The following is a 56,671-nucleotide window of genomic DNA, read 5'->3' on the forward strand; positions in this document are numbered from 1 at the left end:
CAAAACAATGGAACCGCATCATTACGGCCACGAAGCGAGAGGGCTTGCGGAGCTTGCCAAGTGGGACAAACGGGTGACGCTGCCGAAGGAATGGCTGCGCGCAGGAAATTTCGTCATCGAGCAGCATATGCGTGCACCGCTGCTCAGGAAAACGGGCAAGATTGCGGCCCTGCTGCTCGCCATCGACAAACAGTGCTCCGTATTGAGCTTTGCGGACTTTAACGCCGTGATTTTGGCGGACCATCACAGTCTGCCGGCTTATCTCATGCATGGCGAAGAGCTGGTCAAAAAGATGAAAGGCATTCGCGGTCAGAACGCGCCGGCGGGTCTGAAGGGGCCGGCCGTGGGAGACTGGATTTTTTCCCGTCAGGTGCAGGTCCTGCAGCAAATACTGCGAGGTTCTGCTTTGCCCGAAACAAGCAAAAAATAGAAGGATTTTGCTAAAGAGAAAGAAATCTTCCTGTTCAAGGCAGGAAGATTTCTTTTTTTCACGAATAAATCAAAATAGAACGTGAATTAAAATAGACAAATCAGGAAGGAGATATTTCAATTTCCTAAAACACGAGACAGGGGGAAGGTAATATGGCTATTATCGTGCCTTATAAATCCGTTAAACCGAAAATCCACGAAAGTGTTTTTCTGGCACCTACAGCGGTCGTAGCTGGCGATGTCACGATGGAGGAAGGCTGCAGTGTCTGGTTCGGTGCCACAGTTCGCGGTGATTTTCAGCCCGTCCATATTGGCAAAAATACCAACATCCAGGAAAATGCCGTCGTGCACGTCATGTACGAACATCCGACAGAGATCGGAGAGGGCGTCATCATCGGGCATAATGCCACTATTCACAGCAAGAAAATTGGCGACCATACGCTCATCGGCATGGGGTCCATTATTCTGGGCAACACGGAGATCGGTGAAAACGTGGTCATCGGTGCCGGCACCATCATTGAGCGCGACCGCAAGATTCCGCCGAATTCGCTCGTCTACGGACGTCCTGCACAGATTATCCGCGGTCTGCGCGATGACGAGATTGAAGCACTTAAAGAGTCAGCTTTGAGTTACCGCAGGGTGGCTCAGGAATATAAAGCAGAATTGTTGTAAGGGGATTTTAGAGAATGGAAAAATCAGCTATGGAAAGAACACTCGTATTAGTCAAACCAGATGCTTTTGCAAAACACCATGCCGGAGAAATCATCAAACGCTATGAGGACGAGGGCTTCCGCATTCTGGCGATGAAGCTCCTGAAGATGGACGAGCGCCTTGCCTCCATCCATTACGAAGAGCACATCGGCCGTCCGTACTATCCTGACCTCGTGGGCTTCATGACGTCCGGTCCGCTCATCGCCATGGTGCTCGAAGGCGAGAATGCCATCGCCCGCGTGCGCAAAATAAACGGCAAGACGAATCCGAAAGACGCAGAAGAAGGCACTATCCGCAAGCAGTTTGCCGCTTCCGGACGCCGCAATGCCGTCCATGCGTCGGACAGCCCGGAAAGCGCTGCCCGTGAGATTTCCATTTTCTTCAATCAGACGGAGATTTATGACGAGGAATATCATGTAGAAGGGGATGACTGATATGTCCATCACGACGAAAACCGGCGATCAAGGCGAGACGAGCCTTTTGACCGGTGAACGCGTCAAAAAGAGCGGCCTGCGCGTCGATACGTATGGCACGCTCGATGAGCTCGATTCCGTGCTCGGTTTAGCCCGTGCTTTTGCGGATAAAGAGGATGTAGCAGAGCGCATCCTGCAGCTGCAGAAGAAAATGCCGGTACTCATGGCAGATTTTGCCAGTGTGGGCCAAGAGCCGCGCATCACGCAGAACGATGTCCGGGAACTGGAAGGCTGGTGCGATGAAATCGAGGATGACCTGCCCGAGGAACATGCCTTCATCATCCCGGGAGAGTCTCAGAGCGGCGCGATGCTTGACCTTGCGCGCACGACGGCCCGCCGCGCAGAACGCTGTGCCTGGCGTCTCGCAGCCATGGAAAATGTGGCGGAGAGCGATATGATTTATCTCAACAGGCTGTCGGACTACTGTTATCTGCTCATGCGTCTCGAAGAGGATATCTACGAGGACGATTGAGCAGAAACAGCCAGTCGGTCTTGATATGAAAAGCTTCTGTTTTTGCTTTTTGCGGACAGAAGCTTTTTTTTATGCTACGGTTTTCATAGATTTCAGGCAATCTGGCAGGAAAATTCTGACTTTCCGCGAATATAGAACACATAAGTGAAAATAAGAAGTACTGGGAGGGATTGCGATGAAATCTTATAAAAGTTCGAACCTGCGCAATGTAGCGGTCATTGGCCACGGCAAGACGGGCAAGACGAGTCTCTTAGATGCCTGCCTTTTCGATGCAGGAGCGGTCAAACGCCTGGGCAGTGTCGAAGAACACACGAGCGTACTCGACTGCGAGCCCGAAGAAGAGAAGCGCGGCATGACCATCAATATGAAGCTGGCAGCCTGTGAATGGCGTGACTATAAGATCAATTTCATCGATACTCCGGGGTACCCGGATTTTGTCGGTGAAGTCAAGGGCGCGCTGACAGCGGCAGACAGTGCGTTGATTGTCATTTCGGCACCGTCGGGCATCGAGGTGGAAACGGAAAAAGCCTGGCGCTATGCCGAAGGAGCGGAGCTGCCGCGCGCATTCTTTATCAATAAGATGGACCGTGAGCACGCTGACTTCCATCAGGTTGTTGAGGAACTGCGCGTACGCTTTGGCGATGGCGTCGTGCCCGTGCAGCTGCCGGTTGGCGAGGAAGCTGCTTTTCAGGGCGTCGTCGACCTTTTGGCCCTGCATATGAAGATTGTCACGCATGATGAGGAAGATTTGGTTGCTGACATTCCGGAGTACATTCGGGGGGATGTGGAAGAAGCAAGGCAGAAACTCATCGAGTCCGTGGCAGAATTCAACAATGAACTGCTCGAAAAATACATCGAGGGCACGGAAATCACGGAAGTCGAGGTGGCAGCGGCCCTGATTGAAGGCATCCAGGCCGGCAAGATCTTCCCGGTATTCTGCGGTTCGGCCAAGCAGAATATCGGCGTCAAGAAACTCATGAACGGCATTGTCGAATACATGCCGACGCCGTATTTCCACGTGGCCATCGGCCTCGAGCCGGAAAGCGGCGACATCAAAGAGCGCCGTACAGAAGATGCATTCTCGGCACAGGTCTTCAAGACTGTTGTGGACCCGTTTGTCGGCCGACTGAGCTATCTGCGCATTTTCTCGGGCACGATGAAAGGCGATGCGACGTATCTGCATCCGAATAAAGACAATACGGAGCGCGTAGGTTCTCTCTTCTCCCTGCAGGGCAAGCGTCAGGAACATTTGCATGAAGCGGCAGCCGGCGATATCGTCGCGACGACGAAGCTGCAGTCCGTGAAGACGGGCGATACGCTCTGCGACAGCGCGGACCCGATTGTTTATGAAAATATCGAATATCCGGCACCGATGCTCGCGATGGCGGCTGCCGCGCATAAGAAGGGGGATGAGGACAAGGTCTTTGCCGCTCTCGCTAAGCAGCAGGATGAAGACCCCACCATCCTTGTTGAGAAGAATCCCGAGACACACGAGACCATCCTGCGCGGCATCGGCGAAGTCCATCTTGAAGTGCTCAGGGACAAGCTGCAGCGCAAATTCGGCGTAGAGCTGGAGCTTCATGAGCCGCGCGTGCCGTACCGCGAGACGATCCGGAAGAGCGTCAAGGTGCAGGGCAAGCATAAGAAACAGAGCGGCGGCCACGGCCAGTACGGCGATGTCTGGCTCGAAATCAGCCCGAAAGAAGCCGGCTCCGGCAACGAATTCACCGAGACGATTTTTGGCGGCAGTGTGCCGCGCCAGTACATTCCGGCCGTTGAGAAGGGCACGGCGGAAACGCTCGCGGGCGGCGTGCTCGCAGGCTATCCTGTCGTCGATGTCAAGGTCAATCTCTACGATGGTTCCTATCATACGGTCGATTCGTCGGAAGCCGCTTTCAAGACGGCCACGTCTCTGGCCATCCGCAAGGGCGTCATGGAGGCGAGCCCGATTCTTCTCGAGCCGATTGACGATATCCGCATCACGGCGCCGGAGTATTACATGGGCGATGTCGTCGGCAGGCTCAATTCGAAGCGCGCGCGCATCCTCGGCATCGAGGGCAAGGGCAAGGATATGAGTGAAATCCATGCGGAAGTCCCGGAATCCGAACTCTACCGTTTTGCGACGGAACTGCGTTCCCTGACGCAGGGCCGCGGCAGCTACACGCTGAGCTTTGCCCGTTATGAGCCGGTCCCCGAGCGCAATGCGGAGACCATCATTGCAGAGGCCAAAGCAAAATAAAATATAACAGCCGTTCAGGCAAATAAATAGAGCAGATAAGATTTTATCTTATCTGCTCTATTTATGATATATCAGCTTTGATATGATGCGCAAAATCAAAGGGCACGCTGAACCTTACCGGAACGCAGGCAGCGCGTGCAGACGTTGACACGTTTAACCTCGCCGTCAACAACAGCGCGGACACGCTGGATGTTCGGTTTCCAGGAACGTTTCGTCTTCAGGTGGGAGTGGCTGACGTTGTTGCCGGACAGCTCGCCTTTTGCACAAAACTCGCAAACATTTGCCATGTGTTACACCTCCTTAATCCTTAGGGACACAATGGCCCTAAACACAATATAAGTATTCTAGCACAAATCGGAGCGCCTTGCAAGTATTTTTGCTTGACAAGGTGCTCTGACTGTTCTTTATGGAAAAAGAATGGGATTTCGGCTTATTTTGCAGCCTGCTCGAGTTCATCGAGGCAGCGGCGGAATTTCTCGAACGTAATCTTGAAAGGCTCCGTGCTCGTCATGTCGACGCCGGCATGCTGCAGGAGCTTGATCGAGTAATCGCTGCCGCCGCTTGAGAGATAATTAAGGTAAGCCCTGCGCGCCGCCTCGCCCTGTGTGCGCAGGTTGTGGGAAAGCGTCATGGCTGCCGCGTAGCCCGTCGCATACTGGTAGACGTAGAACGGACGGTAGAAATGCGGAATGCGACTCCATTCCGCGGCAAGCTCTTCGTCGAGCACAACGTCTTCGCCGTAATAATCGCGGTTGAGCTTCATCCAGATGGCTTCGAGGCGGTCGGCCGTCAGGGCTTCGCCCTTTTCTGCAAGCGCGTGCGTTTCAACTTCGAATTCCGCGAAGAGCATCTGGCGGAAGACCGTCGTGCGGATCTGCTCAAGGTAGAGATTGAGGTAATAGAGGCGCTCCGTGCCTTTGACCTTTTTGAGCATGTACTCGAGCAGCAGGTTCTCGTTGGTCGTCGAAGCGACTTCGGCACAGAAAATTGTGTATTCGGAATTCGTGAATTCCTGCTTCTGGCTGCTGTACCAGCTGTGCATGGAATGGCCCATTTCATGCGCGAGGGTCGACAGGGATTCGTACGTGTCGTTCCAGCTCATGAGCACGAAAGGATGGACGCCGTAAACGCCCCACGAATAGGCACCGCCGCGCTTGCCTTTGTTTTCGCAGCGGTCGACCCAGCCGCTTTTAAGGCCTGCGAAAAGGTCATGCAAATACGTTTCGCCGAGAGGTGCCAAGGCTTCTTTGAGGATGGGCTGGGCTTTTTCATAAGGATAGGAGACAGAGGGCTTCTCGACAATCGGCACATAGAGGTCGTACATGTGGAGTTTGTCGAGCCCCAGCAGCCGCTTCTTGATGGCCATATAGCGGTGCAGCTCAGGCAGATAAGCACGCGTAGCCTGAATGGCGCTGTCATAAACGGAAACAGGGATGTTGTTGCCGTCAAGCGCCGCTTCGCGCATCGTCTTGTAATGGCGCATCGAGGCCGTGAACTGGCTGGCCTTCACAGATGAGCTGTAGAGTGAGGCAAAAGTATTGCGGAACGAACGGTAGGTCCGGAAGAGTTTTGTAAAGGCATCTTTGCGGACTTCCTGTTTTTCACTGCGCAGAAACTTCATATAGCGGCTCTCAGAAAATGTCGTGAGGCTGCCGTCTTCACCGAGCGTATCCGGAAATTTGAGGTCGGCATTGACCATGACCGTATACGTATTGCGCGCCGAACTTCGGAGCTCACCTGTGCTGGCGAGAAACGCTTCCTGCTCCGGTGTCAGAATATGGGCCTTAAGGCGCAGCAGTTCCTGCAGGTGGAAGCGGTACTTTTTGAGACCGGGCAGGGCATTTGGCATTTCTTGCAGCTTTTCTTCGGGCAGGGCGAGGAGTTCCGGCTCGATGAAGGAAGTCGCGGCACCGGCCTTGTCGAGAAGCGGCATGACGCTTGCCACAGCTGCCTGATAATCTTGATTGCCCGTGTCGGTATCGGACATCATGCGGGCCCAGGCAAAGACGGAAGAAAGGGCTATTTCCATCTCATCCTGCTTCGTCAGGCAGTCGAGCAGATTCTGCGGATCACTCAGTTTGCCGCGAAAATTTTCGATTTCTTTGAGCTTTGCAGGAATGGCATCGCGTGCAGCCTGCCAGTCTTCCTTTGTCTTATAGATATCTTCAAGATGCCAGCGCTTATCCGCTGGGATTTCCCCGCGTTTTGGCAGCGCGGCTTTTTTTATCGCAGTCGTCATGGGCATGACTTCCTTTCGTTTTTGTTTTTAGTTTTGTGTTCAGGCAGGTCCAAGCCTGACTGCTTTCTTCCTTATTATAACACAGGGCAGGGGGCAGCCCTATACTTCTTGCTTCTTTCCTGCTACAATGAAATATGTTTATGGATTGGCTTGGTGTCAAGGATAGAGGAAGGAATGGAACGTGCAGATGAAAAAAGAGAACGAGAGAATTTTATGGCTGGCGGTCAATGCAAAGTATATGCATACCTCACTGGCCGTGCGTTATCTGCGCGAATGCGTCAAGGGTTCAGAGATCATGGAGCTCACGATCAACCATCAGCTGCTTGACGCTCTTGGCGAGATTTATGAGCAAAAGCCGCGCGTGCTCGGCATTGCCTGTTATATCTGGAATATCGAGATGGTCAAAAAGCTTCTGCGGCTTCTGCCCAAAGCTCTGCCCGATACCATCATTATCTGCGGCGGGCCTGAGGTTTCGTATGGCACGGCTGAATTCATGAAATCCTTCCCTATGGTGGATTTTGTCATTCGCGGTGAGGGAGAAGAGGCGGTGCCGGCACTTATCGAGAGAATCCGTCAATTTCATTTTGCCAAGAACGCGATGAAAAAGCTTGCAGGGCTGGGCATCGTGCCGGGCGTTGCCATGCGGCGCGGCGATGGTACGATTGAGGAGAGCACGGATGTGACTGTGGCGGACTTCCAAAATCCTGCGGTTGTGCCGTTTGGCTACCGTGAAGAGGAGATGGAGGGGCTTAAGGAACGCATTCTCTATTATGAGACTTCGCGCGGCTGTCCGTTTTCCTGCGCTTATTGCCTTTCGTGCGCGACGGCGGGCGTGCGCTATCTGTCTCTTGCACGCGTGTTCCGTGAACTTGACTTTTTTGTGCGCCACAACGTGCGTCAGGTCAAGTTCGTCGACCGCACGTTCAATGCGAAAAAGTCACATTTTCTGCCCATCCTGCAGTATCTCGTAAAACTGCCGCAGTCGGTGCGCACGAATTTCCATTTTGAAGTCGCCATCGACTACCTCGATGAAGAGGTTCTCGAAACGCTAAAAAAACTGCCGCGCGGCCGCGTGCAGCTTGAAATCGGCATCCAGTCGACCAATCCCCAGACGCTGGCCGCCGTCTCGCGCGTCAATCACTGGGAGAAAATTGCCGGCCATATACGCCGCATCCTTTCCTTCCATAATATGCACCTGCATGTCGACCTGATTATCGGCCTGCCGGGTGAGGGCATGGCGTCGTTTGCGAAGTCCTTCAATGATGTCTACGCCCTGCATACCGATATGCTGCAGCTCGGTTTCCTCAAATTCCTCAAGGGGACTTCGATGATGCAGCTCGTAAAGCCGTATCAATATGAATATATGCCGATGGCACCGTATGAAGTCATGACCTCAGATGCCCTGACCTATGGCGAAATCCGCTGGTTCCACAGCTTTGAGGCTGTTTTTGAGTATTATTACAATGCCGGACGCTGCCGCCATACGGCTGACTTTTTGATTGCCGCAGAAGAAAACGGCAATGCCTTTGCCTTTTGGCAGCGTTTTACCAACTGGTGGGAATGCAAGGGATTCCACAGAATCGGCCATGCGACGAAAAATCTCTATGGCTATCTAAGGGAATTCTGTCGGGAAACATATGGCCTTCCGGAGAAGCTCCTTGACAATCTGCTGCGCTTCGATGCCCTGATGGCTGACGGCGGCCGCATTCGTCCGACATATCTGCACTGGGATATGGAAAAGCATCAGGACAGGACGGCACCATTCTGGCGCAGCGACAGGCCGCTTCGCTATATTCCCGATTTCGTCTTCCGCAATTGGCGCGATGTGCGCGGCAAATATCATATCGAGTTTTTTGCTTATGATGTCCGGCAGGCAGGGAAGGGGAAAATGGCAGAACGGGAGACCATCCTGCTGTTTGATTTTACCGGCTTTGCTGTGACATGTCAGGAAATCGTGTTATAATTTAGCCGAAGAGAATATAAATATAATAGAAGGGAACTATGCGTTATGAAATTAGCAGCAACTGATTTTGACGGGACATTCTGTCCCATTCATGAGCCTGTACCGCAGTCAAATATCGATGCCGTCAAAAAATGGCAGGCGGCAGGGAATAAATTCGGCATCTGCACGGGCCGCGGCCTGAGCCTCATTGACTTTGAGCTGCAGAAATATCCGGACCTGCAGCCTGATTATCTCGTCTGCAACAACGGTGCGGTCATCGTCGACAAAAAGAAGGAAATCCTGACGAGCCTGACTTTTCCGTGCGAGATGCTGCAGGGGCTTCTCGATATGCCGCTCATACATGAGACAAACAATCCCATGCGCATCCTGACGGAGACGGATATGTATCTTCTTGACATTCCAACTGCCATGGAATTTGGGCTGAACATCCCGATGGAAAAGGTGACTTTTGCCAAGGCGCGCGAGATGCCTAAAGTTGTGCAGGTCAGCATGCGCTGCGCGACGGTCGAAGAGGCACAGGAGACGACGGCGAAGGTGCGCGCAAAATATCCGGAAATCATCGGCAACATCAACCGCAACTACGTCGACCTGAACCTTAAAGAGGCCAACAAGCGTGACGGCTTGCGCCGTCTGCTCACTGTCACAAAATGGCAGCCGGAAGAAATTTTCTTCATTGGTGACGATCAGAACGATTTGCCCGCCGTTGAGTATTTCCATGGCTATACGGTCGAGACGGCTCAGCCATTCATGAAGGAAGCAGCCAAGGCCGTCTATCCGACTGTCGGGGACATGCTGCTCCGGAATATTTAAAAAGGCAATAAAAAAGACCGCCATGAAAGCGGTCTTTTTTATTGCCTTTATCGTATCCGGATGGATTACTTGTTGGCGTTGACGAGTTCCATAACGCCGGCAGCGCTGTTTGCGGAGCCGAGAACTTCTTTGATCTTGTGCTCAACGAGCTCTTTGATGTAAGCACGGCCATCAGCGCAGTACTGACGCGGGTCAAAGTGCTCCGGATGAGCGAAGAAGTGCTCACGGATACCAGCCGTCATAGCGAGACGCAGGTCGGAGTCGATGTTGATCTTGCAGACAGCGGATTTTGCAGCTTTGCGGAGCTGATCCTCAGGGATACCTACAGCATCAGCGAGCTTGCCGCCGTTTTCGTTGATGATCTTGACATACTTCGGAATAACGGAGGAAGCACCATGGAGAACAATCGGGAACTCCGGAATCTTCTTCTCGATTTCAGCGAGGATATCGAAACGCAGTTCAGGCGGCACGAGAACGCCGTCAGCGTTGCGCGTGCACTGTTCCGGTTTGAATTTGAATGCGCCATGGCTCGTGCCGATAGCGATTGCGAGGGAATCAACACCCGTCTCGCTGACGAATTCCTCAACCTCTTCCGGCTGCGTGTAAGCTGCTTCGTGAGCAGCGACTTTTACATCATCTTCGATGCCGGCGAGCTTACCGAGCTCAGCTTCGACAACGACGCCATGCTCATGAGCATAAGCAACGACTTCCTGCGTGCGTTTGATGTTCTCTTTGAACTCGTATTTCGAGCCATCGAACATAACGGACGTGAAGCCATCATCGATGCAGGCTTTGCAGGTCTCGAAATCCGGACCATGATCGAGGTGCAGAGCGATAGGAATATCGTTGACCTCAAGAGCTGCCTCGACGAGGTGACGGAGATACGGGCCCTTAGCGTACTTGCGTGCGCCGGCGGAAGCCTGCAGGATAACCGGGGAATTCAGCTCTGCAGCTGCTTCCGTGATACCCTGTACAATCTCCATGTTGTTGATGTTGAAAGCACCGATGGCGAAGCCGCCTTCATAAGCTTTCTTGAACATTTCTTTCGTTCCAACTAATGGCATTTTTCATTACCCCCTAATGAAATTATGTTCACTATACGAACTGATTTCATTATAACATAGAACACGCTTATGGTGTATAGTGGATTGTCAATTTTTATGAAAAACTCATCGTTTGCGAATAAATAATAAGAATTATCTTCACAAAAGCTGACAATCCGAGACAATTTGCTCCATATCGGACGGCAGCGGAACTTTGATGTTGATGTTTTGCCCGGTCATGGGATGCGTGAAGTAGAGACGGCAGGCGTGCAGGGCCTGCCTTTTTATCAGGCTGCAGTCTCCGCCGTAGAGGTCATCGCCTAAAAGAGGATGGCCGAGATGGGCGAGATGCACGCGAATCTGATGCGTGCGGCCCGTGTCCAAGACGAGGCGCAGCAGGGAAAAACGTCCGTTTGACCGCACGGTGCGGTAATGCGTACGGGCTTCCTGACCTTCCGGCGAAACTTTTCTGAGGATGATGCTCGGCAGCGCGCGTGCAATCGGCGCGTCGATGAGGCCGTCGGGCGGCGTGAGGTTTCCTTCTATAATAGCGAGATATTCGCGGTGAAAGAGTTTTCCCTCTCCGCGCCTTGGCGTCAGCTTATACTGTACCTGAGGAACTTTGGCGATGAGCACAAGGCCTGAGGTATCGCGGTCAAGCCGGTGCACAGGGTGATAGGCATGGTGCTCGCCGTGTGTTTCATACCAATATAAGATGGCGTTGCCCAGGGTGCCATGTGCTTCTTTGGTGGTCGGATGGACGAGCTGGCCAGCCGGCTTGTTGACAATCATGAGGTATTCATCTTCGTAGCGGATGTCGAGGGGCAGCTTTTCCGGTTCGATATTGGAGGGCCGTACGATATCGTAACTCACGAGGTCGCCATTTTTGACTTCGGCCCGTGCGGCATTGCAGAGCACGCCGTTGACGCGGAACGTGCCGGAATGCTTGATGCGTTTCCAGATGGTCGAGGAGATGCCTTCTTTTTGTGTCAGAAAAGCCTTGACGGGCATAGTCGTCAAGGCTTCTGGCAGTTTGACGCGGATCTGCGTCATTTGTTTTCTTTATCCTTTGGTTCAATCTCGCTGACCGGATCGTTTTTGCCGACGAGCGGGTTCTTGTCACCGCGGGCCATGGCGATGAGGCGGAAGGCAAGGGACAGGATGATGGCGACGACTGTTGCGAGCGACATGCCCTTGAAGCTTACGGTGCCAATCGTCAGGCTGGCCGTCGAAACGCCGATGCCCATGACGATGGACGTCAGCAGAAGGTTCATCGGATTGTTGTAGTCGACTTTTGCTTCGACGAGGATGCGGATGCCGGAAGCGGCGATGACGCCGAAGAGCAGCATGGAAACGCCGCCCATGACCGGCGTCGGGATGCTCTGGATGAGGGCCGCGAGCTTGCCGAAGCACGAGAGAATGATGGCGAAGACAGCAGCACCGCCGATGACCCAGGTCGAGAAGACCTTCGTGATGGCAAGTACGCCGATATTTTCACCGTACGTCGTGTTCGGCGTCGAGCCAAAGAAACCCGAGATGATGGTCGAAAGGCCGTTGCCGAAGATGGAGCGGTCGAGGCCCGGGTCTTTGGTGAGGTCATGGCCGACGATGTTGCCCGTGACAATCAGATGACCGATATGCTCGACGATGACGACGAGCGAGGCCGGCAGGATGATGAGGATGGCACCGAGGTCAAATACCGGCGTGTAGAAGGTCGGCAAGGCAAACCACGGGGCATTGGCGACGAGTGTCCAATCGACGATGCCGCAGGCAGCTGCGATGATGTAGCCGCTGACGACGCCGATGAGGATGGGGATGATGGAGAGGAAGCCCTTGAAGGCAACCGAAGCGAAGATTGTGATGGCCAGTGTGGCAAGGGAGACGAAGATGGTCGTGCCATCGGCCTTGTCGCCCGTGAGGCCAGCCATGCCGGCGGCGGTCGGCATGAGCTCGAGACCAATGACGGCGACGATGGCACCCATCGAGGCCGGCGGGAAAATCACATCAATCCAGCTCGTGCCGACTGCGCGCACGAGAAGTCCGACGAGGCAGAAGACCACGCCGACACAGATGAAGCCGCCGAGTGCTGCTTCATAGCTGTACTGCGCGAGTACGAGAAAGACAGGAGAAAGAAAGGCAAAGCTCGAACCGAGATAGGCTGGAATTTTTCCTTTGCAGAGGACGAGATAGAGAATGGTGCCAATGCCGTTGAAGAGCAGGACCGTGGCCGGATTGATCTTAAAGAGAATCGGCACGAGCACCGTAGAGCCGAACATCGCGAAGAGATGCTGCAGCGAAAGGGGGATGGTCTCGAGAAGCGGCAGCTTCTCTTCGACACCGATAGGACGTTTTTGCAAGACAGGTCACTCCTTTCTTTAATAAGGCCTAAATGGAGCCTGATGCGCCTTACAGCCTTAATGAACGTTCTTGCTAATAAGATAGAAATAAAGTACGTATCCAATTTATCATAGCTTGGGACAGATGTCCACTTTTCTTATTTGCCCTTGAAAACAGGTCGAATCTTATCATTCGCAGAGAATTATGCTGTGCTTTTTCAAAGAACTGTAACATGCCATTCTGCCTGTGTGCTCTCCTAAAAAACATTTTTACATAAAAATAGCGAAATACGGTAGACAGGCCGCTGAATTTCTTGTATAATATGTTTCGATTAAACACTTTAACAAACAAAAAGCCTTTGTGTCCGCTTATGACGGATGCACTGGTGTATGTTTAGGGGGAGAAACATGGCGCTTATTGTAAAGAAATTCGGTGGCAGCTCTGTCGCTACCACGGAAAAGATCATGAATGTAGCAAAGAGAGTGCTGAGCGAAAAGCAGCCGGGCGACCAGATCGTCATGGTGGTATCGGCAATGGGTGATACCACGGATAATCTCATTGAACTCGCCAACGGCATCACGAAGAATCCGTATCAGTATGCGCGCGAAATGGATATGCTGCTGACGACCGGTGAGCAGGTCTCCATTGCACTCCTCGCAATGGCCTTTAAGAGCCTTGGTCAGCCGGCTGTCTCGCTGACGGGTCCGATGGCAGGCATGCGTACGGATTCTGTACATACGAAGGGCCGCATCAAGGACATTCAGCCAAAACGCGTTCATGAGGAGCTCGATAAGGGCAATATCGTTGTCGTGGCAGGCTTCCAGGGCTGCGACGAGATCGGCGACCTCGTCACGCTCGGCCGCGGCGGTTCTGATACGTCGGCCGTTGCCCTCGCCGGTGCGCTCAAGGCAGATTCCTGTGAAATCTACACGGATGTCGATGGCGTTTACTCGGCTGACCCGCGCATTGTCAAGAATGCGCGCAAGATGAAGGAAATCACGTACTACGAGATGCTCGAGATGGCACGCCTCGGCGCTGGCGTTATGCAGCCGCGCTCTGTCGAAATGGGCAAGTACTTCAATATTCCGATTCACGTTCGTTCGACGTTCACGAATAAACCTGGCACGATCATTAGGGAGGACTATACAATGGAAGATAAGGATTTTGTAATCCGCGGTGTCGCACATGATGAGAAGGTAGCAAAGATTGCCGTACTCGGCATCCCGAATACGCCGGGCATTGCCCATGAGATTTTCTCGGCCCTGGCTGATGCCAACATCGATGTCGACATGATCGTGCAGAGCATCCGCAACATCGAAAAGAATGTCACGGATATGGTCTTCACGGTTGCTTCGGACGACCTTGCACAGGCCAAGAAGGTTGTTGACAAAGTTGCGGACAAGCTCAACGCCATTGCCGTCCTGATTGAGGAAGACGTTGCGAAGGTCTCGATTGTCGGTGCCGGCATGCTCGGCAATCCTGGCATCGCTGCCCGCATGTTCGGTGCACTTTCCAAGGCACAGATCAACATCGACATCATCAGCACGTCGGAAATCAGCATTTCCTGCCTCGTCAAGGGCTCGCAGCTCAAGGAAGCTGTCAATGCCATTCACGACGAGTTTTTCCCGCCAAAAGCTTAAGGATTTTTGACAATACGGCCGCCCCGTTCGGGGTGGCTTTTCTATTAACGGGCATTTTTCGTATTGGCAATTGACTTCAGATGTTTGACAGCAAATTTGCTTTTATTTACCGTGAATTGTCAGGAAATATGTAGAAATATTGTATACTTACCCGTTTTTATCTGGACATATCAAGAAAAAGCGTTTATGATATACTCATCACGTGGATATGCGTAGATATTGTATGGAATGCAATGTTGTAATTTTAATTTTATGTATGGAAAGCGAAAGGAAGTTTGTTCTATGACGACGAGTATGGCAGCGTCTCATGCTGCAGGCAAGAGACTGAAGGATGCAATTTTCGGTGCGAGTGCGGCCTGCCGCGAAGCAGCAGAAAAATACGGCGCTGATAAAGTCACGAATGCGACGATGGGTGTCATGATGGACGAGAACGGCAAATTTGCCAGCCTGCCGACGATGGAACGCGTCTTCCGTTCGCTGTCGATTGAGGATTATGCCCGCTATGCACCGATTCCGGGCCTGCCGGACTATCTCGATGCTGTTCTCGATGCGACGTTTGCTGACCAGCGTCCGGAGGGCTATCTTGGTGCCATTGCTACTTCGGGCGGCACGGGTGCCATCCATCATGCTGTGGCCAACTACGCAGAGCGCGGTGATGAAGTCCTGACGGCCGACTGGTTCTGGGGCACGTACAATGTCATCTGCAACGAGTGCGGCTCGCATCTGACAAATTATCAGCTCTTTGATGAAAACAACAATTTCAACATCAAGGATTACACGGCAAAAGTCGATGCCATCATGGCCAAGCAGGACAGCCTGCTTTCCATCATCAACACGCCGGCTCACAATCCGACGGGCTTCAGCCTGACGGAAGAGGACTGGGACAACGTCCTTGACCTTACGAAGAAATATGCAGCCAAGGGCAAGAAGATGAGTATTCTCGTCGATATTGCGTATATCGATTATGCTGGTGAAAAGAACGAGACGCGCCGCTTCATGAAGAAATTCGGCAATCTGCCGGACAACATTCTCGTCATGTTCTCCTTCTCGATGTCGAAGGGCTATACGGCTTATGGCCAGCGCACGGGTGCACTCGTCGCCGTTTCCTCAAGCAAGGAAGTCATCACGGAGTTTAAGGAAATCAACAAGTACACGAGCCGTGCTACGTGGTCGAATATCAACCGCGGCGCGATGACGCTCCTCGCCCGCATCCAGCAGGACAAGAGTACGCTGGCTCAGTTTGAAAAGGAACGCGATGATTACTACAAGATGATTCAGCATCGCGGCAATATCTTCATGGAAGATGCGAAGGCGTGCGGACTCAATGCCCTGCCGTACAAAGGCGGTTTCTTCCTCGCTGTGCCTGCGAAGGACCCGCAGGCCGTCTGCGACAAACTGCATGACGATTTGATTTTTGCCGTACCTTTGAAACTCGGTGTCCGCGTTGCTGCATGCTCGGTATCGGCTGACAAGATGAAGGGCATGGCACCGAAGGTTCTCAAGGCCCTGCAGGCTGTTGAAGGCTGATTCTTCTGTATCTCTGATTTTCATTGTATCGGTATACAAGACCGGATATTCGTCTTACTGCAGACGGATGTTCGGTCTTTTTCTATGCCCGCACGAAATTTTTTTATTGATGTGTGTGTGGATTGATGTTATAGTTAAATTGTTAAGGCTCGTTAACAATGTAAATAGATTTGTTTATAATCTAGGAGGACGCAAGAGAATATGTTTAAGTTCAAGCAGAAGGACAGTGAGTTCTTTGACTTGTTCGTAGAAAGCGCCCAGTATTTTTACAAAGGCGCACTCATGATGGACGAAGTCATGCTGGATTACAGCAAGGCCGCTGACAAGGTAAAGGAAATTGTTGACCTCGAGCATCAGGCAGATGCAGTGAATGATAAGATCATCGACAAGCTGAACCTGACCTTCATCACGCCGATTGACCGCGAAGATATCTACGCTCTGGCCAATGGACTCGATGATGGCGTGGATAATCTGCAGGGCACTTTGCAGCGCATTGTCATGTACCGCACGGGCAAGGCCATGAGCGGAGCGGTTACGCTGACGAAACTGCTCATCGAAAGTACGGAAGAAATCATTCGCGCGTTCTCACTGTTGAAGAACATCCGCAAAAATCAGGCACAGATCCTTGAAGCCACGCATAAGATTTGCCGGCTCGAGAGTGAAGGCGACCGCGTTTACCGTCATGAAGTGGCCTATCTCTTCGACAAGGAGAAGGACCCGATTGAACTGATTAAGTGGAAGGACATTCTCGAGAATCTTGAGAATACACTGGACCACTGCGAGAAACTTTCGGATATGCTCAGGGGAGTGGTAATGAAGTATGCCTGAACTCCAGCTCCTGATTTTTACGGTTATTGGGCTCGCACTGCTGTTTGACTTTATCAATGGCTTTCATGATACGGCGAATGCCATTGCTACATCGGTTTCGACGCGAGCCCTGCACCCGAGTCATGCCATTATCATGGCAGCTTTTTTGAACTTTCTCGGTGCCATGTACAGTACCGGCGTTGCCAAAACCATCGGTGCGGATATCGTCAAGTCAGCCCAGCATGTCGATGAGCGCGTCATCATCGCGGCCCTCATCGGCGCGGTGGTCTGGAACCTCATCACCTGGTGGTTTGCCGTGCCGTCGAGTTCCTCGCATGCCTTGGTCGGCGGCGTCATTGGTGCCGTGCTTGTTTCGGTGGGTACGGATGGCCTGAACTTCTATGGCATTGGCAAGATTGTCTTATCGCTGATTGCTTCGCCAATCATTGCCATTGCCACCGGCTGTATCGTTATGACTTTGCTGTTCCGCATTTTCGGGCGGTTCAGCCCTTCTGCCGTCAACGGCAAATTCAAGAAGATGCAGATTTTGTCGGCAGCCATGATGGCGTTCTCGCACGGCTCAAATGATGCGCAGAAGTCCATGGGTATCATCACGCTGGCGCTGCTCTCGGGCGGCTACATCGATGTCTTTGAGGTCCCGACGTATGTCAAAATTCTTGCAGCTACGGCCATGGCCTGCGGCACAGCTATCGGCGGCTGGCGCATCATCAAGACCATTGGCGGTAAAATCTTTAAGCTTGAGCCGATTTCGGGCTTTGCCGCGGATCTCAACTCCTCGATGGTCATTTTCTCGGCTACGCTCCTGCATCTGCCGGTCTCGACGACGCATGTCGTTTCGGGTTCCATCATGGGCGTCGGCACAGCTAAGCGAGTCAATGCCGTGCGCTGGGGCGTTGCACAGCAGATGGTCACGGCCTGGGTCCTGACCATTCCGTGTACGGCTGTCATGGGCGCCGTTGCCTATCATTTTGTCTTGATGATTTTTAAGTAAAAGTCCATTCATTTTTCTGACATTTGAACTGGAACATGTGTTACAATAGAAGTAACACATGTTCCAGTTTTTGTTTTGACCGAATTTCGACAAAGGAAAGGGGCATTTTTATGTTTGTTACCATTCGCAAAGCAAGAAATGTGCTGCCAAAGACCATGCCTCGTGACTTGGTGGCAGATTATCAGCAGGAGTATGCGAGCCGGATTGTCGCCGTGAAGCTCGACAATACCCTGCACGATTTGCAGACGCCCATAGGCAAGGCAAGATCGCTCGAGTTTGTCGAGCTCGAAAGCGAGGACGGCTGGATCATCTATCGCCGTTCTGTCGAATTCTTGCTCATTATGGCAGTCCATGAACTCTATCCGGATGCTGAAGTGGCTGCGATGTTTCGTGCGAACAATGGACTTTACTGCGGCATTTCTATCCCGAATAAAAAACTGACACCGGCGATGGTGGAGGCTATCGAACGCGAGATGCGCATCATCGTGCAGGAAGACCGCCCGATTGTCAAAGAAGTCTTTCAGCGTGAAGATGCGGTAAAGCTGTTCAAGGAGACGAAACAGATTGAAAAAGCCAATCTCATCGCCTCGCTGACCATGCCAAAAGTCAGCATCTACCGCTGCGGCGGCTACTACGACTATCTTTATGGTGCCATGATCGGTTCGACGGGACATCTCGACCGTTTTGCTCTGGATACATTTGAATCCGGCGTCCTGTTGCGCACACCGGACCTCAAGAGCAAAGGACAGGTGCCGCCTTCGGTGCCGCAGCCAAAGCTCTCAAGTGTTCTGAATGAGTCCAAGAATTGGGCCAATATCCTGCAGTGCCGCTATGTGACAGACCTCAACCGCGCGATTCGCTCGGGACGCATCGGCGAAGTCATCCGCGTCTCGGAAGCCCTGCAGGAAAAGCGCATTGCGGAAATTGCTGATCATATTGCCTCGCATTGCCAAAAACTGCGCCTGATTCTCATCGCAGGGCCGTCTTCTTCGGGCAAAACCTCTTTTGCCCAGCGCCTGCGCGTGCAGATGCAGGTTCTGGGGCTGCGCCCTGTTTCGATTTCCCTCGATAATTACTTTGTCAACCGTGAAGAGACGCCAAAGACACCGGAAGGGGCCTACGACTACGAGTGTCTGGAAGCACTTGATGTCGCTCTTTTCAATCAGGATATGCTCGGACTCCTGAAGGGCGAAGCCGTCGTGCTGCCGCGCTATAATTTCAAGACAGGCGAACGCGAATGGGAAGGGCAGACGCCTTTGACTCTTGAAAAGAATCAGCCCATCATCGTGGAGGGCATTCATGGACTCAATGAGAAACTCACGGCTCAGATTCCGCGTGAGAATAAATTTAAGATTTACGTCAGCGCGTTGACACAGCTCAACATCGATGCCCATAACCGCATTCCGACAACGGATGCACGCCTGATGCGCCGTCTTGTGCGTGACTACCAGTTCCGCGGGGCCAGTGCGCTCAAAACCCTCAAGCAGTGGCCGGATGTCAGGAAGGGGGAGGAAAAGTACATCTTCCCGTATCAGGAAGAGGCCGATGTCATGTTCAATTCGGCCATGATTTATGAGCTCTCGGCACTGCGCCGCTATGCTGTCCCCATCCTCAAAGACGTAACTCCCGATGTGCCGGAATACACAAAGGCAAGACGCCTCTTGGATTTCTGCCAGTATTTTCTTGACCTGCCCGACGAAGACGATGTGCCGAATAACTCCATCCTGCGCGAGTTTATCGGGAAGTCTGTATTCTTTAAAGGGGAAGAGCAGGTGTAAGATAGGTTCTTAAGGAACTATTGACAAGGGGACGGTGAAATATTTTCGGCTTCGGCGCTCCGTTAAATGTCCCCCAATTTACGTTTGCCGGACTTAGAGGCTTCGCCGCCTGCCACGGCGTTCTGACATCGCATTATTTAGGAGTGTGATCTTGGGAGACAGCCCTGCGGGCGGTCACTGCGCACCTGCAGGCGAAAATATTCCCCCGTCCCTAGTTACGATTGGCTTACATCAATGTACTTGGGCATATTAAAAGAGCTGGCCTTTGCTGGCCAGCCCTTTTTTAGTACGATTTTTATATTTTATTTGTTGACTTTATCGATGCCCCAGGCGTGGACGCCTTTTTCGTCGCCTAAGATAGCGGGGTCAAAGACTGGTTCTTCGACACCTGCTTTTTTCTGCTTGACATAGTCAAACAGGGCGATGCGGGCGTATTTGGCGAGGCGCGCAACGGCGTAGAGGTTCGTGAGGCAGAGGAAGCCCATGAAGAGGTCGGCGAGGTTCCAGACGAGGTTGAGTTCAGCGATGCAGCCGAAGAGAACCATGAGGACGACGCCAGCGCGGAAAACAGTCAGGTATTTTTTTGTATTGCCCTCAAAGAAGGAAATGTTGATTTCGCCGTAATAGTAGTTGCCGACAATGGAACTGAAGGCAAACATCAGAATCAGGATGGAAATGGCAGCAGGAGCAAGGGAGCCGAAGATGCTTGCGAGTGACTGCTGGGCAAGCGCAATGCCCGTGAGTTCGCCGCCAATCGTATACTGATTTGTCAAAAGCACGATGAAAGCCGTGGCCGAGCAGACAATCCACGTATCGACGTAGACACCGAAGGACTGCACGAGGCCCTGCTTAATCGGGTGCGTGACATCAGCCGTAGCGGCGGCGTTTGGCACGGAGCCCTCGCCGGCTTCATTTGAGAACAGGCCGCGCTTGATGCCGGTGATGACGGCCGTGCCAATGCCGCCGCCGACAGCCGCCTGCGGCGAGAAGGCATCGTGGAGAATCAGGGCGAACATGCCAGGGACTTTGTCAATGTTGAGGAGGATGATGGCAAAAGCTGTCAAGAGGTAAGCTCCGGCCATGATTGGCACGAGAAATTCCGTGAATTTTGCAATGCGCGTCATGCCGCCGAAGATGACGAGGGCCGTGAGCACGCAGAGGAAAGCCGCCGAATAGACCGGCTCAATACCAAAAGCCGTCTTAGCCGAAAGGGCAATCGTGTTGGCCTGTACGGAAACATAGATGAGACCGAACGTTACGGAAATCAGGATGGCAAAGAGTTTGGCGACATTCGGCTGGCCAAGGGCATTTTTGATATAGTAGGCCGGTCCGCCGTGGAATTTGCCGTTGCCGCGCGGCAGCTTGTAAATCTGCGCGAGCGTGCTCTCAACAAAACCCGTTGCACAGCCGAGGAAGGCAATGGCCCACATCCAGAAAACGGCACCGGGACCGCCTGTGACGATGGCGATGGCGACACCGGCAATATTGCCGACGCCGACACGTGAAGCCGTGCTGACGCAGAATGCCTGAAACGAGCTGATGGCATCACCCTCTGTTTTCTTGCCGATGCCCTCGGTGAGCAGGCGCAGCATTTCAGGCAGCAGGCGCAGCTGTACGAAGTGCGTGGAAAGCGTGAAATAAATGCCGCAGCCGACGAGTACGACGATGAGTACATATGACCAGAGCACGTTGTTGATGGCCGAAACCACCGCATTCAATGCATCCATAAATGATCCCTCACTTTGTTTAAGAATAAGATAGGTATGATTTATTGCAATCTATAATAAAAATATATATTTATTATAAAGAAACTTTCTAACAGAGTCAAGCAAAGACTGTAAAACTGTAAAGACGTTCTGCATTCTGCAGAGGGCGTAACAAATATCACGGCATCGAAAGGGCAAAATACATAAAATAGAGAGAGTAGATGCGAACCTTAGTACAATGAACAAAGTACAATGAACAAATCGATGAGCCCAAAAGAGACTGCAAAGATCGCAGAGACGGAGGTATTATAATGAGCGCTTTTTTAGCACCAATTCATTTTATGGTATACGGCAAGAATCAGCTGCAGGAACAGCTGATTGCAGCCATCGCCGATAAAGCCGTGGCTGAAGGCTGGCAGACGGAAGCAGCTGTTGAAGGTTATGTACACCGCGAAACGCAGCCGCTTGAAAACATCATCGACCTTGCCAATATCCATGGCTGGCTTTCTGCCAGCATCGAGGATGTTGAGCATCGTTTGGCAGCACTCGTAACGGAGCTGCTCTTTGGTCATCCGGAGCGTCAGGAAGTCCTCGAGCGCCTTGCTTATGAAGAAGGCACGAAACAGGCAGCAGGTGAAGGCCTTGAGGCAGGTGAGGTCTTCCAGTATATGATGACGCATCTTGTCGACGGCATGCCGTGTGACGGCGTCAATATGATGCGCGACCAGTCGGCCGATACGTTCCGCTGGGATAAGATGGCTGATGTGCACAGCCGCTACTGGACGGAGGTCGAGGGCAGTCCGGCCGTTTACGACGCCCTGCGCAGCCAATTTGTCGCCGGCATGCTCGAAAAGACCGGCTATGAAGTCTTTTCCTCAAACGGCGTGAATTATATCCTGCAGAAGAAGCAGACGGCCTGATAGAATTCGATAAGGACCGGATAAAAAATCATCGGCGAAAGGAGTGAATGTACTTCTTTTGCCGATGATTTTTCTTTTTCAGCTTGCTTTTTATGAAAATCTAATGGATTTATGGGCCGGAATGGCATAAATATTGCCGGAGACTATTGGTTTTTTGCAGAAGCCTTGTTATAATGGAAGAAATAGTTTGTGTGGGGACATTGTTCCATCTGCCGCAAACGTTTGCCATTATTATGTATCATAAAAGGAGAATGTCTAAATGAAACTGGTAGTAACTGTCGTTGGCAAAGACCGTGTGGGCATCATTGCCATGGTCAGCCAGATCCTTGCCGAGAACAATGTCAACATCCTCAACATCAATCAGAACATCATGGATGGTTTCTTCAACATGGTCCTGATTGCTGAGACCAGCGGGAGCAAAATAAGCCTTGTTGACCTGCAGAAGACGCTGAAGGAAAGAGGTAAAGAAATCAACGTTGACATCAAGGCTCAGCATGCGGATATCTTTAATGTCACGCACAATGTCTAAGGCTGATTCTGACTTTGCGAATGCTTTTGCTTTAGGACTTTTATGACTATTGGGAGGAAACAAGCTCTGTGATAACGATAGATGATATTTTAGAAACAAACCGTATGATTACGGAGAACAAGCTCGATGTCCGCACCATCACGATGGGCATTTCGCTGCGCGACTGCGCCCATCCGAATATCGACAAATTCTGCCAGAACGTTTACGATAAAATCACGAAGTCGGCCGAATTCCTCGTCAAGACGGGTGAGGATATTGAGGCCGAGTACGGCATCCCCATCATCCATAAGCGCGTTTCGGTGACGCCGATTGCCATTGCGGCTGATGCCTGCAAGACGGATTCGTATGTGCCGGTTGCAGAGGCCATGGACCGTGCTGCTAAAGAAGTCGGCATCAACTTCATCGGCGGTTTTTCGGCTCTCGTCGAGAAGGGCTTCACGCATGGCGACCGCGTGCTCATCAATTCGATTCCTCAGGCGCTGGCGACGACGGACCTCGTCTGCTCGTCCGTCAATCTCGGTTCGACGAAAGCCGGCATCAACATGGACTGCGTGCGTGAGATGGGCGAAGTCGTCAAACGCACGGCGGAACTCACGCGCGACCAGCAGGCTCTTGGCTGCGCGAAACTCGTCATTTTCTGCAATGCACCTGGCGACAATCCGTTTATGGCTGGAGCTTTCCACGGCGTCAGCGAGGCCGACAAGGTTGTCAGCGTCGGCGTCTCGGGCCCGGGCGTTGTCAAACATGCCCTTGAAGACCTCAAAGGTGCGGACTTCACGGAAGTCGCGGAGACGATTAAGCGTACGGCCTTCAAGATCACGCGTGTCGGTCAGCTCGTAGCCCGCGAAGCTTCGAAGCGCCTCGGCGTGCCGTTTGGCATCATCGACCTTTCACTGGCACCGACTCCGGCCGTCGGCGATAGCGTGGCGCGCATCATCGAGGAAATGGGCATTGAGGGCTGCGGTGCTCCGGGCACGACGGCAGCACTGGCTCTCTTAAATGATGCGGTCAAGAAGGGCGGTCTCATGGCTTCATCGCATGTCGGCGGCCTTTCGGGTGCTTTCATTCCGGTCAGCGAGGATGAGGGCATGATCAATGCAGTTTCGCAGGGCAGTCTCTCGATTGAGAAACTCGAGGCCATGACCTGCGTCTGCTCGGTCGGTCTTGACATGATTGCCATTGAGGGTGATACGTCGGCAGCGACGATTTCGGGCATCATCGCCGACGAAGCCGCGATCGGCATGATCAACAACAAGACGACGGCGGTACGCGTCATTCCGGTGCCGGGCAAAAAAGTCGGCGACATGGTCGAATTTGGCGGCCTGCTCGGCTACTGCCCAATCGTGCCGGTGCGCAACAAGTACAGCTCTGCTGCGTTCATCGCGCGTGGCGGCCGCATTCCGGCACCAATCCGCAGCCTGACGAACTGATGCTTTGCGGACCCTTGCCAGTCTGCCGGAATCTGTTATAATGGAATAAATCGTGAAACTCGGGAAAGGGCTCAATTCATGGATTGGGCCCTTCCTTTTACTGTTTCCGCGTTCTGGCGCGGATATTTTTACATTTTATACATTTTAATAGAGGAAGTCGATTCTATGCGTGTAACAAAGAAAATCAGGGAGGAGCAGCTGGCTATTCTTGAAGAGACGTACCGCGGGGCAAAGCCAGAGCTTATCTTTCATAACCCCTTTGAGCTGCTGATTGCCGTCATTTTATCGGCACAGTGCACAGATAAGCGCGTCAATGTCACGACGAAGCGCCTGTTCGCCAAAGTCAAATCGCCAGAGGACATCGTCGCGATGGGACTGCCGGCACTCGAGAATGAAATCCGCGACTGCGGCCTCTTCCGCAACAAGGCCAAGAATATCATCGCAGCCTGTCAGATGCTCTGCGAAAATTACGGCGGTCAGGTGCCCGATGACTTTGAAGAGCTGCAGAAGCTGCCGGGCGTCGGCCGCAAGACGGCCAATGTCGTCATGAGCGTGGCCTTTCATCATCCGGCCATTGCCGTCGATACCCATGTCTTCCGCATTGCCAACCGCCTGAAACTGGCCGAAGGCTCGACGCCTCTTGCCGTGGAGCAGGGGCTCATGAAGAATATCCCCAAGGAAAAGTGGTCCGATGCGCATCACTGGCTCATCTGGCACGGCCGCAAGATCTGCAAGGCGAGAAAGCCTGCCTGCGACATCTGCCCGCTGCAGCCTGTCTGTCCGAGTGCGGAGCCTTTGGCCGGCAGTCCGTCTGCCAAAACAAAATAAGAGGAGAGCGAAAGAGATGCAGTACAGAAAAGCAACATTTGCCGATATTGAAGAAATCTATCACCTCGTTAACGACTACGCAACGGACGGCATCATGCTGGCGCGTTCGCGCAATACTCTTTATGAGACACTGCGCGATATGATTGTCGCCGTCGATGAAAACGGCAAAGTCGTCGGTGTCGGCGGCCTGCACATCATCTGGGACCGGCTCGCAGAGGTGCGCACGATGGCCGTGTCGCCTGAAATGACGCGCCGTGGCATCGGTGCGGAAATCGTGCATCGTTTAATTGAAGAAGGCGATGCTCTCGGTGTTGAGAAGTATTTCACGCTGACGTACAAGCCCGGCTTCTTCCAAAAACTCGGCTTTCAGACCATCACAAAAGAAGAACTGCCGCATAAAGTATGGAAGGAATGCATCGACTGCCCGAAGTTCCCGAACTGTGATGAGATTGCCATGGTTCGCGTCTGAGTGTACAGTAAGGCAGATAATCGATACAACTGTACAGTTTTTTATAAAATAATCGAAAAAGCATTGACATTATGTAATGGTTCTGCTATAGTAACATACATCAGGCAGATACGAAGTGTATCTGCAGTATGATGAAAAACGCGAAGACTGAGAGAAGTAATTCGGATTCTCCTTTTTAGAGAGCGGCGGGCCGGTGAAACGCTGCAGGGAGAACGAATGAAATACACTCATGAGCAGCGGGCTGAAATCAGAACGTAAGAGAGTAGGCTTTGCCGGAACGCCACCGTTATCAGAGGCTAGGATATGGTTGTATCCGAAGTGAGAGGCTTGCGTCAGCAAGCAGGGTGGTACCACGGGTATATCAGCTCGTCCCTGTAGAGGGGCGGGCTTTTTCTATTCTTCGGGGATTGTTAGGAGGAAAGCCATTATGATCATTGTCATGAAACCGGATGCCACGAAAGAGAATATCGAGAAAGTCGAAGAACGCCTGCATCAAGTCGGACTCAAGGCCCATCTGTCGACCGGCGAGGACTGCACGATTATCGGCGTCATCGGCGACCGCAAGAAAATCGCGAATCTTGAGGTTAGCATGCTCGAGGGCGTGGAAAAGACGGTGCGCATCACGGAAAAATATAAACTCGTCAGCCGCCATTTCCATCCAGAAGACACGATTGTCGACGTCGACGGCGTCAAGATCGGCGGCAAAGAAGTCGTCGTCATGGCAGGGCCCTGCTCCGTTGAGAGCATCGACCAGCTGCGTGAGGCTGCAAAGGCGGTCAAGGCCGGCGGTGCCAAATTCTTGCGCGGCGGTGCGTTCAAGCCGCGCACGAGTCCATACGATTTTCAGGGACTCGCAGAAGAAGGACTCAAGATGCTGCGTCAGGTAGCCGATGAGGAGGGCCTCAAGGTCGTCACGGAAATTGTCGACAAGGACGATATCGAGCTCGTTGGCAAATACGCGGATGTCTATCAGGTCGGTGCGCGCAATATGCAGAACTTCCAGCTTTTAAAGGCTCTTGGCAAGGCAAAGAAACCAGTCATGCTCAAGCGCGGCCTCGCGGCGACCATCAGCGAATGGCTCAATGCTGCCGAATACATCATGGCGGGCGGCAATGAGCAGGTCATTTTCTGTGAGCGCGGCATCCGCACGTATGAGACGTTTACGCGCAACACGCTCGACCTCAGTGCTGTCGCTGCCATCAAGGAACTTTCGCATCTGCCGATCATCGTCGACCCGAGCCACGGCACGGGCCGCTGGGAAATGGTCCGTCCGATGGCCCGTGCCGCCGTCGCCGCCGGCTGCGACGGCCTCATTATCGAGGTTCATCCGCATCCGGAAGTCGCGCTTTCTGACGGCGACCAGAGCCTCACGCCGAAAAATTTCAATATCCTGATGGGGGAGCTCGGCAAAATCTGCGAGGTTATGGGGCGTACGTTATGAGCAATATGAGCAACGATACGAATAAAATGAAACTGGCCATCATCGGCGTCGGCCTGATCGGCGGTTCTCTGGGACTCTGCCTCAAGGACAAACTCGGTGATGATATCTACATTACAGGCCTCTGCCGCACGCAGAAATCCATGGACCGCGCCGTGGCCCTCGGTGCCGTCGACTATGCCTCTGCCGATATCGAAAAAGTTGTCGGCGGCGCGGACATCGTCTTTTTGAGTCCGCCAGTGCTGCAGATTGTGCCGATGGTGGAAAAAATTCTGCCATACCTCAAGAAGGGCTGTATCCTCACCGATGCGGGCAGCACAAAGGGCTATATCTGGCAGCATCTGCAGAAAATCCTGCCGAAGGATATTTACTACATCGCGGGCCATCCGATGACGGGCCGCGAGAAGAGCGGCGTCGATGCCGCCATGAAGGACCTTTTTGTCGGCAAGGCCTATGTCATTGTCGAGGATACCGGCGCACCGCCGGAGGCTCATAAAAAACTCATGAGTGTCCTCAAGTACACAGGGGCAAACTTCACGACCCTTGATATCCGCAAGCACGACCGCTGCGCCTCGGTCATCAGCCATGTGCCGCACGTCACGGCGGCAGCCCTTGTCACGCTGCTGAACCGTTCGGGCGATGACCGCGAGTCCTGCATCAAGCTCATTGGCGGCGGCTTCCGCGATACAACGCGCATCGCCTCGTCGAATGCCGATATGTGGGCCGATATCTGCATGACAAATGGCGAGGCCATTACAAATGATTTACGTCAGCTGCAGGACCTTCTTGGCGAAGTCATCGTGGCGATTGAGCATCACGACCGCCAGACGGTGCACGATTATTTTGCCGCTTCCAAACAGCTGCGTGACAAACTGCTGCTCGATGCCAGCAAGAAATTCGACCCGAACTGATTCTTCAGTCAGCGAGCTTTTTCTCTCACAATTCCCTATAGATGGAAACACCCAGTCTGCGGAATGGCAATTCTTTGCGGAATGGGTGTTTTCTTTTGCTGACAGTTCTTGCTGCACATAGTATAATAGAAGGAAAGAACAAGAAACGAAGAACGAGGGGAACATAAAACATGAAAGTCGATTTAAATGAACTGGCCGCAGCTTTTGCCCAGTCGGACGTGCGTCAGGGCTATGTGGACCTCAGAAAAGGAAAAGTCATCCTGCTCGATGAGGATATGGCCGAGGAGGATACGCTCCATCATGCTTTTGACCTCGAAGATGACTGGGAACATTATATCCCGCTGCCCAATGTCATGGACGAGGATGAACACGCGATGATGAAGGCCTTTGCGGAGAACCAGAGAGACGATTTCAAGGCGCGTCTCCTGGAGGCCCTGCAGGGGCGGGGCGCTGCTTCGCGCTTTCACCATCAGGTCCGTCATCTTCTGCTGAAGCCGGCTTGGGAAGCCTTCAAGCTGACGTATCTGCGCGATGTTGCGCGCGACTGGTGCGAAGAAAACGCCGTCGCTTACGAAGAATAAGAAGCATAGAGCATAAAAATAAAATATCCCCACTGCAGGTACGTTTTGAGCGATGGGGAGTCTGTCGAGGCATTTTGTCAATGTGCCAGGATTTTTCAGGATTTTTAGGAGGTCTTTGTTATGTCACTGATCAAAGGATTGCATCATGCTGCACTCAAATGCTCCTGCCAGGCAGAATTCCAGGAAGCCATTCACTTCTATAAAGAAGTCCTCGGTCTGCCCGTGAAGCGTTCATGGGGTGAGGGCGACGAAGCCGGCATCATGTTCGATACTGGTGCCGGCCTCATCGAGATTTTTGCTAAGGGCGGCGAAAACCACGAGGAAGGCTCGGTCCGCCATTTCGCTCTGGCAACGGATGATACGGATGCCTGCGTCAAGACCATCCGCGATGCCGGCTACAAGATTACGGTGGAGCCGACGTCCATGACCATCCCAGCTGAGCAGGACTTCCCAGTCCGCATTGCCTTTGCCATCGGTCCGTGCGGCGAGACCATCGAGCTCTTCAAGGAGTGCTGAAGACCGCGGCGTGATTTTGTCTGCAGGCAAAAGAATCCTCATCGGCAGGTTAAATATGCTGATGAGGATTCTTTTTTGCAGGGAAAAGCCTGTTGGAAAGCGAATATAAAGACAAAGATTCAGCGGTATACATCAGGGCGGCAAATTATCGCAAATTATAATTATATTGAAGGGCTTGAGGTGTTTTATGGAACAGACAAGTGAAAGAGTAAAAAAAGCTTTGGCATACAAAAGATCGATGAACTGTGCACAGGCCGTACTCATGGCGTATCAGAAGGAACTCGGCAAGACGCAGGAAGAGCTCATGGCCCTGGGCGATGCCTTTGGCCTCGGCATGGGCGGCATGGAGGCGACCTGCGGCGCTTTGACAGGAGCAGCCATGGTGCTTGGCCTGCTCAATAAAGAGGGCAAAGAGCCTTCGAAGATGCTTATGAACCGCGTGCTGCATCGCTTCGAAAAAGAGGCCGGTGCGACGCGCTGCAAAGATTTGAAGGGCGTCGGCACGGGCAAAATGCTCTGTTCCTGCGACGACTGTGTGCGCATTGCCGTACAGGAGCTTGATCAGGTACTGGCAAATCGCGCACAGCAGGACGATTTTTCGTGATATTGTGCGTTTCGCAGGTACATTTGTCATATATTTCCTCTGGAAACGAAAAATATGTTACAAAACGCTATAGATAATCAAAAAACTATGATATAATGGAAGCCATCAGATTATCGAGAGGAGAAAATCGAATGGAAATGCAAATGGAATTCATCCGGAAACTGCCTTCGCCACAGGAGCTCATGGAGCAGTTCCCGATTGATGAACGCGTCAAAAAAATCAAGGCACAGCGCGATAAAGAAATCGCCGATATCCTGACGGGCAAGGACAACCGTTTCCTTTTAATCATCGGCCCGTGCTCGGCTGACAATGAGGAGGCCGTGCTCGACTATATGCACCGCCTCATGCCGGTACAGGAACAGGTCAAGGATAAAATCTTCATCGTGCCGCGCGTCTACACGAGCAAGCCGCGCACGATTGGCATTGGCTACAAGGGCATGCTGCATCAGCCGGACCCTGAGGGCAAGGAGGATATGCTCGGCGGCATCATCGCGATTCGCGAGATGAACGCGCGCGTCGTGCGTGAGACGGGCTTTACGTGCGCTGAGGAAATCCTGTACCCTGAAATTTACCGCTATTTGTCGGACCTCTTATCTTACGCAGCTGTCGGTGCGCGTTCCGTCGAGGACCAGTTCCACCGCATGATTGCCAGCGGTGTCGGCATTCCGGTCGGCATGAAGAATCCGACTTCGGGCGATATCTCCGTCATGCTCAATTCGATTGAAGCTGCCCAGCACTCACAGGAGTTCCTGTTCCGCGGCTGGGAAGTCCGCACGAAAGGCAATCCGCTCGCCCATGCCATCCTGCGCGGCTACGTTGACAGCTTCGGCAAGAGCCTGCCGAACTATCATTACGAGAATCTGCGCTCGCTCTACGAACTCTACCACAAGCGCAATCTTTCGAACCCGGCCGTCATCGTCGATACGAACCATGCGAATTCGGGCAAGAAGTATCTTGAGCAGATTCGCATTGCCAAAGACGTTGTCAACAGCTGCAAGGTTTCGGACGATATCCGCTCGCTCGTCAAGGGCCTCATGATTGAGAGCTACATCGAGGATGGCAATCAGAAAATCTCGGAAGGCACGTACGGCAAGTCCATCACAGACCCGTGCCTTGGCTGGCCGAAGACGCAGCAGCTCATTTTTGACCTCGCAGAAATGCTTTAAGTTCTATCATATATATAAAGGGGAATTTTATCTATGCTCAATCAGGTTTCTGTATTCACGGAGAATACCAAAGGTGCCCTGCACAAACTGACGTCGGTACTCGCCAATGTCAATATCAACATTTACTCGATGCTCGCCAGCGATAGCGCAGAATTCGGCATCATCCGCCTCGTGCTGACGGACCCGGAACTCGCGGTCAGTGAGCTCAAGAAGGCCGGCTACCAGTGTCATATCGACAAGGTCATCGCCATCGAGATGGGCGATACGCCGGGCAGCCTCGACAAGATTCTGGAAGACCTGCGCGAGGCCAATGTCGCCCTCGACTACCTCTACATCTCCTATGACCGTCAGGCCAGCATGCCGGTCGTCATCTTCAAGACGCGTGAGCCGGAGGCCGAGACGTTCCTGCGCGGCAAGGGCTACAAGCTCGTCAACGAGTTCTAATCCCGTCATAAAAAAATCCCTGTACCAAGCGGTACAGGGATTTTTGTCTGTATGCTGTTGTGGTTTATGTTGTCGCGAATGGCTCAGACGGGCTGTTCGCGGATGAGATTCCAATAGGCATCGGCCACCGAAGAACGCCTGTCTTCGCGGCGGATGATTTGTTCTCTGGAGCGGTCGATTTTGATGCCGTGTGTCGGCATGCTCTGCGGGCGCTGTTTCTGGAAGCGGCGCATCGGGGCCACGCGGCGCGGCGGACCATTTTTCGTCTGCTCAAGCGGCAGGATGTACTGGCTGCCGGCTAAAGATGCGGCAATGGCAGCTTCGTGTGCTGCCTTGTCCGCCGGTACGACGACTTTATTATGCATAAAGGGCAGGGCAACCAGACTGACAAAGAGCAGGACCAGAGAACACTTTTTTTGAATAGCAGAGAATTTTAGCATGATGGGATGCCGGAGCATCCACAATTTCACATCCTTTCCTTCATTTCTATGTTGTTTTTCTTAGTATACGAAACGGCCCTGAAATTTGTCTGTGAGTATGGTCACAAAAAGATTTCAGGGCTGCTTTTTTCTTTTTTGGGGAGGTCCGCTTTAGGCGAAGATGTTAATGAGCACGGTGACGATCGAGGAGTTGACGAAGTCGACGATCAGGGCACCGATGATCGGGATGACGAAGAAGGCTGTCGGGGCGGGGCCGAAGCGCTCGACCATGACGGACATATTCGCAATGGCGTTCGGCGTAGCGCCGAGGCCGAAGCCGCAGGTGCCGGCGGCCATGACGGCAGCCTCGTAGTTGTGCCCCATGACGCGGAACAGCACGAAGCGGACGAAAAGCGCGATAAAGAGGACCTGACTCGCGAGCATGGCCATCAGGGGAATGGCGAGGTCCGAAAGCTGCCAGAGCTTCAGGCTCATGAGCGCACACGAGAGGAAGATCGTCAGGCCAAGGTTGCCGAGAACTTCGCTTTCGCGCTGATAGACTTTATAGGCGTGCGTGCCGTCGGCGACGTTGCGGATGATGGCAGCGACGAGCATGGAGCCGATGTAGCCCGGGAAAATCAGGCCGATATTGCTGAAGAACTGGCTGACGACGGTGCCGAGGCCCATGGCGAGCAGCAGATGGGCGAGGGCGTTCATAAAACGGTAGTTGTTGATGCTCTGGCCGGTACGCTTTTCTTCATCGATAGCCTTGCGCTCGCCGTGGGCGGCCTGCTCGAGCTTTTCGACTTCATCATGCGAGTTTTCGGGGTCGAGGCGTTCTTCATCGGCGATGCTGAAGAGGTGGTTGCGGCGCACGAGAAGTTCGCCCATCGGGCCGCCTAAAAGACTTCCCGAGACGAGGCCGAACGTCGCAGCAGCAAAGGCAATCGTCGTTGCATTGTCGAGGCCGACGCTCTCAAGCACAGGTCCGAACGAGCCCGACGTGCCATGGCCGCCGACCATCGGAATCGAACCCGTCGCGAGCCCCATCAGCGGGCTCAGGTCAAAGACCTGTGCGAGCGCAATGCCGATGATGTTCTGGCAGACAATGAGGACGGCTGTGAGGACGGCCATTTTGGCGACGAGCGAGCCGCCCTTTTTGATGAGGCTGATGCTCGCCGTGTAGCCGATGCTCGTGAAGAACAGCATCATGCAGACGTTCTGCATGATGGTATCCTGCTCGTACGACCAAATGCCGTTTGTGTAGAGGATGTCATTGAGGACCGCGAAGAGAATACCTCCGACCACTGGGGCTGGAATGCAGTACTTGCGCAAAAACGGCACCTTCAGGCGCAGAAGCACGCCGACATAGTAAACCGCAACGGCTGCGGCCAGGGTCTGGTAGATGTTGAGACTGACTTGCATGGTGAAACTTCCCTTTCTGGTGTATTTTAATGAGTTGCTTTCTCAATCATTCGAGTGTAATTTTGTAACACGCTTACTATCATAACAGAAAAGCTTTTGAGATACAACACTTTTGTTATAGTAAAAATGATTTTTCTATATACTTTTGGTATACTGCAGACAGGGAGAGGCATTTGCCGGCAGCCGTATATTTCTCATGTACAGCTGCGCGGAAAGCTATTGCATTGACCGAAAAAAGCATGTATAATAAGACTCTAGTATGATTATGATTTAAGTTTGCAAGGAAGGATACGGAGCGTATCCCTTTTATTTTATAGGAGGCAGATTACAAGTAATGAGTATGACGACTAATGACAAGCTCAGAAATATCGCGATCATCGCTCATGTCGACCACGGCAAGACGACGCTCGTCGATGCCATGCTGAAGCAGAGCCATGTTTTCCGTTCGAATGAACAGGTGGCAGAACGTGTAATGGACTCGGGCGATATCGAGCGTGAGCGCGGTATCACGATCCTCTCGAAGAACACGGCCATCATGTACAACGGCATCAAGATCAACATCGTCGATACCCCGGGCCATGCCGACTTCGGCGGCGAGGTTGAGCGTGTCCTCAACATGGTCGATGGCGTCCTGCTGCTCGTCGATGCCTTTGAAGGCCCGATGCCGCAGACGAAGTACGTCCTGCGCAAGGCCCTTGAGCAGAAGCTTAAGCCGATCGTCGTCATTAATAAGATTGATAAGCCAAACCAGCGTGTCGACGATGTTTACGATGAAGTCCTCGAGCTCTTCATGGAACTCGATGCTGACGATGATCAGCTCGATTTCCCAGTCATCTACGCGACGGCCCGTGACGGTATCGCAAAGTATCATATGGAAGACGAGAGCACGAACCTCGAGCCGCTGATGGAGACAATCGTCAAAGAGATCCCGGCTCCGCACGGCGACCCGGAGGGCCCGCTGCAGATGATGGTCACGACGCTTGAGGCAGACGACTATGTCGGCCGCGTCGCTGTCGGCCGCATCAGCCGCGGCACGGCGCGCACGAACCAGAACGTCGTTCTCATTAACGGCGATCAGGAAATCCGCGCGAAAATCGGCAAGGTCTTCGTCTATCAGGGCATGCAGCGCATCGAGGTGCCGGAAGCATCGATGGGCGAAATCGTCGCGCTGACGGGCCTCGGCGATGTTTCCATCGGCTACACGGTCGCTGACGCTGAGCAGCCGGAGGCACTGCCGGCTATCCGCATCGACGAGCCGACTCTGTCGATGACGTTTGGCGTCAACACGAGCCCGTTCGCCGGCCGCGAGGGCCAGTTTGTTACGTCGCGTCACCTGCGCGACCGCCTGTTCAAGGAAGTCGAGACGAACGTCGCCATGAAGGTCGAAGAGACGGATTCGCCGGATGTCTTCAAGGTTTCGGGCCGCGGCGAGCTGCATCTTTCCATCCTCATCGAGGAGATGCGCCGCGAGGGCTACGAGCTGCAGGTCGGCAAACCGGAAGTTGTCTACAAGACGATTAACGGCCAGCTCTGCGAGCCGATCGAGAACCTGACGGTCGAAGTTCCGCAGGAATACATGGGCGCTGTCATGGAAGGCCTCGGCACGCGCAAGGCCGAGCTCACGAACATGACGGAGACGGCTGGTTACATGCGCCTCGAGTTCACGATTCCAGCGCGCGGCCTCATCGGTTTCCGCTCGGAGCTTTTGACGAGCACGAAGGGCAACGGCATCATGAACCATGTCTTCCATGGCTATGCACCGTACAAGGGCGATATCCCGGGCCGTACGCGCGGTTCCCTCGTTGCGTTCGAGCAGGGCGAGACGACGGGCTACGGCATCTACACGCTGCAGGACCGCGGCACGATGTTCATCGGACCGAACGAGCAGGTCTACGAAGGCATGATCGTCGGCGAGAACTCCCGCGAGAACGATATCGATATCAACCCGTGCAAGAAGAAGAACGTCTCCAACATGCGTACGTCTTCTTCGGATGAGGCCATCCGCCTGACGCCGCCGCGCATTCTCTCGCTTGAGCAGGCCATCGAGTACATCAACAGCGATGAGCTCGTCGAAGTCACGCCGGAGCACATCCGCCTGCGCAAGGCCATCCTCGACCGCACGGTCCGCGGCCGCAACGCTAAGAACGCACGCAAAGGTTAATAAATACAGGCAGACGGCTCATTTGTCTGCTTTCAAAATCCCGCTGAAGCTTTTGGCTTCGGTGGGATTTTTTTCTGCAGACTCGTTGGCGTGACCGTATCACTTGCAGTTTCCTCTGCGGCGGCGATATAATGGAAGAAAAGATATGAAATAAAAAGAAATGAGATAAATGAAAGAGGTGCAGCGCATGAATGAAAATGAACGCGAGGAACGCCGGGAGGAAGAACCAAGAGTCCGCGTGATGTCGCAGGATGAGACAGAAAATTACCGCGGCGTGACGATTGAGGAAAATCCAGACAGTGGCAAAGAAGAACGGGCAGAAGAGACGTCGTATCAGCAGCAGAATCCATTTGGCACAGGCAGCAGAATCCATATCCATACCTTTCCATCGCAGTCCCAGCATGGCATGAGCTGGCTGACCAAGGCAGCGCTGATAGTCGGCGGTGCTGCGGTGCTGGGCTTTTTCTTTTTTGTGGCCCTGCCTTTCCTGCTCATCGCCGTCGGCGTCGGTGTGGCAGCCTGGCTGCTCTTCCAGTGGCTGCGGGGCTGATTTGTATAAGAAAAACACTATATTATACATAGATATATTGGTATTCGACTTATAGTCTGACAACGGTTATAATAAAAATCAAGAAGAGAAGAACAGCAAAAGGTTGTGATGAAAATCACAAAAAACTGTTCAACGGCTTATTGATTTTGAAAATGTATAGGAAAATGTGTATAGTGTATAAGATGGGAGAGATCACAATGCGCAAGGAAGAAGCCGTAAGCCGCATGACGGATGTCATGGCGAAATTCGTCGCCTTCACGGGCAAACGTCTGCCGGATGATGTGCGCGAGAAGATTGCAGAGCTCGCAAAGCAGGAAGAAGAGCCCCTCGCTAAGGCCATCTATGAGACGATGGAACGCAATCAGGAGCTCGCGATGAAGCTCAACCGCCCGAGCTGTCAGGATACGGGCGCACTGCAGTTCTTCATCAACTGCGGCAGTGAATTCCCGTACATGGCTGAGCTGCCGGCCCTGCTGCGTCAGGCTGTCGTTCAGGCTACGAAAGACGCGCCGCTGCGCCACAACGCTGTCGAGACGTTCGATGAGTACAACACGGGCAAGAATGTTGCGAAAGGGATTCCATCCATTTTCTGGGATATCGTACCGGAAAGCAGTGACTGTGAAATCTACACGTACATGGCTGGCGGCGGCTGCTCGCTGCCGGGCCATGCGAAAGTCCTGATGCCGGGCGAAGGCTATGAAGGCGTCACGAAATACGTGCTCGACGTCATGACGAGCTACGGTCTCAATGCCTGCCCGCCGCTCCTGGTCGGTGTCGGCATCGGCACGTCCGTCGAAGTCGCCGCCCTGCAGTCGAAAAAAGCTCTGCTGCGCCGCATCGGCTCCCATAATCCAAATCCAAAAGCGGCCAAAATGGAACAGCTGTTGGAAGACGGCATCAACGCCATCGGCCTTGGTCCTCAGGGCCTGCGCGGCAAAAACTCCGTACTCGGTGTCAACATTGAAAACAGTGCACGTCATCCGTCGGTTATCGGCGTTGCCGTCAATGTCGGCTGCTGGTCGCATCGCCGCGGTCACATCGTATTTGACAAAGAACTCAATTACACGATCGATTCGCATTCGGAGGTGGATTTCTGATGGCTAAGAAAGTACTCACGACGCCAATCAGCGCAGAAGATCTCGAGGATATCCATGTTGGGGATGTCATTTACCTGACGGGCAAGCTCACGACCTGCCGCGATGTTGCCCATCGCCGCGTTATTGAAGAAGGCCGCGAACTGCCGGTCGATATCAAGGACGGTGCCATTCTGCATGCCGGTCCGATTATCCGTCCGCTTGGCGATGACCAGTACGAAATGGTCACGGTTGGCCCGACGACTTCGATGCGCATGGAAAAATTTGAAGAAGAATTTATCGAGAAGACAGGTGTACGCCTAATCGTCGGCAAGGGCGGCATGGGGGAAGGCACGATGCGCGGCTGCCGTGACCATAAGGCGCTGCACTGTGTTTTCCCCGCAGGCTGTGCTGTCGTGGCTGCGACCTGCGTGGAGAAAATCCTTTCGGCCAACTGGAAAGACCTCGGCATGCCGGAAACGCTCTGGACCTGTCAGGTCAAGGAATTCGGCCCGTTGATTGTCTCGATTGACACGCACGGCAACAACCTCTTTGAAGAAAATAAAGTCATCTTCAACGAGCGCAAGGACAAGGTTTATGAAGAAATCGCCAAGCAGGTCGGTTTCATCAAATAAAATTTGACTTACAACAGCAAAAGCCATCGCTGCAGGCATGTCCCGGGCGATGGCTTTTTTGCGTTTGTGGATAGAAGAGGCATGATGTGAAATTTTGTACAGGCAGGCATGGCGTTGTATAATGGAGACAGCTATTTTAGAGGAGTGATATGCTTGGATTTATTTTCTTTTCTCGATAAGACTGTTTCACCTTATCACGCAGTGGCGGCTGGAGCTGACGAACTGCATAAGGCGGGCTTTCGCGAACTGCATCTTGAGGATTCGTGGCACCTGCAGGCCGGCAGGGCCTATTTTGTCCGCGTCTTTGATTCGACACTCGTGGCTTTTCGCATTGGCGAGTCGCCGCGCCGTCATCTGCACATCGCGACGGCTCATACCGATTTTCCATGCCTGCGCGTCAAGACGGCAGCTCTTGCCAGGACACAGGCTTATGGCAGGCTCAATGTTGAAATATACGGCGGCATGATAAGGAGTTCGTGGCTTGACCGCCCGTTATCGCTTGCCGGCAAGGTCGTCTTGTCTGGTGAAAATCCCTACGAGCCGGAAACGCACCTTGTCGATATCGGCCGACCGCTTTTGACCATCCCGCATCTGGCCATCCATATGAACCGCAAAGTCAATGAGGGCGAGACGCTCAATCCGCAGAAGGACATGCTGCCGCTTTTCACGATGCTGACAGGGGAGACGGACGAGAAGAAACAGGCCGACGCTTTTCCTGATTTTTTAGCTGAGGAATGTCAGCTTGACCGCAGCCGTATTCTTTCATATGACCTCACGGTCTATCCGACGGACGGCCCGTGTTATTTTGGTGCGAAGAACGAATTCATCTCGGCTTCACGCCTTGACAATATGACTTCGGTCTACGCGTGCCTGCAGGGGCTGCTGCAGGGGACGAGCACGGACGGCATCTCGTGCATCGCACTTTTTGACAACGAAGAAGTCGGCAGCAAGACGAAGCAGGGCGCCGATTCCTTTGCCCTGCCCAATATCCTCATGCGCGTCTACAGTTCCTTAGGTTATGGGCAGGATGCGTATTTTGCAGACCTCGCCAAAGGATTTTTGTTCTCGCTTGATGTTGCCCATGCCCTGCACCCCAATGCCCCTGAAAAGAACGACATTACGAATTTCCCAAAGCTCAACGGCGGCGTAACAATCAAAGCGGCCTGCAGCCAGGCGTATGCCGGTGACGCAGAGGCCATTGCTGTGGCCAAGGCCCTCTGCAAAGCTCATGATATCCCGTACCAGATGTTCCTGAACCGTTCCGATATTCGCGGGGGTTCGACGCTCGGCTCTATGCTCACGGCCAATATGCCGATGCGCGCCATGGACATCGGCGCGGCCATCCTCGCGATGCATTCGGCGCGCGAGACGATGGGGGCTGCTGACCAGCAGGCCCTTGATGCCCTGCTCAAGGCCTTTTTCAGCCGTTGATAATAAGGAGTGCCCTTTAGAGGAAGAAAGTCCGCTGTTTATGGACGAGTGTGCTTCTTGTTGACTTTTCTCTGTAATGTTGTTAAACTTAGAAACTATAAAATACTTCGAGTAAAACCGAGGACGTGATCTCTATGAAGAAAGAATACCGCTCCTGGTACAGCGACAGGCTGCACCGTGAAATGAATATCCGCGTTTATGGCCATACGGGCACACCGCTCCTGATTCTGCCGACCCAGGATTCCATGTGCGACAACTTCGAGAACTTTGGCATGATCGATGTGCTTGCACCGGAAATCGAAGCTGGCAAAATCCAACTGTTTGCCGTTGACACTGTCGACAAAGAGACGTGGTCAAATGTCTGGGGTGACAAGGGCTGGCGCGCCTGGCAGCAGGAAAACTACTATAATTACCTCATTGAGGAAGTCCTGCCGTTCATTCGTCAGGAAAATGGTACGGGCCGTCTGCCAATCGCAGTTGGCTGCAGCCTTGGCGGCCTGCACGCAGCCATCGTCTTTTTCCGCCGTCCGGAACTCTTCGGCGGCATGATGTCGCTTTCAGGCGTTTATGACGCCAAATTCTTCTTTGACGGCTGGGAAGACGGCACGCTTTATCAGAACTCACCGGTTGACTTCCTTGCCAATATGCCGGCTGACCATCCGTATATCCCGATTTATAATGAAAAGAAAATTGTGCTCTGCGTCGGCCAGGGCCGCTGGGAAGACGAAGGCCGACGCACGACTGCCATCATGCGCGACATCATGAATGCCAAAGGCATCCATGCCTGGGTCGACTTCTGGGGCTACGATGTCGACCACGACTGGTGCTGGTGGAAAAAACAGATCCGCTACTTCCTGCCGTATGTCCTTGGCGAACAGGGATAAGCGCACTGCATCGACTTTATTTTGATTTTGACTGAAGAAAGGAATCTTGCTAGAATGAATTTCATCTTTATCTCGCCGCATTTCCCGAAACATTATTGGAACTTCTGCGACCGCCTGAAGAAAAACGGCGTCAATGTACTCGGCATCGGTGACAGCCCTTATGATGAACTTTCGGAAGAACTCAAGAATGCCCTGACGGAGTACTACTATCTGCCGCATCTCGACGATTACGACCAGATGGTCCGCGCCGTCGGTTTCTTCACCTTCAAGTACGGCAAGATTGACTGGATTGAGTCGAACAACGAGTTTTGGCTTGAGCAGGACGCACGCCTGCGTACGGATTTCCATGTGACGACGGGCGAGCAGATTGAAAACATCGGCCGCATCAAGAACAAGTCAGCCATGAAAGCCTATTATAAAAAAGCCGGCGTGCCGACGGCCAGACTCCATAAAGTCACGTCGTTTGAGGCCGGCCGCGATTTTGCACACATGGTCGGCTACCCGGTCATCGTCAAGCCGGATAACGGTGTCGGCGCGTCTGATACCTACAAACTGCACAATGACGATGAACTCGCGTACTTCTATGCGACGAAGCATCCGATTCCGTACGTTATGGAAGAGTTTGTCAAAGGACAGATTTTCTCGTACGATGCCATTCTCGACTCGCATTCGGAGCCTCTTTTCGAATCGATGACGGCTTGGCCGCCGTCCATCATGGACATCGTCCTGAAGAACCTCGACCTCGCGTACTATACGGCTGCCGGCATGCCCGAAAATCTGCGCCGCGCCGGCCGTGCGACGGTCAAGGCCTTTGGCGTGCGCAGCCGCTTTGTGCATCTCGAGTTCTTCTGCCTCGCCGAGGATAAAGAGGGCCTTGGCAAGGCCGGTGACTTTGTCGGCCTTGAAGTCAACATGCGTCCGGCGGGCGGCTACACGCCGGATATGATGAATTATGCGCATGCGACGGATGTCTATAAGATTTGGGCGGACATGGTCACGTACGACAAGCGCCTGCTGCCGGATTCCGGCCATCACTGCTACTGCGTTTATGCGGGCCGCCGCGACTGCTACCAGTACCAGCACAGCCATGAGGAAGTCATGGCGCGCTACGGCAAAAATATGGTCATGTGCGAACGCATGCCAGAGATGATGGTGCCGCAGATGGGCAACCAGATGTACACGGTCAAGCTGCCGTCGCAGGAAGCCACGGAAGAATTCATCCATTTCGTGCAGGACCGCTGATTTTACAAAACGTTAACCTGCACACAACAAACCATCCCTGCTTAGAGAGTACAATGATATTGTTCAGAAATGAAGTATCAGGCATTCCTCTAGGCAGGGATGTCTTTGTTTGGGAGGAATCGGCATGAAAATGCAGGCACAGCACCTCAATCTGTATTACGGGACGCATCAGGCTCTGTTTGACGTTTCGCTGGAGGTGCCGGAAAATAAAGTCGTCGCCCTTATCGGCCCTTCGGGCTGCGGCAAATCTACATTCCTGCGTACACTCAACCGCATGAATGATTTGATTGAAGGGGTACAGATTGACGGCAAAATCACGCTCGACGACCGTGATATCTACGATAAGGACGTAGACCTCGTCAATCTGCGCAAACGCGTGGGCATGGTTTTCCAGCGTCCAAATCCGTTCCCGATGTCCATTTACGATAATGTAGCCTATGGCTGCCGCGTCCATGGACTCACGGACAAGAAGCGCCTCGATGAAATCGTCGAGAAGAGCCTGCGCGGCGCCGCCCTCTGGGATGAGGTCAAGGACCGCCTCGATGCTTCGGCCATGGGCATGTCCGGCGGCCAGCAGCAGCGTCTCTGCATCGCACGTGTCATGGCCGTCGAGCCGGAAGTCGTCCTGATGGATGAGCCGTGCTCCGCCCTCGACCCGATTTCAACGATGAAGATTGAGGAACTCGTACAGGAAATCAAGAAGGAATACACGATTGTCATGGTCACGCATAACATGCAGCAGGCCGCCCGTGTTTCCGACTATACGGCATTCTTCCTCAACGGCAAGCTCATCGAGCACGACACGACGGACGTCATCTTCACGAAACCGCACGACAAGAAGACGGAAGACTACATCACAGGGAGGTTCGGCTGATATGGAACGCCAAACTAGACAGGAATACATCCACGACCTCGAAGTCGTGCAGGAACTCGTTGCCTCAATGGGGGACAAAGCCCTTAAAAATGTCGAGAATGCTATGACGGCACTGCTTGATGACGATGCTGAACTTGCCAAAAAAGTCATGAAAGCCGACGATGAAATCGATGACATGATTGTCGACGTCGAGGATAAATGCATCCTGCTCATTGCCAAACAGCAGCCGATTGCCCACGACCTGCGCGTCATTGCGACGGGCTTCAAGATTTCGACGGATATCGAACGCATTGGCGATCACGCTTTTGACATTGCCAAGACAGCTCTTGCCGTTGAGGAACAGCTGAATCCTGAGTGCAGGCGCTGGATTAAAGAGCTCGGCGACTGCGCGGCCGACATGCTGCGCATGGCAGTCAAGGCCTACCGCGACAACAACGTACAGGAAGCCGACGAAGTCCGCAAGATGGACAAGCACATGGATACGGTATTTGAGCACACGTTCTATGCACTGTCTGACTTCGTCACAAAAGAGGGCGCCCGTCAGAAAGGTGCCACGCAGCTGCTGTTCATCGCGCGTTTCCTTGAACGCATTGGCGACCACGCCGTAAATATCGCGGAATGGGTCATCTATCTTGAAACTGCAGAACGCATCCATCAGAAGAAAAACCGTCTAATTTAAAGCAAAGAAATATAAAGAGCACCTATCTTGTTTTTTAAGATTGGTGATTTTGGCTGTCATCATCCATGCCGTCCCCTTTAGGGGAAGGTGGGCCTGCAGGGCTCGGAAGGGGGAAACGCCCCTTCTTTTTTTGCGCAAAATTTCGCAGCAGGGAAATATACAGTACTTGTCGAAATGTATAAGACAGCAAAATGAGATGAAGGAAGGCGATTTTATGCGCATAGCCCATGATAAGATGATTCGCGGGGACATTTATCTGCCGACCGACGATTCCCTGATGGCCGAGCAGTTCGACTGCATGGAAAAGCTCTACGATTACAATATGACGCGGCCACATGAGCAGGAGAAACGCCAGCAGATGCTGAAAGAGATGTTTGCGGAAATCGGCGAGGACTGTTATATCGAGCCGCCGCTGCACGCGAACTGGGGCGGACGCCATATGCACCTTGGCCGCAATGTCTACGCCAATTACAATCTGACGGCCGTTGACGACTGCGATATCTACATTGGCGACTTCACGATGATTGGCCCGAACGTCACGCTGGCCACGGCCAACCATCCGCTGGCCCCGGAACTGCGCGAGAAGGGCTATCAGTACAATCTGCCCATCCATATCGGCAAAAACGTCTGGCTTGGCTCAGGCGTCATCATCGTGCCGGGCGTGACAATTGGCGATAATTCCGTCATCGGTGCGGGCAGTGTCGTGACAAAGGATATTCCAGCTGGTGTACTGGCCTTTGGCGTGCCGTGCCGCGTGCAGCGCAAACTCGGTGACAAAGACTGGGAGTTTTATCATAAAGGACGGAAAATGCCCGACGAACTCAAGAAACTGCGCCGCGTCGGCAAAGAGGCCGAGGTTTGAGACGAATCATCGCATAGAGCCATATATATAATAGAGCCATATATATAATAGAAGGGAAGTCTGCTTTTATGAGTACGAATAAAACGATGGATGTATTTACCTGCATCGAGACGCGCCACAGCACGCGCAAATTCAAGGAAGAGCCTGTGCCGGACGAGCTTCTTCAAAAAGTTGTCGAAGCCGGCCGCCGCGCACCTGCCGGCAAGCATATGAACCAGAGCCATTACCTCGTTATCCGCAAAAAAGAAGTCCTCGACAAACTCGCGGAGCTCGTACAGCAGGAGTTTGCCAAAATGGAAGTCACGCCGGAAAATGACGATAACTATGGCGGTGCCATCCGCGCTGCGAAAAAAGGCAATTACCGTTTCCTTTACAATGCGCCGGTCTTAATCGTTGTGGCCAATAAGAAGAACTACGGCAATAACTTTGCCGATGTTTCGTGCGCCATGCAGAACATGATGCTCGCGGCCAATGCCCTGGACCTCGGCTCATGCTGGATCAATCAGCTGCGCTGGCTGCAGGACAATCCCGTCCTTGTGGCCTATCTCCGGACCCTCGGCATGGCGGAGGACGAAGCCGTCTATGCATCGCTGAGCCTCGGCCTGCCGGACCTGCCAAACGGTCTGCCGCCGCGCAATGTCCTTCCCGTCAAAGGAAATCCTGTCACCTATATCGACTGAGAAAACGAGGTGCGTCATGCATACGGATTTCAAGATTGTCTGGCTCATGCGTCATGGCCAGAGTGTCGGCAACGTCGACCAGCCGACGCAGAATCACGCGGATATCCCGCTGACCGGCCTTGGCAGGGAGCAGGCAAAAAGGCTTGCCGGACGCCTTGACAAAAAGCCCGAGCTCATCGTCATGTCCTCTTTCCTGCGGGCCCAGCAGACGGCCGAACCGCTGTGCGAAAAATATCCCGACGTGCCGACGGAAATCTGGCCCGAAACGGCAGAATTTACCTATCTTTCGCCCGCGCGCTGCCGCAACACGCGCCGCAGCGACCGCATCCCGCTCGTTCGGGAATACTGGCAGAGACAGGACCCCGACTACCGCGACGGCGGCGGGGCCGAATCCTTTGCCGACTTTGTCAAAAGGGCAGAGGTCATCCATGAGCGGCTGCTCCAAAGGCCTGAGACCGACATCGCGATTTTTTCCCACGGCCAGTTCCTAAACTGCCTTATTGATGTATCCATCCATCCCTATGCCGCAAACGCCGAACGCATGGCCCGCTTCCGCAGACTGCCCGAACTTCCAAACGCCGGGCTCATCTATTTGCTGCTGCCGTTTGGCGAGTAAGGGATGATGCCTGTTTAGACGATGATATTCTACTTAGCCTGAGGCCAAAGCCTGCCTGTGCCAGCACGAAGGCTTTGGCGGCAATGTCTGGGCGGCATATCACTTCTAAAAAATATTGTTCAAATAAAAAGACCTGCAAATTTTGCAGGCCTTTTGTCATGCATCAAGCATGAAGTGCGTTGTTCTGAGAAAGAAGATAGACGCAGTATTGATTTAAACTGATTCCTTCGCGCTTCGCGCGCTCCGCTAATTTTTTGTGTAAGCTCTTAGGCAGGCGAAGTTTGAACTGGCCGGAGTAGGATTCAATTTTTGTCGGTTCCGGAATCGGATAGCCATCTTCTAAGGCTGCTCCCAGCCAGGCTTTTTTTGCATCTTTGATGTTTTTCATCGCTTCATCGATTGTTTCACCGCAGGACAGGCAGCCGGGGAGTTCGGGAATCGCCACCGTATAGCCGCCAACTTCCGGATCTTCATAAATTTCCGTACGATAAGGTAAAGAAAGATAATAATCGATATTCTTCATTTCAAATCACCTTCTCTTTCCACAGCATTTCTTACCATTTCCACATAAATTTTCTTGATGGGATTATGCGCTGGTATCGTAATGGGGGCACATCCCTGTTTGCGAAATGTATAATGGCTGCTGCCGCCTTTCGGCTGATTTTCTTTGTAGCCGATTTTTATAAGGATCTTTCGTATTTCTTGAAACTGCATATCGCTGGGGAGGGAATATAAACGAAGCAATAACTTTTCCCACTTGGACAATATTCTCACCTCTGATATTATTATAATCTGATACCGTATATGGTGTCAACAAGGCTCATTTTTCCCGCAGATGAAAATTCTGCGGGATTTTTCTTTGTAATAAAAAATAATTCTTGATTTCCAAAGTGTGGTATGGTATTATATAACCATAGAAATTGATATTAATTATCACTGAAAATAAATAAAGCTAAAGTGCTTGAATTTGAAAGGAGATTTATCATGTCGTTAATTAACAAAGAGGTAAGTGAGTTTTCCGTAAAGGCTTTTCAGAACAATGATTTCCACACGGTGACCAAGGCAGATCTCCTTGGCAAGTGGAGTGTATTCTTCTTCTATCCGGCAGATTTCACGTTTGTCTGCCCGACGGAGCTTGAAGACCTCGAGAATCATTACGATTCCTTCAAGAAAATCGGCTGCGAGATTTATTCGGTTTCCTGCGACACGGAGTTTGTGCACAAGGCATGGCATGACCATTCGGAACGCATCAGCAAATTGACGTACCCGATGCTGGCTGACCCGACGCATGCACTTTCGCGCGACTTTGAGGTCCTGATTGAGTCGGCTGGTGTAGCCGAGCGCGGCACGTTCATCATCAATCCGGAAGGCAAAATTGTCGCGTACGAAGTCAACGCCGGCAATGTCGGCCGCAATGCCGACGAGCTTCTGCGCAAGGTACAGGCCTGCCAGTTCGTCCACGAACATGGCGACGAGGTCTGCCCAGCAAAATGGCAGCCGGGTGCCGAGACGCTGAAACCGAGCCTTGACCTTGTAGGAGCACTCTGATGCCTGCAAAGGATGGCGAACTTTACGACGTCATCGTGATTGGCGGCGGTCCGGCGGGCCTGACGGCAGCGATTTATCTCGCGAGGGCCTGCTACCGCGTGCTGGTCGTCGAAAAAGAACATTTCGGCGGCCAGCTCACCATCACGGAACGCGTCGTGAATTATCCGGGGATTGCTTCCATCAGCGGGGCGGCCCTGACGGAACACATGCGCCAGCAAGCCGAAGCTTTTGGCGCAGAATTCAAGCTCGCGACAGTCACTTCGCTCGATATGACGGGGGATATCAAGACAGTCAACACCTCGCAGGGACCTCTTAAATGTTTTGGCGTACTGCTGGCAGCAGGTGCACGCCCGAGGTCCGCTGGCTTCAAGGGCGAAGATGAATTCCGCGGCCGCGGCGTTGCCTACTGTGCGACCTGTGATGGGGAATTTTTCCGCGATTTGCCGGTTTTTGTCATCGGCGGCGGCTATGCGGCGGCAGAGGAAAGTGTCTTTTTGACAAAATACGCGTCGCATGTCACCTGTCTTGTGCGCGGTGATGACTTTTCCTGCGCGGAGCAGACGGCAGAAGAGGCAAAGGAGAATCCAAATATCACGGTGCTGACCAATACCGTGGTCGAAGCAGCCGAGGGCGATTCGATGCTGCGCAGCCTGACGTATAAGAATACGAGGACTGGTGAAGTCAAGACGTATACGGCGCCTGAGGGCAAGACGTTTGGCCTGTTTGTCTTTGCCGGTTATGAGCCGGCGACGGAACTCGTCAAAGGCATTGCGGCGCGCAATGATAAGGGCTATGTCATCACGGATGAAAACATGAAGACGACTTGCGATGGCCTTTATGCAGCCGGCGATATCCGCATCAAATCGCTGCGTCAGTGCATCACGGCGGCTGGCGACGGGGCCCTTGCGGCAACAGAGCTTGAGCGCTATGCCTTGGCGATGCAGAAAAAGACAGGCATTCGCCCGCTGCGTCCTGCGGCAGAGAAGAAGGAAGCTCCTGCTGCCAAAGATGCGGCAGCAGCGCCGGCTGCTTCGGCCAGCGGCCTTTTCCAGCCGGAAATCGTCGCCCAGCTCCAGACGGTCTTTGCCCGCATGGAGCATCCTTTGGAACTTCGTCTGTTCCTTGACGATTCGGCAGCCAGTCAGGAGCTCGCTGCTTATATGAAGGAGCTCCGCAGTCTGACGGACAAACTGCAGGTTACAAGGGCAGCAGCAGACGAAGATGCAGGTGAAAAGCCGTGTGTCCGCGTCTATCGTCAGGACAAGAGCTTTGCAGGGTTAGCCTTCCACGGCGTGCCGGGCGGCCATGAGTTCACGTCATTTGTACTCGGGCTGTACAATGCCTCAGGCAAAGGGCAGGCCGTTGAGGAAAATCTGCGCCAGCAGATCCTCGCTTTTGACAAACCATGTCACTTGCGCATTTTTGTCAGCCTTTCCTGCACGATGTGTCCGGAGCTCGTCACAGCAGCACAGCGCATGGCGACGCTCAACAGCAAGATCACGACAGGTGTCTACGACCTCAACCGCTATCCGGACCTGCAGAAAAAATATCAGGTCATGAGTGTGCCGTGTTTCTTTATCAACGACAGCGGACCTGAGTTCGGCAAAAAGAATATCGCTCAGCTTTTCAACATGATTTCACAGTCGTGAACATCATCCCAAAAGATAAAAGAGAAAAGTAAGGCTTATCCAGCTGTAAAAGGCAGGATAGGCCTTTTTTCTTGTAAAACCAAAAAACAATACAGATGGAACACTTGATTCGTTTTAGTTAAAATTGTATAATAGAAATGTCGGAAAAATAGAATGATTCGTATTTTATAGCAAAGAGAAGAGGTCTTTTTATGCTGGAACGACTAAAACGTCAGGTTGTCCGCTATGCCCAGCAGGCAGAACGCGAGGGGCTTTGCAGGCATCGCTCGGGCAATTTCAGTATTCATGATAAGGAGACAGGCTATATCGTCATCACGCCGACGGGCATGGACCGCGCGGAAATGCTGCCAGAAGATGTCGTCGTCATCGATATGCAGGGAAATGTTGTCGAGGCGCTGACCGGCAAAAAGCCGACGAGTGAGAGCATGATGCATATGGCCGTTTACAAGGCAAGGCCGGAAGTCGGGGCCATCGTCCATACACATTCGAAGAATGCGACGGCTTTTGCCGTCATGAACAAGCCGATTCCTGCAATTGTCTACGAACTTTTCCTGCTCGGCTGTAAAAAGGGCTATATCCCTGTCGCGCCGTACGGCAGGCCGGGCACAAAGGAACTTGCAGAATCCGTGCTGAAGCCGCTTTCCATCTCCGATGTCGCGCTTATGCAGGCCCATGGCGTCATTGCCGTGGCAGGAGACCTCAAGGAAGCACTGCTGCGCGCAAGTTACGTTGAAGAGCTCGCGGAAATCTACTATAAAACGCTGACCGTGCTTGGCCATGAGCCGGATGTCGTGCCCGTAGAAGAGCTTGCCAATTGGAAATACCCGGGCAGGCTTTCGTAAGCCAAAACTCTGTCTTGATATGTTGTACGAAACTTTTTGATAAAGTGAATCTATCTAAATCCTGACGTAAAACTGCATAAGAATCGATGGGGGAATTCAATTGACCGAAGAGAAGAATATCATGGATTATGAGACCGTGGCACTCGATGATACGGAACACGCGCTGGTCATCATCGATCAGACGAAGCTGCCGGGGAAGACGGAGCTTCTGCATCTTACGACGCAGAAGGAAATCTGGGTGGCCATCAACACGCTGGCTGTGCGCGGGGCTCCGGCCATTGGCGATGCGGCGGCCATTGGCATTTACCTTGCGGCGCGTGAAATCGAGACGGATGATTACGATGCGTTCCTTGCCGGGTTCCGCAGGGCCAAGGATTATCTCGATTCCTCGCGGCCGACGGCCGTCAATCTCTCGTGGGCACTCAAGCGCATGGAACAGGTGGTCTTGAAGAATAAGGGCAAATCCGTCGCAGAAATCAAACAGCTGCTGCACGACGAGGCTGTGAAGATTAAAGACGAGGATATATGGATCTGCAGCAAAATTGGGGAGTACGGACTGACGCTCGTCAAAAAGGGCGATGGCCTCCTGACGCACTGCAATGCCGGACAATTGGCAACGGCTAAATACGGCACGGCTACAGCGCCGATGTATCTCGGCCACAAGAAAGGCTATAATTTCCATGTTTTCTGTGATGAAACGCGTCCGCAGCTGCAGGGGGCAAGGCTGACTTCTTATGAACTCAGCGCTTCGGGCCTCGATGTGACGCTGATTTGCGACAATATGGCCTCGTCCGTCATGAAGAATGGCTGGGTACAGGCGATTTTTGTCGGCTGTGACCGCGTGGCCGCAAACGGCGATGTCGCGAATAAAATCGGCACGTCAGGCGTGGCCATTCTTGCGAAATACTACGGCATTCCGTTCTACGTCTGCGCGCCGACTTCGACTCTTGACTTTGCGACGCCGACAGGCAGCGAAATCAAGATTGAGCAGCGTCCGCCTGAGGAAGTCACGGAAATGTGGTACAAGGAACGCATGGCGCCGAAAGGCATCAAGGTCTACAATCCCGCTTTTGACGTGACCGACCACAGCCTCGTCACGGCGATTGTCACCGAATACGGCATCGCGCGTGCCCCGTATGATGTTTCCCTGCAGGAAATCCGCAAAAAATGCGGCAGAGCCTGAGACTTCGGGGCAGAATTAAGAGCAGCATCCATCAGGGCAGAAGCTGTAAAGGCTGAAAGTCCCGGTAGTCGCCGGAGACGAGATGATAGTCAATGCCGTGGAAGTTTCCCTCAATGCTGTCATGGAAGCGTTCTTCGCCGTGGCAGTGGGAGTAGATGACCTGACCTGCTCCGTAATCTTCGGCTATTTTGGTAAAGATGCTCTCTTTTTCGAGGATGTTTGTCGGCGGGTAGTGCAGGAACATGATGAATTTCTCGAAACCGGCCCTGCGGGCGGCCTCAAAGGAAACGCGCAGCCGTTCGGCCTCGCGTGCGACGAGCTTCTGGGCATGTGCTTCGTTTTCCTCATCCCAGCCGATGATGCGGCCGGCACGGTCGAGGTAGAACGGCCCTTCAAACGTATAGCCCTTCGTGCCGACGAGGGCATAATCTTCATACGCAAAAAAATTATTCTGCAGGAAAGACAGCCTGCCTTCGAACTGACGGTTGAGGGCGGCTGTCTTTTTGGCGTCCCAGAACATGTCGTGGTTGCCGCGCAGCAGGATCTTGCGTCCCGGCAGCGACTCGATAAAACCTAGGTCTTCTGTGCACTGCGGAAGCTTTCGTCCCCACGAATGGTCGCCCGTCACGACGAGCGTGTCGTCGGGGCTGATAAGATCCGTGCAGTTTTTCCGTATCTTTTCTTCATGGTGATGCCAGACCGGCCCGAAGACGTCCATGGATTTGTCAGGGACCTGAAACGAGAGATGAAAATCTCCGAGGGCAAAGAGTGCCATATAATCTTCCTTCCTAAATATATAGTATTAAACATATCTTACATCTGCGAAGCCGCTGCTGTTATTCGGTTTCATCTTAGCATAAATTCCGGTATTCTGCCAGAAGAGCAGGACTGACCGATATGGCCCTTGCAGGCAGCAGGATTCTGCGTTTTTTCCGCGAATTGTACTATATCAGATAGATCGCAAAAAGAATGGGGGAATTTTTATGACGAGGGAACTGCCAAAACACGGGGAAATCTGGAGACACTTTAAGAATCATCTTTATGAAATCATCGAATGTCCGGTCATTCATACGGAAACGGATGAACGCATGGTCTGCTACCGTGCCCTGTACGGCAGCTACGGTGTCTATGTCCGGCCGCTCCTGATGTTCATGAGTGAAGTCGACCACGAGAAATACCCGGAGGCCGGGCAGAAGTACCGTTTTGAGAAATTCCAGTGATGGTTTCGCTCTGTCCGGCAGATATGATATAATAAAGGATATTTTTGCTGGGAGGCGTAGCGAGTGGATGATAAAATTGCTTCGGATGAGCAGAAAAGCCGGATAGAAGATTATGTCTGGCAGCAGGAAATGGCAAGAACGCAGGCCAGACACGGCCTTATGCAGTCGGTCGCGGAGCTCCTGCATGTCGGTCTGCGGGAAATCTTTTATCTGGAAGGCGTTTCGCACAGGGCGTTTTTTCTTGAAGAGGATGGCCTGCATATGCTGAATCTGCAGGAAGCGGCCCTGAAGGATTTTTCTGAGGAAATGCCTTGGGAGAAAATAGAAAAGCAGGCTGCAGATGCTTCGGAATATTTGCCGGAGCTTTTAAATGGCAGACGGCGCATCCGCTGGGACAAATTCCTGCCGGCTGAGCCCGACTATTATTATTATCTCAGTGATGACGGCAGAATAGAGGGCTGCAACTGGCACGGCACGTTTGCTGACTACGCGCATTTTGCGGCGGGCAACTGCTTCCGGACGAAGGAAGAGGTCAAGCGTTATTTTCCGCAGATGCTGGCAAAGCTCAAAGCGGATTATCAGTCGGCCAGAGGCGTTCCGGAGGCATCACAGGTCCCGGTAGGCGATGAGCTGACTCTTTTTGACGAATGATGGCGCGTTCATCTGTATCGGAAAATGGTTGCATGAAGATGAAAGAAACAAAAACGGATATCCGGATTGCCGGCATCGCGATTGAACTGCAGCGCAAGCACATCAAGAATATGCATCTGCGCGTCAAGACTCCGGACGGAAAAGTCACGCTTTCGGCCCCCCTGCATATGCCAAAAGCCTCCATCGAGCGCTTTGTACGGGAGAATGAAGACTGGCTGCGGCGCAAAATCACCGAGATCAAAGCCCGTCCGTCAACACAGCATCAATATGTGACAGGCGAGACCGTAAGGCTCTGGGGGGAGTCTAAAGTTCTCGTCGTCAAAGAGGGCAGGCGGGCGGCCTGTTCCTTTTCCGGAGCACGTGCATTGCTGACGGTTCCTGCCGGCAGTACGTGCGGGCAGAGGGAGAGACTGCTGCGGGAGGCCTATCGCAGAGAACTCATGGCGGCCATTCAGAAAACAGCACCAGCCATCGAGCAGCTCACAGGACTTTTTGCGGCGGAATGGCGGACGAAACAGATGAAGACGCGCTGGGGAACCTGCAATATCCTCAAAAGGCGCATCTGGATTAATCTGGAACTCGCGAAAAAGAAGCCGCTCTGCCTGCGTTATATCATCCTGCATGAAATTCTTCATCTGGCTGAACGCTATCATAACAAGCATTTTTATGCACTTATGAGCTACTATATGCCTGAATGGAAAAAAGTCAGAGCGTATTTGAATTCGCCGTACTCATAAAATAATATAATAATCAGAATTTTTATATGTAAATAAAATTAATGAAATTTTTCAAGAAAACTTCTTTTTTATCCTGTATTGACGTATTTTTATAAATGAGTTATAGTAACCATGTACTCAAAAGAAAGAAAAACAGGAGGAAGAAGATCATGAAGAAACTCGTAAAACGCGTATTCAAATCCCGTATCAATGTAGAAGCTTTTGGCAAAGTCATCAGCTGGAATGCATAATCATGCATAACAAAGACGGATATAAACGGATAAAGTAAGACCCATAGCAAGAGAGAAGAATATTCCTGCATTGCTGTGGGCCTTATTTTTATCTGCAAATAAAAAATCCTTCGGGAATCAGGATGAGCAGCTGATTCCCGAAGGTTTTTCTTTTTGCTTTATAAATGATGTTTAGTCATCGTCATTGCCGTGGTCGGCACCCTCGTAGGAACCCGTATAGTTCGCAGGGTAAATGGTGATGTCATAATGACCATTGTTCCATTCGTGGGAAAGGTGATGTTTGAAAGGAGCCAGTGCCATTAAGAGCACGCGATAAGCTTCCGTTCCCGGATAAGCGCCGGTGTCGGAAATGTCGACTTTGTAGCCGTTCTCATGGGAGTAGGTACCATGGGCATGATAGCCGTATTCGGCACCGCCCGTCAGCACGAAGGAAATGCCGGCATCACGGGCGAACGTGTTGAGCGTGTCGAGGAAGGCAATCGTGGAAGGCTTGAAGTCAGCCGTATCCGTTACATCATTATCATTCCACGGCGTATTCATGCCGTAAGCGCTGCTCCACTTGATCAGATTGCTCTTGCCAAAATCATTGCGGATGGCATAGGCATCTTCCGTGGTATCCGGAGCCGTTCCGGAAGGCATGGACGGGATGATGGAAGGCAGTTTCACGGATGGTGTGATTGGAGAAATTGGATGCATCGGCGAAAGCGGCGCAACTTTGCTTTCCATTTTTGAATTGGAATTCATGGAATGGACAGATGCGGAAGCCGTATTTGCGCGTTTGTAAACAGGACGAGTGATGACAGCCGGTCTGCTCAGAACAGCAGCACTGGCTTCCTGTTCCGTGAACGTTCCTGCCGTGCCGGGCAGCATAGCAGCTTTTTGCTGATACGAAGCCTGCGCTGCAGGAGCCGTCGTTTTAAGGACTGGCGATGCCGAAACAGTCGTGCTGCCGACTGCGCAGCAAACAAGGAATGTGGCTGTCAGGAATTTTCTCATTCTGCTCATCAATAGAAGTTCCTCCCATCTAAAAGACGATTACATTTACAAATAATTACTTAATATTATACTACTTTTTTGTTAATTCGTAAAGCCCTTGAACTTGACAAACTGGATAAAGAAGGAAAGTTCATTGCTGAATCCGGATTTGAATTCTTTTACAATAAAAAACGCCAGACTGTCGGAAGGGGAGACAGCCTGGCGGGGGAGATCAAAGCTGACCGTGCGATTCACGTTCGACAAGGTCTCGCATGATGCGCGGATAAAGTTTATCAAGTTTATAAAGCAGCAGAACGACAATCAGGATGACCCAGATGAGTGTCATGCCGTACATATACATATGTACGATCATGTCAATGGCTGACTGCGGCTGAATGGCATCTGCCGTCGAAGAAGAGATGTAACCGGACCAGGACATCAGCACCGTGATGAGGGCACCGGTGATACCCGTGCCGACTTTGTAGCCGACGGAGCTGCCGGAGAAGATCAGGCCTTCCTGACGTACGTGGAATTTCCACTGACCGTATTCGACGACGTCGCCGAGAAAACCGAAAATGACGGAATTCAGCGGGGCAAAACCGATGCCGCGGATGATGCAGCTAAAGACGACCCAGCCAAAGCTCATCGGGTTCAGGCAGTAAATCAAATGGCCAATCAGGGCGACGGTGACGCCAATCAGGGACATATTGCGTTTGCCGAAGCGTTTGAGGAGTTTCGGACAGAAGAGAATGGTGCAAACAATCGTCGTGATGACCTCGCAGAGCAGCAGGATGCTGAAGAGCGAGTCATTGTGGAAGATGTATTTGCAGTAGTAAGGAAGCAGTGTGCCCGTGACCATCTGAATGATGCACTGCATCATCCAAATCGTCATGGCCATCCAGAAATACTTATTGCAGAACAGGCATTTAAGAGACAGCAGGATGGGGACTTTGCTGACTTTCTTGCGTGCCTCGATGACGACGGTCTCCTTGCACTGTGTGAAGCAGAGCATGAGCAGGATGAAGGCGAGTACCGACCAGATGCTCATGACCTTGATCCAGGCGGCCTGATTGTCGCCGAGCATTTTGACGAGCGGCAGCGTGGCGGAAATCGAGATGATTTTGCCGATTGGCGAGAGGGCCATACGCGTAATGGAGAGCATATCGCGTTCGCGCGAGATGCGCGTCATCATGGCCGAGAGGCTGCCGTAAGGCAGGTTGAGTGCTGTATAGCAGATGGTATTGCAGAAGTTGTACGTGATGAACAGGTAAACGAACTTCATGAAGTCCGAACCCTGCGGGACGGTATAAATGAGGACAATGGAAACACAGAAGGGGATGCTGGACCAGAGAATCCAGGGCCTTGATTTGCCCCATTTTGAATTCGTACGCTCGACGATAAAGCCCATGATGAGGTCGGAAACACCGTCGAAAATACGGGAAATCAGGAAGACGAGGCCGACGGTCGTCGGCTCGACGCCTGCGTAGTCGGTGTAGAAAAAAGTCAGGATGGTCATAGCACCGGCGACGATGTTCATGGCTGTGTCGCCGAGGCCATAGGAAATGCGCGTAAACCAGGAAAGACGGCCATCATTTTGTGAGGACGCCTGGCTTGGTGCGGCTGCTGTGGGCGGCGTGCCCCCAGCTGGCTGCGGTTCATTCATAAAAAGCCCTCCTCATATCTCATAATACAAGCAAATATGAAGTGAATATTCGATTTTAGTTCATCAGTCTTTCATGATAGCCTGTACAGCGGTCTTGGTATCCGTCTTCGGGAAAAGCTCATAGCCCACACGGTATTTGTAGCCAAGGCGCTTGAGCGTCTCATAGACCTGATGGTAGTTGATTTCGCCTGTGCCGGGTTCATGACGGCCCGGGCAGTCGGCTACATGGATATGGCCAATCTGGTCGATGTATTTCTCGAGATTGTAGCAGAGGGCACCTTCGTTGTACTGCATGTGATAGGCATCAAAGAGAACCATGAGGTACGGAGAGCCAATCAGGCGCGTGACTTCGGCAGCCATCTGCGTGGTTTTGAGGAAATTGCCGACATGGTCGACTTTGATGTTAAGAGCCTCAAGATTCATGCGGATGCCGTATTCTTCGGCCAGTTTTACGCTTTCCACGAGTGTGCGGTACATCGAGCAGAGTTTTACGGTATCAGAAAGTTCATCGTAATGATTGATGACCACGCCGCCATCGCCGAGGGCGTTGGAATGGATTGTGACGGTTTCAGCACCTACCGTCTTGGCGGCTTCGAGGGAATCCCTGAGATTTTTGAGGTAGGCGTCTTTCTGTTCTGGGTCGACGAGGGAGTAGTCGTTATCGCCGTTGAAGCCGCTGATTTTGATGTCGGCAGCCTTGGCAGCTTCGTGGACTTCCTTGAGGTCGCGGATGCGCCAGTCCCAAAATTCGACGGACTCGAAGCCGTCTTTCTTGGCGGCGGCAAAGCGTTCAGCGAAGGGCAGTTCCGTATAAAGTGTATCGATGCAGGCACAACGTTTCATGATGATTCCTCCTGATTATTTTTCAGATGCTGGCAGTGACAGCCAGCATCTGCCTTATTTTTCTATGGTATTTTAACGGACTTCTTCAATCTTGACCGGACGGCCTTCTTTGAGGGACTTCGTAGCAGCAGCAGCCATCTCGACCGGATAAAGTCCATCTTCGCCCGTCACCGGCGTAGCCGTGTCTTCTTTGACGGCTTTGGCAAAAGCATTCATCTCATTGACGAAGGCCTGCTCATAGCGGTCCCACATGACCTGATAAGCCGTGCCGCCGACTGTGCCATCTGCATCGGCGAAATGTGCCGTGTTCGGGATGTCATTGCCGTTGAAGGCAACGCCCTTCGAGCCAAATACTTCAACGCGCTGGTCATAGCCGTAGACGGCGCGGCGGCTGTTGTCGATTGTGGCAATTGTGCCTGACTTGAATTTGAGCGTAACGACGGCCGTGTCGACATCACCGGCTTTGCCGATTTCCGGATCGACGAGGACAGAGCCCTGTGCGTAGACTTCTTCAACTTCATCGCCTGCGAGGAAACGGGCCATATCGAAATCGTGAATCATCATATCGTAGAAGATG

At 52.6% G+C, this 56,671-nt stretch carries 58 protein-coding genes and 1 other annotated feature (2 of these 59 cut by a window edge); of the genes, 43 read left to right on the plus strand and 15 right to left on the minus strand.

Annotated elements, in window-relative coordinates; all coding sequences use genetic code 11:
• The 5 genes from ACE419_RS06050 to fusA form a co-directional block, all read left to right on the plus strand.
• Positions 1–430, plus strand: the 3' end of a protein-coding gene (locus ACE419_RS06050; RefSeq protein WP_435721352.1) for a tRNA nucleotidyltransferase/poly(A) polymerase-related protein. 830 nt of this gene lie to the left of the window's left edge; 430 of the gene's 1,260 nt are visible here — the last part of the coding sequence; its start codon lies beyond the left edge, outside the window; it ends in the stop codon at positions 428–430.
• 152 nt (positions 431–582) lie between these two features.
• Complete coding sequence (locus tag ACE419_RS06055) at positions 583–1,101, plus strand: gamma carbonic anhydrase family protein (protein ID WP_435721353.1); 519 nt, start codon at positions 583–585, stop codon at positions 1,099–1,101.
• Positions 1,102–1,130: 29 nt separating this feature from the next.
• Positions 1,131–1,574 carry a nucleoside-diphosphate kinase gene (ndk, locus tag ACE419_RS06060; protein ID WP_432646207.1) on the plus strand — a complete coding sequence of 148 codons (444 nt, stop codon included), beginning with the start codon at positions 1,131–1,133 and terminating at the stop codon, positions 1,572–1,574.
• A gap of 1 nt (position 1,575) precedes the next feature.
• Positions 1,576–2,085 carry a cob(I)yrinic acid a,c-diamide adenosyltransferase gene (locus tag ACE419_RS06065; protein ID WP_435721354.1) on the plus strand — a complete coding sequence of 170 codons (510 nt, stop codon included), beginning with the start codon at positions 1,576–1,578 and terminating at the stop codon, positions 2,083–2,085.
• A gap of 175 nt (positions 2,086–2,260) precedes the next feature.
• Entirely contained in the window at positions 2,261–4,324 is a 2,064-nt protein-coding gene (gene fusA / locus ACE419_RS06070) for an elongation factor G (protein WP_435721355.1), read from the plus strand.
• Between the two features lie 95 nt (positions 4,325–4,419).
• Here the strand turns inward: fusA and rpmB are convergent, their stop codons facing one another.
• Positions 4,420–4,611, minus strand: coding sequence for a 50S ribosomal protein L28 (gene rpmB / locus ACE419_RS06075; protein ID WP_036375242.1), 192 nt, complete (start codon positions 4,609–4,611; stop codon positions 4,420–4,422).
• 143 nt (positions 4,612–4,754) lie between these two features.
• Positions 4,755–6,563 carry an oligoendopeptidase F gene (pepF, locus tag ACE419_RS06080; RefSeq protein WP_435721356.1) on the minus strand — a complete coding sequence of 603 codons (1,809 nt, stop codon included), beginning with the start codon at positions 6,561–6,563 and terminating at the stop codon, positions 4,755–4,757.
• A 187-nt stretch (positions 6,564–6,750) separates the two neighbouring features.
• Here pepF and ACE419_RS06085 point away from each other — a divergent pair, with 187 nt between their 5' ends.
• Together ACE419_RS06085 and ACE419_RS06090 are read left to right on the plus strand one after the other, a co-directional pair.
• The gene (locus tag ACE419_RS06085; RefSeq protein WP_435721421.1) at positions 6,751–8,526 is read left to right on the plus strand and encodes a B12-binding domain-containing radical SAM protein; all 1,776 of its coding nucleotides are present in this window, start codon (positions 6,751–6,753) and stop codon (positions 8,524–8,526) included.
• Positions 8,527–8,571: 45 nt separating this feature from the next.
• The gene (locus ACE419_RS06090; protein WP_435721357.1) at positions 8,572–9,336 is read left to right on the plus strand and encodes an HAD-IIB family hydrolase; all 765 of its coding nucleotides are present in this window, start codon (positions 8,572–8,574) and stop codon (positions 9,334–9,336) included.
• 65 nt (positions 9,337–9,401) lie between these two features.
• Here the strand turns inward: ACE419_RS06090 and fba are convergent, their stop codons facing one another.
• From fba to uraA, 3 genes are all read right to left on the minus strand, one after another.
• Positions 9,402–10,400, minus strand: a complete 999-nt coding sequence (gene fba / locus ACE419_RS06095) for a class II fructose-1,6-bisphosphate aldolase (protein ID WP_435721358.1) — start codon at positions 10,398–10,400, stop codon at positions 9,402–9,404.
• Between the two features lie 138 nt (positions 10,401–10,538).
• Positions 10,539–11,432 (minus strand): RluA family pseudouridine synthase, encoded by an 894-nt coding sequence (locus ACE419_RS06100; protein ID WP_435721359.1) that lies wholly within the window; start codon positions 11,430–11,432, stop codon positions 10,539–10,541.
• Positions 11,429–12,736: a uracil permease gene (uraA, locus tag ACE419_RS06105; protein ID WP_435721360.1), complete on the minus strand. Its 1,308-nt coding sequence runs from the start codon at positions 12,734–12,736 to the stop codon at positions 11,429–11,431. Before uraA ends, ACE419_RS06100 begins: the two co-directional genes overlap by 4 nt.
• Positions 12,737–13,123: 387 nt before the next feature.
• Between uraA and ACE419_RS06110 the strand changes: the two genes are divergently transcribed.
• The 5 genes from ACE419_RS06110 (at position 13,124) to ACE419_RS06130 (ending at position 19,480) form a co-directional block, all read left to right on the plus strand.
• Positions 13,124–14,356, plus strand: a complete 1,233-nt coding sequence (locus ACE419_RS06110) for an aspartate kinase (RefSeq protein ID WP_432646199.1) — start codon at positions 13,124–13,126, stop codon at positions 14,354–14,356.
• A gap of 282 nt (positions 14,357–14,638) precedes the next feature.
• Positions 14,639–15,883, plus strand: coding sequence for an aminotransferase class I/II-fold pyridoxal phosphate-dependent enzyme (locus ACE419_RS06115; RefSeq protein WP_432646198.1), 1,245 nt, complete (start codon positions 14,639–14,641; stop codon positions 15,881–15,883).
• A 201-nt stretch (positions 15,884–16,084) separates the two neighbouring features.
• Positions 16,085–16,711: a DUF47 domain-containing protein gene (locus ACE419_RS06120; RefSeq protein ID WP_432646196.1), complete on the plus strand. Its 627-nt coding sequence runs from the start codon at positions 16,085–16,087 to the stop codon at positions 16,709–16,711.
• On the plus strand, positions 16,704–17,702 hold the full coding sequence (locus ACE419_RS06125; RefSeq protein WP_432646195.1) for an inorganic phosphate transporter: 999 nt from the start codon (positions 16,704–16,706) through the stop codon (positions 17,700–17,702). Before ACE419_RS06120 ends, ACE419_RS06125 begins: the two co-directional genes overlap by 8 nt.
• A gap of 110 nt (positions 17,703–17,812) precedes the next feature.
• Positions 17,813–19,480: a uridine kinase family protein gene (locus ACE419_RS06130; protein ID WP_435721361.1), complete on the plus strand. Its 1,668-nt coding sequence runs from the start codon at positions 17,813–17,815 to the stop codon at positions 19,478–19,480.
• 302 nt (positions 19,481–19,782) lie between these two features.
• On the opposite strand, the gene ACE419_RS06135 is transcribed toward ACE419_RS06130, so the two are convergent.
• The gene (locus tag ACE419_RS06135) at positions 19,783–21,207 is read right to left on the minus strand and encodes an alanine/glycine:cation symporter family protein (protein WP_435721362.1); all 1,425 of its coding nucleotides are present in this window, start codon (positions 21,205–21,207) and stop codon (positions 19,783–19,785) included.
• Between the two features lie 290 nt (positions 21,208–21,497).
• Between ACE419_RS06135 and ACE419_RS06140 the strand changes: the two genes are divergently transcribed.
• From ACE419_RS06140 to ACE419_RS06195, 12 genes are all read left to right on the plus strand, one after another.
• Entirely contained in the window at positions 21,498–22,106 is a 609-nt protein-coding gene (locus ACE419_RS06140; protein WP_435721363.1) for a hypothetical protein, read from the plus strand.
• Positions 22,107–22,365: 259 nt separating this feature from the next.
• On the plus strand, positions 22,366–22,635 hold the full coding sequence (locus ACE419_RS06145) for an ACT domain-containing protein (RefSeq protein ID WP_432647309.1): 270 nt from the start codon (positions 22,366–22,368) through the stop codon (positions 22,633–22,635).
• Between the two features lie 68 nt (positions 22,636–22,703).
• Positions 22,704–24,065 carry a PFL family protein gene (locus tag ACE419_RS06150; RefSeq protein WP_435721364.1) on the plus strand — a complete coding sequence of 454 codons (1,362 nt, stop codon included), beginning with the start codon at positions 22,704–22,706 and terminating at the stop codon, positions 24,063–24,065.
• A gap of 165 nt (positions 24,066–24,230) precedes the next feature.
• Positions 24,231–24,893 (plus strand): endonuclease III, encoded by a 663-nt coding sequence (gene nth, locus ACE419_RS06155; protein WP_435721365.1) that lies wholly within the window; start codon positions 24,231–24,233, stop codon positions 24,891–24,893.
• A 16-nt stretch (positions 24,894–24,909) separates the two neighbouring features.
• On the plus strand, positions 24,910–25,362 hold the full coding sequence (locus tag ACE419_RS06160; protein WP_432647306.1) for an N-acetyltransferase: 453 nt from the start codon (positions 24,910–24,912) through the stop codon (positions 25,360–25,362).
• A gap of 134 nt (positions 25,363–25,496) precedes the next feature.
• Positions 25,497–25,739, plus strand: a binding site (T-box leader).
• 50 nt (positions 25,740–25,789) lie between these two features.
• Positions 25,790–26,803, plus strand: a complete 1,014-nt coding sequence (gene aroF, locus ACE419_RS06165; protein WP_435721366.1) for a 3-deoxy-7-phosphoheptulonate synthase — start codon at positions 25,790–25,792, stop codon at positions 26,801–26,803.
• Positions 26,800–27,711, plus strand: coding sequence for a prephenate dehydrogenase (locus ACE419_RS06170; RefSeq protein ID WP_435721367.1), 912 nt, complete (start codon positions 26,800–26,802; stop codon positions 27,709–27,711). Before aroF ends, ACE419_RS06170 begins: the two co-directional genes overlap by 4 nt.
• Positions 27,712–27,881: 170 nt before the next feature.
• Positions 27,882–28,292, plus strand: a complete 411-nt coding sequence (locus tag ACE419_RS06175; RefSeq protein ID WP_435721368.1) for a UPF0158 family protein — start codon at positions 27,882–27,884, stop codon at positions 28,290–28,292.
• Between the two features lie 120 nt (positions 28,293–28,412).
• Positions 28,413–28,808 carry a VOC family protein gene (locus tag ACE419_RS06180; protein ID WP_432647302.1) on the plus strand — a complete coding sequence of 132 codons (396 nt, stop codon included), beginning with the start codon at positions 28,413–28,415 and terminating at the stop codon, positions 28,806–28,808.
• A gap of 220 nt (positions 28,809–29,028) precedes the next feature.
• Positions 29,029–29,412 (plus strand): C-GCAxxG-C-C family protein, encoded by a 384-nt coding sequence (locus ACE419_RS06185; RefSeq protein WP_435721369.1) that lies wholly within the window; start codon positions 29,029–29,031, stop codon positions 29,410–29,412.
• A 131-nt stretch (positions 29,413–29,543) separates the two neighbouring features.
• A complete protein-coding gene (locus tag ACE419_RS06190) occupies positions 29,544–30,578 on the plus strand; it encodes a 3-deoxy-7-phosphoheptulonate synthase (protein WP_432647300.1) in 1,035 nt (344 codons plus the stop codon).
• 33 nt (positions 30,579–30,611) lie between these two features.
• The gene (locus tag ACE419_RS06195) at positions 30,612–31,022 is read left to right on the plus strand and encodes an ACT domain-containing protein (protein ID WP_432647299.1); all 411 of its coding nucleotides are present in this window, start codon (positions 30,612–30,614) and stop codon (positions 31,020–31,022) included.
• Positions 31,023–31,105: 83 nt separating this feature from the next.
• Here ACE419_RS06195 and ACE419_RS06200 read toward each other — a convergent pair whose 3' ends face one another.
• Positions 31,106–31,492, minus strand: a complete 387-nt coding sequence (locus tag ACE419_RS06200; RefSeq protein ID WP_435721370.1) for a hypothetical protein — start codon at positions 31,490–31,492, stop codon at positions 31,106–31,108.
• A gap of 120 nt (positions 31,493–31,612) precedes the next feature.
• Complete coding sequence (gene gltS / locus ACE419_RS06205) at positions 31,613–32,866, minus strand: sodium/glutamate symporter (RefSeq protein ID WP_432647297.1); 1,254 nt, start codon at positions 32,864–32,866, stop codon at positions 31,613–31,615.
• Between the two features lie 340 nt (positions 32,867–33,206).
• Here gltS and typA point away from each other — a divergent pair, with 340 nt between their 5' ends.
• The 12 genes from typA to ACE419_RS06265 all read left to right on the plus strand — a co-directional run bounded on the left by typA (position 33,207) and on the right by ACE419_RS06265 (position 44,553).
• On the plus strand, positions 33,207–35,027 hold the full coding sequence (gene typA, locus ACE419_RS06210; RefSeq protein ID WP_435721422.1) for a translational GTPase TypA: 1,821 nt from the start codon (positions 33,207–33,209) through the stop codon (positions 35,025–35,027).
• Between the two features lie 187 nt (positions 35,028–35,214).
• Positions 35,215–35,577, plus strand: coding sequence for a hypothetical protein (locus tag ACE419_RS06215; RefSeq protein ID WP_432648393.1), 363 nt, complete (start codon positions 35,215–35,217; stop codon positions 35,575–35,577).
• 197 nt (positions 35,578–35,774) lie between these two features.
• Positions 35,775–36,674, plus strand: a complete 900-nt coding sequence (gene ttdA / locus ACE419_RS06220) for a L(+)-tartrate dehydratase subunit alpha (protein ID WP_432648394.1) — start codon at positions 35,775–35,777, stop codon at positions 36,672–36,674.
• Positions 36,674–37,285, plus strand: a complete 612-nt coding sequence (ttdB, locus tag ACE419_RS06225; RefSeq protein ID WP_435721371.1) for a L(+)-tartrate dehydratase subunit beta — start codon at positions 36,674–36,676, stop codon at positions 37,283–37,285. The genes ttdA and ttdB overlap by 1 nt, the downstream gene beginning before the upstream one ends.
• A gap of 108 nt (positions 37,286–37,393) precedes the next feature.
• Positions 37,394–38,716 (plus strand): M18 family aminopeptidase, encoded by a 1,323-nt coding sequence (locus tag ACE419_RS06230; protein ID WP_435721372.1) that lies wholly within the window; start codon positions 37,394–37,396, stop codon positions 38,714–38,716.
• A gap of 134 nt (positions 38,717–38,850) precedes the next feature.
• Entirely contained in the window at positions 38,851–39,600 is a 750-nt protein-coding gene (locus tag ACE419_RS06235; protein ID WP_435721373.1) for an esterase family protein, read from the plus strand.
• Between the two features lie 54 nt (positions 39,601–39,654).
• Complete coding sequence (locus tag ACE419_RS06240; RefSeq protein WP_435721374.1) at positions 39,655–40,842, plus strand: ATP-grasp domain-containing protein; 1,188 nt, start codon at positions 39,655–39,657, stop codon at positions 40,840–40,842.
• A gap of 118 nt (positions 40,843–40,960) precedes the next feature.
• The gene (pstB, locus tag ACE419_RS06245; RefSeq protein ID WP_295635395.1) at positions 40,961–41,716 is read left to right on the plus strand and encodes a phosphate ABC transporter ATP-binding protein PstB; all 756 of its coding nucleotides are present in this window, start codon (positions 40,961–40,963) and stop codon (positions 41,714–41,716) included.
• A 1-nt stretch (position 41,717) separates the two neighbouring features.
• Positions 41,718–42,395 (plus strand): phosphate signaling complex protein PhoU, encoded by a 678-nt coding sequence (gene phoU, locus ACE419_RS06250; RefSeq protein ID WP_295635234.1) that lies wholly within the window; start codon positions 41,718–41,720, stop codon positions 42,393–42,395.
• A gap of 214 nt (positions 42,396–42,609) precedes the next feature.
• The gene (locus ACE419_RS06255) at positions 42,610–43,257 is read left to right on the plus strand and encodes a sugar O-acetyltransferase (protein ID WP_435721375.1); all 648 of its coding nucleotides are present in this window, start codon (positions 42,610–42,612) and stop codon (positions 43,255–43,257) included.
• A 68-nt stretch (positions 43,258–43,325) separates the two neighbouring features.
• Positions 43,326–43,937, plus strand: a complete 612-nt coding sequence (locus ACE419_RS06260; RefSeq protein ID WP_432647935.1) for a nitroreductase — start codon at positions 43,326–43,328, stop codon at positions 43,935–43,937.
• A gap of 16 nt (positions 43,938–43,953) precedes the next feature.
• The gene (locus ACE419_RS06265; protein ID WP_432647936.1) at positions 43,954–44,553 is read left to right on the plus strand and encodes a histidine phosphatase family protein; all 600 of its coding nucleotides are present in this window, start codon (positions 43,954–43,956) and stop codon (positions 44,551–44,553) included.
• A gap of 163 nt (positions 44,554–44,716) precedes the next feature.
• Here ACE419_RS06265 and ACE419_RS06270 read toward each other — a convergent pair whose 3' ends face one another.
• Together ACE419_RS06270 and ACE419_RS06275 are read right to left on the minus strand one after the other, a co-directional pair.
• Complete coding sequence (locus ACE419_RS06270; RefSeq protein WP_432647937.1) at positions 44,717–45,076, minus strand: type II toxin-antitoxin system HicB family antitoxin; 360 nt, start codon at positions 45,074–45,076, stop codon at positions 44,717–44,719.
• On the minus strand, positions 45,073–45,318 hold the full coding sequence (locus ACE419_RS06275; protein WP_432647938.1) for a type II toxin-antitoxin system HicA family toxin: 246 nt from the start codon (positions 45,316–45,318) through the stop codon (positions 45,073–45,075). The genes ACE419_RS06270 and ACE419_RS06275 overlap by 4 nt, the downstream gene beginning before the upstream one ends.
• A 219-nt stretch (positions 45,319–45,537) precedes the next feature.
• Between ACE419_RS06275 and ahpC the strand changes: the two genes are divergently transcribed.
• The 4 genes from ahpC to mtnA all read left to right on the plus strand — a co-directional run bounded on the left by ahpC (position 45,538) and on the right by mtnA (position 49,775).
• Positions 45,538–46,101: an alkyl hydroperoxide reductase subunit C gene (gene ahpC / locus ACE419_RS06280; RefSeq protein WP_435721376.1), complete on the plus strand. Its 564-nt coding sequence runs from the start codon at positions 45,538–45,540 to the stop codon at positions 46,099–46,101.
• Complete coding sequence (locus ACE419_RS06285) at positions 46,101–47,750, plus strand: FAD-dependent oxidoreductase (protein WP_435721377.1); 1,650 nt, start codon at positions 46,101–46,103, stop codon at positions 47,748–47,750. Before ahpC ends, ACE419_RS06285 begins: the two co-directional genes overlap by 1 nt.
• A 191-nt stretch (positions 47,751–47,941) precedes the next feature.
• Positions 47,942–48,592 (plus strand): class II aldolase/adducin family protein, encoded by a 651-nt coding sequence (locus tag ACE419_RS06290; protein WP_435721378.1) that lies wholly within the window; start codon positions 47,942–47,944, stop codon positions 48,590–48,592.
• A 121-nt stretch (positions 48,593–48,713) separates the two neighbouring features.
• Complete coding sequence (gene mtnA / locus ACE419_RS06295; RefSeq protein WP_432647133.1) at positions 48,714–49,775, plus strand: S-methyl-5-thioribose-1-phosphate isomerase; 1,062 nt, start codon at positions 48,714–48,716, stop codon at positions 49,773–49,775.
• 31 nt (positions 49,776–49,806) lie between these two features.
• Here mtnA and ACE419_RS06300 read toward each other — a convergent pair whose 3' ends face one another.
• On the minus strand, positions 49,807–50,550 hold the full coding sequence (locus tag ACE419_RS06300) for a metallophosphoesterase (RefSeq protein ID WP_435721379.1): 744 nt from the start codon (positions 50,548–50,550) through the stop codon (positions 49,807–49,809).
• A 208-nt stretch (positions 50,551–50,758) separates the two neighbouring features.
• Here ACE419_RS06300 and ACE419_RS06305 point away from each other — a divergent pair, with 208 nt between their 5' ends.
• The 3 genes from ACE419_RS06305 to ACE419_RS06315 all read left to right on the plus strand — a co-directional run bounded on the left by ACE419_RS06305 (position 50,759) and on the right by ACE419_RS06315 (position 52,383).
• Positions 50,759–50,995 (plus strand): DUF1653 domain-containing protein, encoded by a 237-nt coding sequence (locus tag ACE419_RS06305; protein WP_432647128.1) that lies wholly within the window; start codon positions 50,759–50,761, stop codon positions 50,993–50,995.
• 63 nt (positions 50,996–51,058) lie between these two features.
• Entirely contained in the window at positions 51,059–51,646 is a 588-nt protein-coding gene (locus ACE419_RS06310) for a hypothetical protein (protein ID WP_435721380.1), read from the plus strand.
• Positions 51,647–51,678: 32 nt separating this feature from the next.
• On the plus strand, positions 51,679–52,383 hold the full coding sequence (locus tag ACE419_RS06315; RefSeq protein WP_435721381.1) for a M48 family metallopeptidase: 705 nt from the start codon (positions 51,679–51,681) through the stop codon (positions 52,381–52,383).
• Between the two features lie 401 nt (positions 52,384–52,784).
• Here the strand turns inward: ACE419_RS06315 and ACE419_RS06320 are convergent, their stop codons facing one another.
• The 4 genes from ACE419_RS06320 to iolG all read right to left on the minus strand — a co-directional run.
• Positions 52,785–53,618 (minus strand): hypothetical protein, encoded by an 834-nt coding sequence (locus ACE419_RS06320; protein WP_435721382.1) that lies wholly within the window; start codon positions 53,616–53,618, stop codon positions 52,785–52,787.
• Between the two features lie 202 nt (positions 53,619–53,820).
• Positions 53,821–55,251: an MFS transporter gene (locus ACE419_RS06325; RefSeq protein ID WP_435721383.1), complete on the minus strand. Its 1,431-nt coding sequence runs from the start codon at positions 55,249–55,251 to the stop codon at positions 53,821–53,823.
• Between the two features lie 63 nt (positions 55,252–55,314).
• Complete coding sequence (locus ACE419_RS06330; protein WP_432647123.1) at positions 55,315–56,094, minus strand: TIM barrel protein; 780 nt, start codon at positions 56,092–56,094, stop codon at positions 55,315–55,317.
• Between the two features lie 72 nt (positions 56,095–56,166).
• Positions 56,167–56,671: the 3' portion of an inositol 2-dehydrogenase gene (iolG, locus tag ACE419_RS06335; protein ID WP_435721384.1), read on the minus strand. It continues 503 nt past the right edge of the window; the window shows 505 of its 1,008 coding nt (coding positions 504–1,008); the start codon falls outside the window, past its right edge; it ends in the stop codon at positions 56,167–56,169.

The organism is Mitsuokella apri, assembly GCF_047974105.1.
In the GTDB taxonomy this organism is placed as follows: domain Bacteria; phylum Bacillota; class Negativicutes; order Selenomonadales; family Selenomonadaceae; genus Mitsuokella.

Excerpts from the sequence above, each read along its gene's own strand:
- ahpC (WP_435721376.1), top strand. The coding sequence starts at position 45,538 with ATGTCGTTAATTAACAAAGAGGTAAGTGAGTTTTCCGTAAAGGCTTTT.
- ACE419_RS06325 (WP_435721383.1), bottom strand. The coding sequence starts at position 55,251 with ATGAATGAACCGCAGCCAGCTGGGGGCACGCCGCCCACAGCAGCCGCA.
- mtnA (WP_432647133.1), top strand. The coding sequence starts at position 48,714 with ATGGATTATGAGACCGTGGCACTCGATGATACGGAACACGCGCTGGTC.
- pepF (WP_435721356.1), bottom strand. The coding sequence starts at position 6,563 with ATGACGACTGCGATAAAAAAAGCCGCGCTGCCAAAACGCGGGGAAATC.
- ACE419_RS06055 (WP_435721353.1), top strand. The coding sequence starts at position 583 with ATGGCTATTATCGTGCCTTATAAATCCGTTAAACCGAAAATCCACGAA.
- ACE419_RS06140 (WP_435721363.1), top strand. The coding sequence starts at position 21,498 with ATGAGCGCTTTTTTAGCACCAATTCATTTTATGGTATACGGCAAGAAT.
- ACE419_RS06115 (WP_432646198.1), top strand. The coding sequence starts at position 14,639 with ATGACGACGAGTATGGCAGCGTCTCATGCTGCAGGCAAGAGACTGAAG.
- ACE419_RS06285 (WP_435721377.1), top strand. The coding sequence starts at position 46,101 with ATGCCTGCAAAGGATGGCGAACTTTACGACGTCATCGTGATTGGCGGC.
- phoU (WP_295635234.1), top strand. The coding sequence starts at position 41,718 with ATGGAACGCCAAACTAGACAGGAATACATCCACGACCTCGAAGTCGTG.
- ACE419_RS06260 (WP_432647935.1), top strand. The coding sequence starts at position 43,326 with ATGAGTACGAATAAAACGATGGATGTATTTACCTGCATCGAGACGCGC.
- ACE419_RS06180 (WP_432647302.1), top strand. The coding sequence starts at position 28,413 with ATGTCACTGATCAAAGGATTGCATCATGCTGCACTCAAATGCTCCTGC.
- rpmB (WP_036375242.1), bottom strand. The coding sequence starts at position 4,611 with ATGGCAAATGTTTGCGAGTTTTGTGCAAAAGGCGAGCTGTCCGGCAAC.
- fusA (WP_435721355.1), top strand. The coding sequence starts at position 2,261 with ATGAAATCTTATAAAAGTTCGAACCTGCGCAATGTAGCGGTCATTGGC.
- ACE419_RS06330 (WP_432647123.1), bottom strand. The coding sequence starts at position 56,094 with ATGAAACGTTGTGCCTGCATCGATACACTTTATACGGAACTGCCCTTC.
- ttdA (WP_432648394.1), top strand. The coding sequence starts at position 35,775 with ATGCGCAAGGAAGAAGCCGTAAGCCGCATGACGGATGTCATGGCGAAA.
- ACE419_RS06240 (WP_435721374.1), top strand. The coding sequence starts at position 39,655 with ATGAATTTCATCTTTATCTCGCCGCATTTCCCGAAACATTATTGGAAC.
- ACE419_RS06235 (WP_435721373.1), top strand. The coding sequence starts at position 38,851 with ATGAAGAAAGAATACCGCTCCTGGTACAGCGACAGGCTGCACCGTGAA.
- ACE419_RS06065 (WP_435721354.1), top strand. The coding sequence starts at position 1,576 with ATGTCCATCACGACGAAAACCGGCGATCAAGGCGAGACGAGCCTTTTG.
- ndk (WP_432646207.1), top strand. The coding sequence starts at position 1,131 with ATGGAAAGAACACTCGTATTAGTCAAACCAGATGCTTTTGCAAAACAC.
- aroF (WP_435721366.1), top strand. The coding sequence starts at position 25,790 with ATGATCATTGTCATGAAACCGGATGCCACGAAAGAGAATATCGAGAAA.
- ACE419_RS06120 (WP_432646196.1), top strand. The coding sequence starts at position 16,085 with ATGTTTAAGTTCAAGCAGAAGGACAGTGAGTTCTTTGACTTGTTCGTA.
- nth (WP_435721365.1), top strand. The coding sequence starts at position 24,231 with ATGCGTGTAACAAAGAAAATCAGGGAGGAGCAGCTGGCTATTCTTGAA.
- ACE419_RS06195 (WP_432647299.1), top strand. The coding sequence starts at position 30,612 with ATGCTCAATCAGGTTTCTGTATTCACGGAGAATACCAAAGGTGCCCTG.
- ACE419_RS06170 (WP_435721367.1), top strand. The coding sequence starts at position 26,800 with ATGAGCAATATGAGCAACGATACGAATAAAATGAAACTGGCCATCATC.
- ACE419_RS06190 (WP_432647300.1), top strand. The coding sequence starts at position 29,544 with ATGGAAATGCAAATGGAATTCATCCGGAAACTGCCTTCGCCACAGGAG.
- ACE419_RS06135 (WP_435721362.1), bottom strand. The coding sequence starts at position 21,207 with ATGGATGCATTGAATGCGGTGGTTTCGGCCATCAACAACGTGCTCTGG.
- ACE419_RS06110 (WP_432646199.1), top strand. The coding sequence starts at position 13,124 with ATGGCGCTTATTGTAAAGAAATTCGGTGGCAGCTCTGTCGCTACCACG.
- ACE419_RS06130 (WP_435721361.1), top strand. The coding sequence starts at position 17,813 with ATGTTTGTTACCATTCGCAAAGCAAGAAATGTGCTGCCAAAGACCATG.
- ACE419_RS06230 (WP_435721372.1), top strand. The coding sequence starts at position 37,394 with ATGGCGTTGTATAATGGAGACAGCTATTTTAGAGGAGTGATATGCTTG.
- ACE419_RS06270 (WP_432647937.1), bottom strand. The coding sequence starts at position 45,076 with ATGAAGAATATCGATTATTATCTTTCTTTACCTTATCGTACGGAAATT.
- fba (WP_435721358.1), bottom strand. The coding sequence starts at position 10,400 with ATGCCATTAGTTGGAACGAAAGAAATGTTCAAGAAAGCTTATGAAGGC.
- ACE419_RS06215 (WP_432648393.1), top strand. The coding sequence starts at position 35,215 with ATGAATGAAAATGAACGCGAGGAACGCCGGGAGGAAGAACCAAGAGTC.
- ACE419_RS06125 (WP_432646195.1), top strand. The coding sequence starts at position 16,704 with ATGCCTGAACTCCAGCTCCTGATTTTTACGGTTATTGGGCTCGCACTG.
- ACE419_RS06160 (WP_432647306.1), top strand. The coding sequence starts at position 24,910 with ATGCAGTACAGAAAAGCAACATTTGCCGATATTGAAGAAATCTATCAC.
- typA (WP_435721422.1), top strand. The coding sequence starts at position 33,207 with ATGACGACTAATGACAAGCTCAGAAATATCGCGATCATCGCTCATGTC.
- ACE419_RS06290 (WP_435721378.1), top strand. The coding sequence starts at position 47,942 with ATGCTGGAACGACTAAAACGTCAGGTTGTCCGCTATGCCCAGCAGGCA.
- ACE419_RS06175 (WP_435721368.1), top strand. The coding sequence starts at position 27,882 with ATGAAAGTCGATTTAAATGAACTGGCCGCAGCTTTTGCCCAGTCGGAC.
- ACE419_RS06255 (WP_435721375.1), top strand. The coding sequence starts at position 42,610 with ATGCGCATAGCCCATGATAAGATGATTCGCGGGGACATTTATCTGCCG.
- ACE419_RS06090 (WP_435721357.1), top strand. The coding sequence starts at position 8,572 with ATGAAATTAGCAGCAACTGATTTTGACGGGACATTCTGTCCCATTCAT.
- ACE419_RS06085 (WP_435721421.1), top strand. The coding sequence starts at position 6,751 with ATGAAAAAAGAGAACGAGAGAATTTTATGGCTGGCGGTCAATGCAAAG.
- ACE419_RS06305 (WP_432647128.1), top strand. The coding sequence starts at position 50,759 with ATGACGAGGGAACTGCCAAAACACGGGGAAATCTGGAGACACTTTAAG.
- ACE419_RS06265 (WP_432647936.1), top strand. The coding sequence starts at position 43,954 with ATGCATACGGATTTCAAGATTGTCTGGCTCATGCGTCATGGCCAGAGT.
- gltS (WP_432647297.1), bottom strand. The coding sequence starts at position 32,866 with ATGCAAGTCAGTCTCAACATCTACCAGACCCTGGCCGCAGCCGTTGCG.
- ttdB (WP_435721371.1), top strand. The coding sequence starts at position 36,674 with ATGGCTAAGAAAGTACTCACGACGCCAATCAGCGCAGAAGATCTCGAG.
- ACE419_RS06320 (WP_435721382.1), bottom strand. The coding sequence starts at position 53,618 with ATGAGCAGAATGAGAAAATTCCTGACAGCCACATTCCTTGTTTGCTGC.
- ACE419_RS06100 (WP_435721359.1), bottom strand. The coding sequence starts at position 11,432 with ATGACGCAGATCCGCGTCAAACTGCCAGAAGCCTTGACGACTATGCCC.
- ACE419_RS06315 (WP_435721381.1), top strand. The coding sequence starts at position 51,679 with ATGAAGATGAAAGAAACAAAAACGGATATCCGGATTGCCGGCATCGCG.
- ACE419_RS06300 (WP_435721379.1), bottom strand. The coding sequence starts at position 50,550 with ATGGCACTCTTTGCCCTCGGAGATTTTCATCTCTCGTTTCAGGTCCCT.
- ACE419_RS06145 (WP_432647309.1), top strand. The coding sequence starts at position 22,366 with ATGAAACTGGTAGTAACTGTCGTTGGCAAAGACCGTGTGGGCATCATT.